This window comes from Streptosporangium sp. NPDC000509, from assembly GCF_042898365.1.
In the GTDB taxonomy this organism is placed as follows: domain Bacteria; phylum Actinomycetota; class Actinomycetes; order Streptosporangiales; family Streptosporangiaceae; genus Streptosporangium.
Genome location: NZ_JBIAYX010000006.1, coordinates 1 through 57413, shown reverse-complemented (window position 1 = coordinate 57413; position 57413 = coordinate 1). Strand labels below are relative to the sequence as shown.

At 68.8% G+C, this 57413-nt stretch carries 51 protein-coding genes (1 of these 51 running past the window's edge); 25 read left to right on the top strand and 26 right to left on the bottom strand.

What is annotated here, in order from left to right; translation table 11 throughout:
- On the top strand, positions 1-5608 hold the 3' portion of the coding sequence (locus ACFY3D_RS12930) for a polymorphic toxin-type HINT domain-containing protein (RefSeq protein ID WP_389978591.1). Its footprint begins 3365 nt before the window's first position; 5608 of the gene's 8973 nt are visible here — the last part of the coding sequence; the start codon falls outside the window, past its left edge; its stop codon occupies positions 5606-5608.
- Between the two features lie 27 nt (positions 5609-5635).
- Positions 5636-6253: a hypothetical protein gene (locus ACFY3D_RS12925; RefSeq protein WP_389978588.1), complete on the top strand. Its 618-nt coding sequence runs from the start codon at positions 5636-5638 to the stop codon at positions 6251-6253.
- Between the two features lie 363 nt (positions 6254-6616).
- Here ACFY3D_RS12925 and ACFY3D_RS12920 read toward each other — a convergent pair whose 3' ends face one another.
- Complete coding sequence (locus tag ACFY3D_RS12920) at positions 6617-7840, bottom strand: helix-turn-helix domain-containing protein (protein WP_389978585.1); 1224 nt, start codon at positions 7838-7840, stop codon at positions 6617-6619.
- 735 nt (positions 7841-8575) lie between these two features.
- On the opposite strand from ACFY3D_RS12920, the gene ACFY3D_RS12915 reads away from it, so the two are divergent.
- Both ACFY3D_RS12915 and ACFY3D_RS12910 read left to right on the top strand, forming a co-directional pair.
- Entirely contained in the window at positions 8576-8920 is a 345-nt protein-coding gene (locus ACFY3D_RS12915) for a hypothetical protein (protein ID WP_389978582.1), read from the top strand.
- Positions 8877-9491 carry an ATP-binding protein gene (locus ACFY3D_RS12910; RefSeq protein WP_389978579.1) on the top strand — a complete coding sequence of 205 codons (615 nt, stop codon included), beginning with the start codon at positions 8877-8879 and terminating at the stop codon, positions 9489-9491. The genes ACFY3D_RS12915 and ACFY3D_RS12910 overlap by 44 nt, the downstream gene beginning before the upstream one ends.
- 246 nt (positions 9492-9737) lie before the next feature.
- Here ACFY3D_RS12910 and ACFY3D_RS12905 read toward each other — a convergent pair whose 3' ends face one another.
- The 4 genes from ACFY3D_RS12905 to ACFY3D_RS12890 all read right to left on the bottom strand — a co-directional run bounded on the left by ACFY3D_RS12905 (position 9738) and on the right by ACFY3D_RS12890 (position 13426).
- Positions 9738-10661, bottom strand: coding sequence for a glycine betaine ABC transporter substrate-binding protein (locus ACFY3D_RS12905; protein WP_389978576.1), 924 nt, complete (start codon positions 10659-10661; stop codon positions 9738-9740).
- 36 nt (positions 10662-10697) lie between these two features.
- Complete coding sequence (locus ACFY3D_RS12900) at positions 10698-11369, bottom strand: ABC transporter permease (RefSeq protein ID WP_350947516.1); 672 nt, start codon at positions 11367-11369, stop codon at positions 10698-10700.
- Positions 11370-11514: 145 nt separating this feature from the next.
- Entirely contained in the window at positions 11515-12177 is a 663-nt protein-coding gene (locus ACFY3D_RS12895) for an ABC transporter permease (protein ID WP_350947515.1), read from the bottom strand.
- Complete coding sequence (locus ACFY3D_RS12890; protein ID WP_389978573.1) at positions 12170-13426, bottom strand: ABC transporter ATP-binding protein; 1257 nt, start codon at positions 13424-13426, stop codon at positions 12170-12172. The genes ACFY3D_RS12895 and ACFY3D_RS12890 overlap by 8 nt, the downstream gene beginning before the upstream one ends.
- 301 nt (positions 13427-13727) lie before the next feature.
- Here ACFY3D_RS12890 and ACFY3D_RS12885 point away from each other — a divergent pair, with 301 nt between their 5' ends.
- On the top strand, positions 13728-16202 hold the full coding sequence (locus ACFY3D_RS12885) for a hypothetical protein (protein ID WP_389978569.1): 2475 nt from the start codon (positions 13728-13730) through the stop codon (positions 16200-16202).
- 96 nt (positions 16203-16298) lie between these two features.
- Here ACFY3D_RS12885 and ACFY3D_RS12880 read toward each other — a convergent pair whose 3' ends face one another.
- The 3 genes from ACFY3D_RS12880 to ACFY3D_RS12870 form a co-directional block, all read right to left on the bottom strand.
- Entirely contained in the window at positions 16299-16682 is a 384-nt protein-coding gene (locus ACFY3D_RS12880) for a hypothetical protein (RefSeq protein WP_389978566.1), read from the bottom strand.
- A 43-nt stretch (positions 16683-16725) separates the two neighbouring features.
- On the bottom strand, positions 16726-17910 hold the full coding sequence (locus ACFY3D_RS12875) for an RNA-guided endonuclease InsQ/TnpB family protein (protein ID WP_389978563.1): 1185 nt from the start codon (positions 17908-17910) through the stop codon (positions 16726-16728).
- Positions 17911-17989: 79 nt separating this feature from the next.
- Positions 17990-18523: a hypothetical protein gene (locus ACFY3D_RS12870; protein WP_389978560.1), complete on the bottom strand. Its 534-nt coding sequence runs from the start codon at positions 18521-18523 to the stop codon at positions 17990-17992.
- Between the two features lie 87 nt (positions 18524-18610).
- Between ACFY3D_RS12870 and ACFY3D_RS12865 the strand changes: the two genes are divergently transcribed.
- Complete coding sequence (locus ACFY3D_RS12865; protein WP_389978557.1) at positions 18611-19444, top strand: hypothetical protein; 834 nt, start codon at positions 18611-18613, stop codon at positions 19442-19444.
- Complete coding sequence (locus ACFY3D_RS12860; RefSeq protein WP_389978554.1) at positions 19441-19815, top strand: GntR family transcriptional regulator; 375 nt, start codon at positions 19441-19443, stop codon at positions 19813-19815. The genes ACFY3D_RS12865 and ACFY3D_RS12860 overlap by 4 nt, the downstream gene beginning before the upstream one ends.
- A 241-nt stretch (positions 19816-20056) precedes the next feature.
- Here the strand turns inward: ACFY3D_RS12860 and ACFY3D_RS12855 are convergent, their stop codons facing one another.
- Positions 20057-21040, bottom strand: a complete 984-nt coding sequence (locus ACFY3D_RS12855; RefSeq protein ID WP_389978551.1) for a helix-turn-helix domain-containing protein — start codon at positions 21038-21040, stop codon at positions 20057-20059.
- 479 nt (positions 21041-21519) lie between these two features.
- Between ACFY3D_RS12855 and ACFY3D_RS12850 the strand changes: the two genes are divergently transcribed.
- Positions 21520-22605 carry a glycoside hydrolase family 19 protein gene (locus tag ACFY3D_RS12850; protein ID WP_389978548.1) on the top strand — a complete coding sequence of 362 codons (1086 nt, stop codon included), beginning with the start codon at positions 21520-21522 and terminating at the stop codon, positions 22603-22605.
- Positions 22606-22870: 265 nt separating this feature from the next.
- On the opposite strand, the gene ACFY3D_RS12845 is transcribed toward ACFY3D_RS12850, so the two are convergent.
- The 8 genes from ACFY3D_RS12845 to ACFY3D_RS12810 form a co-directional block, all read right to left on the bottom strand.
- The gene (locus ACFY3D_RS12845) at positions 22871-23851 is read right to left on the bottom strand and encodes an NAD(P)-dependent alcohol dehydrogenase (RefSeq protein ID WP_389978545.1); all 981 of its coding nucleotides are present in this window, start codon (positions 23849-23851) and stop codon (positions 22871-22873) included.
- Between the two features lie 13 nt (positions 23852-23864).
- A complete protein-coding gene (locus tag ACFY3D_RS12840) occupies positions 23865-24101 on the bottom strand; it encodes a helix-turn-helix transcriptional regulator (protein ID WP_389978542.1) in 237 nt (78 codons plus the stop codon).
- Positions 24102-24103: 2 nt separating this feature from the next.
- Positions 24104-24520 carry a hypothetical protein gene (locus ACFY3D_RS12835; protein ID WP_362920918.1) on the bottom strand — a complete coding sequence of 139 codons (417 nt, stop codon included), beginning with the start codon at positions 24518-24520 and terminating at the stop codon, positions 24104-24106.
- Positions 24521-24782: 262 nt separating this feature from the next.
- Positions 24783-25955, bottom strand: coding sequence for a lipid-transfer protein (locus tag ACFY3D_RS12830; protein ID WP_362899251.1), 1173 nt, complete (start codon positions 25953-25955; stop codon positions 24783-24785).
- Positions 25956-26095: 140 nt separating this feature from the next.
- Entirely contained in the window at positions 26096-26506 is a 411-nt protein-coding gene (locus ACFY3D_RS12825) for a MaoC/PaaZ C-terminal domain-containing protein (RefSeq protein ID WP_389978538.1), read from the bottom strand.
- A complete protein-coding gene (locus tag ACFY3D_RS12820; protein ID WP_389978535.1) occupies positions 26506-27687 on the bottom strand; it encodes a bifunctional MaoC family dehydratase N-terminal/OB-fold nucleic acid binding domain-containing protein in 1182 nt (393 codons plus the stop codon). Before ACFY3D_RS12820 ends, ACFY3D_RS12825 begins: the two co-directional genes overlap by 1 nt.
- Positions 27684-28838 carry an acyl-CoA dehydrogenase family protein gene (locus ACFY3D_RS12815; RefSeq protein WP_389978531.1) on the bottom strand — a complete coding sequence of 385 codons (1155 nt, stop codon included), beginning with the start codon at positions 28836-28838 and terminating at the stop codon, positions 27684-27686. Before ACFY3D_RS12815 ends, ACFY3D_RS12820 begins: the two co-directional genes overlap by 4 nt.
- A complete protein-coding gene (locus ACFY3D_RS12810) occupies positions 28838-29932 on the bottom strand; it encodes an acyl-CoA dehydrogenase family protein (RefSeq protein WP_389978528.1) in 1095 nt (364 codons plus the stop codon). The genes ACFY3D_RS12815 and ACFY3D_RS12810 overlap by 1 nt, the downstream gene beginning before the upstream one ends.
- Positions 29933-30230: 298 nt before the next feature.
- Here ACFY3D_RS12810 and ACFY3D_RS12805 point away from each other — a divergent pair, with 298 nt between their 5' ends.
- The 4 genes from ACFY3D_RS12805 (at position 30231) to ACFY3D_RS12790 (ending at position 34043) form a co-directional block, all read left to right on the top strand.
- A complete protein-coding gene (locus tag ACFY3D_RS12805; protein ID WP_362508246.1) occupies positions 30231-30839 on the top strand; it encodes a TetR family transcriptional regulator in 609 nt (202 codons plus the stop codon).
- A gap of 171 nt (positions 30840-31010) precedes the next feature.
- On the top strand, positions 31011-32168 hold the full coding sequence (locus tag ACFY3D_RS12800) for a steroid 3-ketoacyl-CoA thiolase (RefSeq protein ID WP_389978525.1): 1158 nt from the start codon (positions 31011-31013) through the stop codon (positions 32166-32168).
- 143 nt (positions 32169-32311) lie between these two features.
- Positions 32312-33331: an MBL fold metallo-hydrolase gene (locus ACFY3D_RS12795; protein WP_389978522.1), complete on the top strand. Its 1020-nt coding sequence runs from the start codon at positions 32312-32314 to the stop codon at positions 33329-33331.
- Positions 33332-33368: 37 nt separating this feature from the next.
- Positions 33369-34043, top strand: coding sequence for a FadR/GntR family transcriptional regulator (locus tag ACFY3D_RS12790; protein WP_389978519.1), 675 nt, complete (start codon positions 33369-33371; stop codon positions 34041-34043).
- A 159-nt stretch (positions 34044-34202) separates the two neighbouring features.
- On the opposite strand, the gene ACFY3D_RS12785 is transcribed toward ACFY3D_RS12790, so the two are convergent.
- Both ACFY3D_RS12785 and ACFY3D_RS12780 read right to left on the bottom strand, forming a co-directional pair.
- Entirely contained in the window at positions 34203-35420 is a 1218-nt protein-coding gene (locus tag ACFY3D_RS12785) for an RNA polymerase sigma factor (protein ID WP_389978516.1), read from the bottom strand.
- 8 nt (positions 35421-35428) lie between these two features.
- Positions 35429-35782: a YciI family protein gene (locus tag ACFY3D_RS12780; RefSeq protein WP_389978513.1), complete on the bottom strand. Its 354-nt coding sequence runs from the start codon at positions 35780-35782 to the stop codon at positions 35429-35431.
- 404 nt (positions 35783-36186) lie between these two features.
- Between ACFY3D_RS12780 and ACFY3D_RS12775 the strand changes: the two genes are divergently transcribed.
- Positions 36187-36645: a hypothetical protein gene (locus ACFY3D_RS12775; protein ID WP_389978510.1), complete on the top strand. Its 459-nt coding sequence runs from the start codon at positions 36187-36189 to the stop codon at positions 36643-36645.
- Positions 36646-36650: 5 nt separating this feature from the next.
- Complete coding sequence (locus tag ACFY3D_RS12770; protein WP_389978507.1) at positions 36651-37136, top strand: hypothetical protein; 486 nt, start codon at positions 36651-36653, stop codon at positions 37134-37136.
- Positions 37137-37375: 239 nt separating this feature from the next.
- On the opposite strand, the gene ACFY3D_RS12765 is transcribed toward ACFY3D_RS12770, so the two are convergent.
- Genes ACFY3D_RS12765 through ACFY3D_RS12755 form a run of 3 tightly spaced genes read right to left on the bottom strand, consistent with a single transcriptional unit; the run spans position 37376 to position 39973 of the window.
- Positions 37376-38311 carry an aldo/keto reductase gene (locus tag ACFY3D_RS12765; protein ID WP_389978504.1) on the bottom strand — a complete coding sequence of 312 codons (936 nt, stop codon included), beginning with the start codon at positions 38309-38311 and terminating at the stop codon, positions 37376-37378.
- Positions 38312-38353: 42 nt separating this feature from the next.
- Positions 38354-39100 carry an SDR family NAD(P)-dependent oxidoreductase gene (locus ACFY3D_RS12760; protein WP_389978501.1) on the bottom strand — a complete coding sequence of 249 codons (747 nt, stop codon included), beginning with the start codon at positions 39098-39100 and terminating at the stop codon, positions 38354-38356.
- Positions 39101-39127: 27 nt separating this feature from the next.
- A complete protein-coding gene (locus ACFY3D_RS12755) occupies positions 39128-39973 on the bottom strand; it encodes a fumarylacetoacetate hydrolase family protein (protein ID WP_350950244.1) in 846 nt (281 codons plus the stop codon).
- A gap of 158 nt (positions 39974-40131) precedes the next feature.
- Here ACFY3D_RS12755 and ACFY3D_RS12750 point away from each other — a divergent pair, with 158 nt between their 5' ends.
- The 3 genes from ACFY3D_RS12750 (at position 40132) to ACFY3D_RS12740 (ending at position 44672) form a co-directional block, all read left to right on the top strand.
- On the top strand, positions 40132-42480 hold the full coding sequence (locus ACFY3D_RS12750; RefSeq protein ID WP_389978497.1) for a glycoside hydrolase N-terminal domain-containing protein: 2349 nt from the start codon (positions 40132-40134) through the stop codon (positions 42478-42480).
- A 220-nt stretch (positions 42481-42700) separates the two neighbouring features.
- The gene (locus ACFY3D_RS12745) at positions 42701-43906 is read left to right on the top strand and encodes a cytochrome P450 (RefSeq protein ID WP_362899224.1); all 1206 of its coding nucleotides are present in this window, start codon (positions 42701-42703) and stop codon (positions 43904-43906) included.
- A 325-nt stretch (positions 43907-44231) separates the two neighbouring features.
- Complete coding sequence (locus tag ACFY3D_RS12740; RefSeq protein WP_350950247.1) at positions 44232-44672, top strand: DNA-binding protein; 441 nt, start codon at positions 44232-44234, stop codon at positions 44670-44672.
- Between the two features lie 80 nt (positions 44673-44752).
- Here the strand turns inward: ACFY3D_RS12740 and ACFY3D_RS12735 are convergent, their stop codons facing one another.
- Together ACFY3D_RS12735 and ACFY3D_RS12730 are read right to left on the bottom strand one after the other, a co-directional pair.
- Complete coding sequence (locus ACFY3D_RS12735) at positions 44753-45934, bottom strand: macrolide family glycosyltransferase (protein WP_362899221.1); 1182 nt, start codon at positions 45932-45934, stop codon at positions 44753-44755.
- A 191-nt stretch (positions 45935-46125) separates the two neighbouring features.
- Positions 46126-47154, bottom strand: a complete 1029-nt coding sequence (locus ACFY3D_RS12730; RefSeq protein WP_350950249.1) for a GDP-mannose 4,6-dehydratase — start codon at positions 47152-47154, stop codon at positions 46126-46128.
- A 296-nt stretch (positions 47155-47450) separates the two neighbouring features.
- Here ACFY3D_RS12730 and ACFY3D_RS12725 point away from each other — a divergent pair, with 296 nt between their 5' ends.
- From ACFY3D_RS12725 to ACFY3D_RS12705, 5 genes are all read left to right on the top strand, one after another.
- The gene (locus ACFY3D_RS12725; protein WP_389978494.1) at positions 47451-48695 is read left to right on the top strand and encodes a glycosyltransferase family 4 protein; all 1245 of its coding nucleotides are present in this window, start codon (positions 47451-47453) and stop codon (positions 48693-48695) included.
- Between the two features lie 66 nt (positions 48696-48761).
- Positions 48762-49475, top strand: a complete 714-nt coding sequence (locus ACFY3D_RS12720) for a methyltransferase domain-containing protein (protein WP_350950251.1) — start codon at positions 48762-48764, stop codon at positions 49473-49475.
- A 29-nt stretch (positions 49476-49504) separates the two neighbouring features.
- On the top strand, positions 49505-50545 hold the full coding sequence (locus ACFY3D_RS12715; RefSeq protein WP_389979182.1) for a prenyltransferase: 1041 nt from the start codon (positions 49505-49507) through the stop codon (positions 50543-50545).
- Between the two features lie 77 nt (positions 50546-50622).
- The gene (locus ACFY3D_RS12710) at positions 50623-52614 is read left to right on the top strand and encodes a CRTAC1 family protein (RefSeq protein ID WP_389978491.1); all 1992 of its coding nucleotides are present in this window, start codon (positions 50623-50625) and stop codon (positions 52612-52614) included.
- Positions 52611-53603 (top strand): enediyne biosynthesis protein UnbU, encoded by a 993-nt coding sequence (locus ACFY3D_RS12705; protein WP_389978488.1) that lies wholly within the window; start codon positions 52611-52613, stop codon positions 53601-53603. The genes ACFY3D_RS12710 and ACFY3D_RS12705 overlap by 4 nt, the downstream gene beginning before the upstream one ends.
- On the opposite strand, the gene ACFY3D_RS12700 is transcribed toward ACFY3D_RS12705, so the two are convergent.
- Positions 53539-54186 (bottom strand): class I SAM-dependent methyltransferase, encoded by a 648-nt coding sequence (locus ACFY3D_RS12700; protein WP_389978485.1) that lies wholly within the window; start codon positions 54184-54186, stop codon positions 53539-53541. The genes ACFY3D_RS12705 and ACFY3D_RS12700 overlap by 65 nt on opposite strands.
- A gap of 76 nt (positions 54187-54262) precedes the next feature.
- Here ACFY3D_RS12700 and ACFY3D_RS12695 point away from each other — a divergent pair, with 76 nt between their 5' ends.
- The 3 genes from ACFY3D_RS12695 to ACFY3D_RS12685 are packed head-to-tail and all read left to right on the top strand — an operon-like array spanning position 54263 to position 56028.
- Positions 54263-54727, top strand: coding sequence for a pyridoxamine 5'-phosphate oxidase family protein (locus ACFY3D_RS12695; protein WP_389978482.1), 465 nt, complete (start codon positions 54263-54265; stop codon positions 54725-54727).
- A gap of 9 nt (positions 54728-54736) precedes the next feature.
- On the top strand, positions 54737-54931 hold the full coding sequence (locus ACFY3D_RS12690) for a ferredoxin (protein WP_350950257.1): 195 nt from the start codon (positions 54737-54739) through the stop codon (positions 54929-54931).
- Positions 54932-54942: 11 nt separating this feature from the next.
- Positions 54943-56028, top strand: a complete 1086-nt coding sequence (locus tag ACFY3D_RS12685) for a Zn-dependent alcohol dehydrogenase (protein WP_350950258.1) — start codon at positions 54943-54945, stop codon at positions 56026-56028.
- Positions 56029-56138: 110 nt separating this feature from the next.
- Here the strand turns inward: ACFY3D_RS12685 and ACFY3D_RS12680 are convergent, their stop codons facing one another.
- Positions 56139-57335 carry a Gfo/Idh/MocA family protein gene (locus ACFY3D_RS12680; RefSeq protein ID WP_389978479.1) on the bottom strand — a complete coding sequence of 399 codons (1197 nt, stop codon included), beginning with the start codon at positions 57333-57335 and terminating at the stop codon, positions 56139-56141.
- Positions 57336-57413: the final 78 nt, after the last annotated feature.

Sequence of the window (57413 nt, the reverse complement as noted above, 5' to 3'; positions counted from 1 at the left end):
CGTGGTATCCGAGACCGATCAGCTGAACAAGATCAACAAATACGAGTACGACAACGACGGCAATCTCGCGAAGGTCACTGACCGCAACGATAACGTCGTTGAGTTGTTCTACAACGAGCGCGGCAACCTGACCGGTCAAAGCACCTGCCGCACCGCGAACAACTGCAACACTTCCTACTACTCCTACTACGTCAATCAAGACAACCTGTTCGATCCCCGCAACGACCAGCGCACCGTGTCGCGTGATGCCCGCTCATCCTCAGCGACTGATGACACCTACGCCACCACGACGACGTACAACGAGTTCGGCGAGACACTCAAGCAGACCACCCCGGCTACCCCAGACTTTCCAAACGGCCGCTCGACCAGCACCACCTACACCGACGGCACCGAACCCGCCATCGGCGGCGGCACCACACCCGCAGGCCTGAACAAGTCCAGTAAGGACGCCAAGGGCAACGAGACGACCTACCGTTACAGCGCTGCCGGGGACCTGGCAGAGCAGACCAGCCCGTCCGGACTGATAACGAAGTTCGCTCATAACGCGTTGGGCCGGGCGACCTCGCGAACCGAGGTATCGGCGGCTCATCCCACCGGTGTCACCACGACGTTCACCTACGACGCGCTCGGGCGCCCGCTGACGCAGACCGCCCCCGGGGTGAAAAACGAAGTCACCAACGTCACCCACACCATCAAAACCGCCTACACCTACGACGCGGACGGCAACAAGCTCACCGAGACGTTCTCGGACCTGACTGGTGGTGATCCGGCGCGCACCATCACCCACACCTACGACACCAAAGGACGAACAGAGACGGTCACCAACCCCGAAGGTGGTGTGACCCACTCCACCTGGGACGTCACCGGCGCCCTGGCCTCGACGACCGATCCGGTGGGCACCGTCTTGACCTACGCCTACACCAAACGCGGCGAATCGGCCTCCGTGACGCTCAAGAACTGGACCGGCAGCCCGGTCGCCCCGCAGGCCGCTCGCGACGTGGTGCTGCAGGCGCTCTCCTACGACCCCGCCGGACGCCTGGCAGGTCAGGTCGACGCGATGGGTCGTAAGACCTCCTACACCTACTTCGCCGACAACCGTCTGTCCGAGGTGGTCGGTGACGATGTCCGCCTCAATGGCTTGACCAGCCTGGACGACGTGGTACTGCAGTCAAATCAGTATGACCCGACCGGTAACCTCGTCCGCCAAGTCAGCGGTGGCGGCAAAGTCACCGTCCAGTCCGTCTATGATGCCGCGAACCGCCTCACATCGACCACATTCGATCCCGCCGCTCTGGGGCGTAAAACCGCTTTCGAGTACGACGCGGTCGGCAACGTCACCAAGAAGACCTCTACCGCGACCGGTACCACCCGCACCGAATCAGTCTCGTATGCCCACAACGTGTTGAATCAGGTGACTCGACAGACGGTAGAGAACGGGGCTGAAGACCTGGTCACCACCAGTGTCTACGACGACCGGGGCCTGCTGAGCGCGGCCACCGACCCGCGTGGAAACGCCTCCGGCGCCACGGCTGCGGACTTCACCGCCACGATGCGCTACGACCTGGCCGGGCGACTGGTGGAAGCCACATCACCGCAGGTGACAGTCGAAAAGAACGGCACCGCCGCCACTACTGGACGGTCCACCGTGAAATACGGCTACAACAGCGCGGGCGAGCAGACCCACATCGTCGATGCCGAAGGGCGCACCACCACCCTCGTCTTCGACAAGGCCGGGCGGCTGACCTCGACCATCGGCGCGTCCTACACCCCGCCGGGCGGTAGCGCGATCACCCCAACGGTGAATTTCGGCTACGACGCGGCCGGGCAGCAGACCACGGTCACCGACCCGCGCAACCACGTCACCTCCACCGTCTACGACGCGCTGGGGCGCCCGGTCAAGGTCACCGAACCCGGCCCCTCCGGGCCGGGCGGCGCCTGGGTCGGCGAGTACAACCTGCTGGGCGAACAACTCGCGGTGATCGACCCCACCGGCGCCCGGAACGAGGCCACCTACGACGACCTGGGCCGGCAGATCACCCAAACCGTGATCGAGCGCACCCCCACCACCGCCGCGCACACCACCGCCCTGACCTACGACACCGCCAGCAACCTCACCAAACGCGTCGCGCCCGGTAACAAGACCACCACCTACACGGTCAACGCCGCCGGAGAGGTCACCGCCACCATCGCCCCGGCCACCCCTACCACCAGTGCCCCGGCCAGCCGCACCACCACGGCCGCCTACGACCTGATGGGCCGGCAGACCAAGGTGACCGACGCGCTCGGCAACGCTACCGAGGTCACCTACGACCTCGCCGGCCGCAAGACCTCCGCCAAAGACCTCAGCGGCACCGGCACGGTGCTGCGCACGGTCGGCTTCGGCTACGACCCAGCCGGTAACCCGACCAGCACCACCTCCGCCGAAGGCCACACCACCCAGCGCACGTTCGACGCCGCAGGACGGCTGACCTCCCTGATCGAACCGGTCTCCGCGACCTCGTCGATCACCTCGACGTTCGGCTACGACGCCAGCGGGGCCCGCACCCGCACCACCGACGGCCGCAACAACGCCACCTGGACCACCTACAACACCCTCGGCCTGGTCGAATCCGTCATCGAACCCGCCACCACCCCCCACCCAGGCGCCGCCGACCGCACCTGGACCAACCTCTACGACGCCTCCGGCAACGCCACCGCCACCCTGCAACCAGGCGGAGTGCGCCTGGATCGCACCTTCGACCACCTGGACCGGATGACCGCCGAGACCGGCAGCGGCGCCGCGATGGCCACCGTGAACCGCGCGGTCACCTACGACAGCGCGGGCCGCCTCACCGCGATCGGTGACTACAGCCTGGAGTACAACGACCGTAGCCTGCTGACCAAGGTCTCCAAGGCCACCAACCAGGTCGCCGCCTACGCCTACGACGCCACCGGTAACCTCACCCAGCGCGTCGACCCGACCGGCACGGCCACCTACACCTGGGACGCCGTCGACCGGCTCGACACCGCCAGCGACCCGGTGACCGGCCGCACCTGGACCTACGGCTACGACAACGCCAACCGGCTCACCAGCAAAACCTCCGCCAACCCGGTCGGCACCCAGACCTACGGCTACGACAGCATGGACCGGCTCACCTCCCAGACGGTGAAGAACAACTCCGGCACCGAACTGTCGAAGATCACTTATGGGTGGGACAAGGACGACAACCTCACCACCAAGACCACCACCGGCACCGCAGGCGCCGGAACCAACACCTACACCCATGACCGCGCCGGACGGCTGACCTCCTGGACCGCCCCCGGCGGCGCCGTCACCGCCTATGAGTGGGACGCCTCTGGCAACCGCACCAAAGCCGGCACCGACACCTTCGTCTACGACCAGCGCAACCGGCTCACCTCCGGCGCCGGAGTCGACTACACCTACACCCCACGCGGCACCCTCGCCACCGAGACCAAAGCCGGTGTCACCCGCGATCTGGTCTTCGACGCCTTCGATCGAATGGTCTCCGATGGTGAGGCCACCTACGGCTACGACGCCCTGGACCGGATGACCTCACGCACCGCCGGCGCCACCCAGCAGCGCTTCACCTACTCCGGACTGAGTAACAACCTCGTCACCGTCGCCGACGGCGCCAACACCACCCTGGCCAAATACGGCCGCGACCCGTTCGGCGGCCTGCTCAGCCTGCAAGAAGGCGCAAGCCCCGCGCTCGCTGTGATGAACGATCTGCATGGCGACGTGGTGGGCACCTTCTCCGCCACCGCTCTGGTCGACTCGGTCGCCTACGACCCCTTCGGCGAGGTCACCCACCGCACCGGCACCGCACGCACCTTGGGCTATCAGGGCGAATACACCGACCCCGACACCGGCAAAGTCAACATGCACGCCCGCTGGTACCAACCCGGCACCGGCACCTTCACCTCCCGCGACACCGCCACTCTCAACCCCGACCCATCAGTCCAAGCCAACCGCTACACCTACGCCAATGCCGGCCCTCTCACCAACACCGACCCCAGCGGGCACAGCAGCATTCCCATCCTGGGCGGAGGCTCTCACACTGGAACCTCTGGAATTTCAGACTGGCAGTCCTACGACACAAGCAGCTACTGGGACAAATACATAGACCGAGATTCCTCAAGCTGGGACTTCACCCCACCAGAGGTCATTCCAGGACAGCCGTACTATTCATGGCCCGATCAGCCGTGCTGCCTTGTGGAGATGGACTGGTGGTTCGATGAGGAAAGAGGAAGAAACCTAGGCGTTACAGAGAAAGGAAAAACGGCACCGAAAGGCTATTGGGACGGAACCAAAGACGAGCGGGCGCTCTTCGATTTACTTGCAGAGTCCATAGATGACCAAAAGGCTCTCAATCGCCTATGGAAAAAAATCAAGTCGCTTAGCTCTAATGCAGGCCCAGGAGGCGCACCGCCCCAATCGCGGGACGGTAATGGCCAGCGGGTGCAATGCAAAGAGATGTACTCCAAGAAGGAATGTAAGGATTTTAAGGACGCCGCAAAAAAGATTCTTTTGTTGCAGGAATTCAACAAAGAATGCTCCACGCTGACCATAAAAACGTACGCTGCAAAGATAGATAAATGCACAAACTATTTGGGCTATCTTGGAATTAATGCAAGCAAAATAAAAGCATCCACGGGAAAGGCCGGACTGGATGCATTTCTTGAGCTCATAACTCCACTGGTAGGCCCTACCGAATGGATTGTAAATCTATTTTTTGAAGACGCGATGGGTTGCGTTGAGGGCGATGCGATCTCGTGCGTGCTTATGGCTGCTAATTTTGCAGGCCCTTCTGGTCGCGTAGTCTCTAGAATAGCCAAAATCGGGAAAATCGCCCCATCGGCTGGAAAAGCCTTTAATAAGGCAGCTGCGGCGTGTCGTCGAAGCAGCTTCCTTCCCGGCACCAAGACACTCATGGCTGACGGCTCCCTCAAACCGATCGAAGAAGTAAGGGTCGGGGATAAGGTTCTGGCCACCGACCCCGAAACTGGTGAGACAGGAGCCAGATCCGTTATCGCCCTCATCGCGAGCGAGGGCATCAAGAATCTGGTACAGGTAACCGTTGACACCGACGGAGCTAAGGGCAACAAGACCGGGACAGTCGTAGCTACCGACAATCACCCATTCTGGGTTACCGAGCTGCAAGAATGGCGAACAGCCGGAGAGCTTCGACGGGGCCAGTGGCTGCGCGCCAGCACGGGAACGTACGTCCAGGTAGCCGGCATTGCCCAGTGGACGGTTACCGATCAGCGTGTCCACAACCTGACGGTAGACGACCTGTCCACCTATTATGTGGTGACAGGGAACACTAACATCCTCGTCCATAACGACAACGTTGTACCAAATATCATCAAGGATATGCTCAGGCAAATCACTACTGGAACACTGAAGCAGCGCACCAACCCTGATGGCACATTAGACTTTTACCGGGGCGGCAATAACAGAAGAACGGCTTGGTGGGAAGGCGCCAAGATCTACGGCTTGCCAGGCAATAACAAGTATAGGATCCTCGAAAAGGACGGAAAATTCGCCTGGGTTGGCCCAGACAAGAACGGGGGCCACAACTACAATAAAGTCATGCAGCTATGCTAAAAATCCGTGCACAAGACAGAGAGAGTCATGAACGAGAAGTTGGCCGCAAGGCTGATGCTAAGAGCTGGCCTAAAACTTCTTGACATCAGGCATAGAACCGGCATCCCTACCTTTATTGCGGGAATGGTGACATCTTGTGGACCACAGGAGGGGCGATGCGACCAGGTTATCAACCTTGATGACCCTGATCGTGTCGCGAAGTTCAATGCCGATTGGTACGCAATGGCGACTGACTTCGGTCTTTTTTCGGCAGATCGCCGTTTCCTGGTTGCACTCAGCCCCGCCATTGATCCAGTTTTTGACCAGGCTCGCGAGGAAACCGACAACTGGGAAGATCCTGCATGGTGGGAATCAGTATGGGGCTTGGTGGAATTACTAGATGACTGGGATCTTGCAGGCGCGGGGGCCGCATCCCATGTTCTGGGATCGGGATACGGCTATCCAGAATTTGCCATGTCCGCCATAGATGGATCGGTCTTCGTCGCAGGAACGGTATGGCAAGACAGTATTGGAATAACCGTCTTGCCTGCACCTTACTGCTCGCCAACGCTTCAAGACTCAGCCCGCAAGAGCCTGGGATCACGAACAGTCTCAGAAAACGAAGATCTAGCAGCCTGGATTGTCCGTGGAAAAGATTGTACTTGACGAGGTAATCTCGTATGGCCAGCAGAACTGGGGGAATCCGTGACGTAGCAGCTGATCTGTATGTTCGTAAGCTCATCGCCACTTGCCGCACGCGATTACCTCATTGGGCTGCCAATCAGCAGCCTAGGTTATCGAATGCATCGTTTTTGATACCGCTGATGAACGACTGTCAATTGCTACCAGCGAAACGCAGCACATGCCCTTTCAGATCCTTACTGTCTCGTACGACGCGACCTCTGCTCGGAAGGCTGCCACCTTCACACAGTTGTTCTGCTGGACGCTCTTGCGTCAAGCGAGCACAGGGCTCTGGTGCGGTCCATGATCTTCTCCTCGTACTGAGGTTGAGCATCCAAATCGAATGTCTCAAAGGATGTGCATGCGTGTGCCGAGGCGGCGGATGCGTTCGCGGTAGCTGTAGCGTTCTAGGTCCAGGAGGGTCCGTACGGCCTGCTGGGCCATGGGGTGGTTGCGGATGAGCATGGGGGCGGACTTCTCGGCGCGTTCGAGTGCAGCCAGGGCATCGTCGCGCTTGCCGCACCACAGTAGTCCCCGCGCATGGTCGAGGTGGTGGTAGCCGACACGGCTGGCCTGTAGGTCCTTGGGAAGGTGGACCGCCTGTGCTCGTTTCACGGCCTGTGGTCCGTCACCGAGTTCGACGGCGATGGCGACGCCGTGGATGTCGATGTTGGGCTGATTGGTGGACAGCTCGTAGTAGTTGGTGCGCTGGCGTGAACCGAGCCGGGTGACCGCTTCGGCGGCGAGCCGGTGGCGTGACCACGCCTCCTCGGCGTCGTTCTTGCGGGCGGCCGTGATCGCGGCCCTCAGTTGGAGACCTCCCCAGAGTGCCAGCGCTTCGGGATGACCTGCGGTGTACTCGTCCTGGATGCTCGCGCAGGCCGTGTCGAGCACAGCGAGCGCGTCGTTCCACGAGGTGCTCGCCCACAGGTTCCTGCTGCGCAGATAGGCGAACAAGACTTCGTGATAAGCATCCCCCGCTCGTTCCCCTGCCCAGCGAATTCGGTTGGTGGCGATCACGGAGAGGTCGGCGTAGCCAAGGTTGTAGGCAACGGCGTCGGCAGCCCGGTAAGCGATCGAGAGCAGGCCGAATGCCGCACTTCGATCAGAGGCCGGGGAGAGATGGGTCGCCGCCTGAAGTTCGGCGATCAGTGACGGAGTCTCGTCGGCCAATTCGGCGTAGCGCGTTTCTCGCCGTAGCCACATCAGGCGTTCGGTCGCGACCCGAAGCTCAGGGAGTGGCCGTACCGCTCCGGTCCATTCGGGGTCGAGGTCGTAGCGCTCCAGTTGGCGGCGGATCTCAGGGATGGCCGAGTGTCCGCGATCCTGGCTCGGGTTGTCACCTCGGTAGGGGCGCGCGGTGAGCTCGTTGGGGTGCATGCGCAGAGCGCGGGCGAGGACGTTGATCAACGCGATGGAGTCCAGGGGAAGGCTGTCGTTCTCGACTCCCGACACCCAGGACTGGGCGCGGCCGACGCGCCGCGCCAGTTCGGTCTGGGTGATGCCCGCGCGCTTACGAGCACGCCGTACGCGGGTTCCCACGCTCTCCGCCGCCGGGTCCAAGTAGGCCATGGGCTCACGGTAACCCGCCGTAACCTGCTTGACCTCCCCGCGCGCCAAAGTATCAGCGGCACTGATGTCGGCACCTCTCCGCGTTCATAGCGTCACCTTTCGTGAGCGGCGACGGGTGCGAGAGCGACAGGAGATACCCCTGTTCGCTGAGCGCGCCGTCCGCGATCGCAGCGGTCCTCGTCCAGGCAGTCCCCAACCACACCGGGGAAGCCGCCTTGACCTAGAAGGACCGCCGACATCCAGGAAATCCGAGCCCTGGAACCCCACAAAACGGCTCTGCCAGGCGAGTGACGTCGCCTGGCAGAGCCTCGTCCGCACACTGGAGGTGCGAACTGTGCTCAACCCTAGTAGAGCCATCAAGATCATCCGGGTTCGATGGCACGCCGAACGACCACCCTCACCCCTGGGCTGCCGCTGGTGCGGCCATCCCCCCTACGCCCACGACGCGGCCAGCCTGCCGCACCGCCCCGGCCACCTGTGGGAACAGCCCACCGCCGCCCAGGTCCGCACCCGCATGACGGCCCGACGCCGCCTCGGACTCTGCAAGAAACTGCCCGCGCCCACCCTCGCCACCCGCCCACCGAGCCGCCCCCTCACGGGCTCCTCCCCCAGCAGCTACGGACACCACGCGCGACCGGCCTCCACAACGCCCACCCCGCCGTACGAACGACAATCACCGCCAGGTGCACGACCCGGAGCAGGCAGACACCAACCATGCCGCACGGCGGTGACGGCATGATCTCCGCCCACACCACCTCCCGGCACGGACCCACCGAAGAGACTGGCACCGACCACCAGGCGCCGCACACCCCGGCGCTGCGGTTCTTCGGCTGGCACCTCTGGTACGGCAAGGCCACCGGCCGCTACTGGGCGCTCTCTCCCGCCTGGTGTCGAGAGCGCATCGGCCTGATCGAGGCCACCACCCCCGCCGAACTCGCCGCACAGATACAGAACATCGAGAGCTACCGCCCCAAGACAGAAAACCCGCCCCCGAGCAACGAGAGCGACATGACGCAGAACCCGGGAGGTGACCAAGATGACCGCACGCCTGCTGTCCCTGCTCGTCGGCGTACTCGCTAACCGCCTCCGCACGACGACCGACGATGCCGTACGGTCACCGCACCCGGAACGGATCCCCGGGTCGGCGTCCCTTGGCCACACGCCCGTCATCTCTCAGCGGTTCGCCGCCACCCCCGAGCAGGTCAGACCCGCCCGCGCCTTCGTCGCCGAACTCCTCGGTAACGACCACCCGCTCCGCGACGACGCCATGCTCCTCACCAGCGAACTCGCCACCAACGCCGTCGAACACTCCAGCGGATCACTCGATGCGCAACCGGCAGACACCGAAGCCATCGATGTGGGGCCGTACGACGACACCGGACCGCACGACGCAAGACCGTACGAGTACGACGCGGGGACGGTCGAGCGAACACCGGAGTTCGTCGTCACGGTGGCCTTCCTCCCCCACGGCGTGCTCATCACCGTCCAGGACCCCGGCGCCTTGCAGATCCCCTGTACGAGAAAGCCCAGCCCGGAGGCCACCGGCGGCCGAGGACTCATGCTCGTCAATGACCTCGCCGCCCGCTGGGGATTCCACCGCGACTCCACCGGAACCGTCGTCTGGTTCGAGCTCCGCTCGACCGACGGGTAGTCCCTGATCACGACGCCTCGCCTCGGCTACGGCTTCTTCACCACCGGAGTTCGCGACGATGTCCGCGCGGATGTCGCTCCGTCCGGGAAAGTTCGTCACCGACTCCCCTGCTCACGCTCTCGCGGGTGATCCCCAGCGCATCGACCGGACACCACGCGGCCACGGTTGCCGCCCCCGCGAACACAGAACACGAAAACGAACCGGCCCCGGACGAAGCGTCCAGGGCCGGTTCGGAGGGATAGATCGTTAGAGCAGGCCGTTCTGGGTGAGCCAGTCCTTGGCGACCGCCTCGGCGTCGTCCTTGTCGACCGCGACGCGCTTCATCAGCGCGACGAGGCCGGCGGTGTCCAGCTTGGCGGAGACCGCGTCGAGGGTCGTCCGCACCGTGTCGTTCACGCCGGCCTTGTTGACCAGGGGGGCGATGTTCTCCGCGGCGAAGGCGCTCTTGTTGTCCTCAAGGGAGACGAGGTCGTTCACGATGATCTTCGGGTCGGTGGTGAAGACGTTGCCGACCTGGACGGTGCCGTCCTTGATGGCGTCGGCGGTGGCGTCGCCGGTCTTCTTCCACTCCTTGAACTCCAGGCCGTAGGTGTCCTTGAAGTTCTTCTCCTGGCGGGTCTGGAACTCCGGCGGGCCGCCCACCGAGTAGTTCTTGGCGACCTTGACCAGGTCCTCGATCGTGGTGAGGCCGTCCTTGGTGGCGGTCTCCTTGGTGACGGTCAGCGAGTTGTTGTCCTCGGCCGCGGCGGGGGTGAGGACCTCAAGCTCGGCGGGGAGCTTCTCCTTGAGACCGGCGACGACGTCGTCCTTCGACTTCGCCGTGGTCGTGTTGTCGACGAAGGCGAGCAGGGAGCCGATGTACTCCGGCAGGATGGTGAGGCCGCCGCTCTTGACCTGGTCGTACAGGACCTCGCGGCTGCCGATGTTGAACTTCTCCTCGACCTCGACGCCCTTGGCCGCCAGGGCCTGTGAGTAGATCTCGCCGAGCAGAACGTTCTCCGGGAAGTTGGCCGACCCGATGACGACCTTCCCCCCTTCCGCGGGCGCGGAGGCGGAGCCGGACTCGATGGGAGCCTGGGAGGCGCTGGTGAGCGGATCTCCGCCACCACATCCGGTAAGTGTGAGCGCCGCGGACAGGAGGATCGCCGCGGTGCTGATCAGGCGCTTCATGGTGCTATTCCCTTCCAAAACGGGGGGTAATGAAGACTATCTGATGGCCTGGCGCTCGCTCACCCCCGGGGAGACCGTTGCGCGCTGTACCAGGGTGAACCCGAGCTGAACGATCAACGCGAGCAGTGCTACGAGAACCGCTCCGCCGATCGTGCTCGGGAAATTCTTGGTCGCGAGACCGTCGATGATGAAGCGGCCGAGACCGCCCAAGCCTACGTACGCGGCCACCGTCGCGGTCGCCACCACCTGGATCGCCGCCAGGCGCAGACCCAGCAGGATGAGCGGCAGCGCGACCGGCACCAGCACCCGGCCCAGGACCTGCCCACCCCGCAGGCCCATGCCGTACGCGGCGTCGCGCAGGTCGGGGTCGACCCCTCGGATGCCCTCGTACGTGTTGACCAGGATGGGCGGCACAGCCAGCGCCACCAACGGGATGAGCACCGGCAGGCTCGTGCCGACGCCCAGGAACAGGACGATGAGGACGAGCAGGCCGAGCGTCGGCAGGGCACGGGCCGCGTTGGCGGTGAGGATGACGAACAGGGCACCCCGGCCGGTATGGCCGATCAGCAGCCCCAGCGGCAGCGCGATCAGCATGGCGAGGAGCAGCGAGAGACCGGCGAACTCCAGGTGTTCGAGCAGCCTGTTGGGGATCCCGTCGGGTCCCGACCAGTTGGCCGGGTCGCCGAAGAAGTCGAGCAGCCAGTTCACGCGGCACCCCTTACCCGCGGCGCCCGCGACACCCGCGTCATCAACGACGTCGGCGACATCCACCACCTGATCGGTCGAGCCGCAAGGACCGCGCGGGCCCCGATCGGCCGAGCCGCACGGGCCGTACGAGACACGAGCAACCGTTTCACGCGGACCCCCTCGCCCTCGACCACGGGGTGAGCAGGCGCTGCGCCAGGATGAGCAGCAGGTCGGCGATCCCCGCGAGCACCACGACCAGCACGATGCCGACGACGATCGGGGTGTAGAACTGCCGCTGCCAGCCGTCGATGAACAGGTAGCCGAGCCCGCCCCTGCCGACCAGCGCGCCGACGCTGACCAGGCTGACGCTCGCGACCGTGGCCACCCTGAGCCCGGCGAGCACGACCGGTACCGCGATCGGCAGCTCGACCTGGAGCAGCCTGCGCAGCGGGGTGAAGCCCATCGCCACCGCGGACTGGCGCACGTGGTCGGGGACCGAACGCAGTCCGTCGACGACCGCGGGGATCAGTACCGCCATCGCGTAGAAGGTGAGCGGGACCATCACGGTCATCCGGGTGGCGAGGCCGGTGATCGGGATGAGCACGATGAAGACGGCGAGCGAGGGCAGCGAGTAGATCACGTTCATCACGCCGACGGTCGGCTGGTAGAGCCAGCGCCAGCGGACCCCTGCCAGCCCGAGTGGGAGCGCGATGATCAGTCCGACGAGGATCGGCACCAGCGCCATCACGATGTGGTCTTCGAGCAGGCCCTGGATCGTGGGCCAGTTGCGCCCGATCCAGTCCCAGCGGACCAGGGGCTCGTCACCCATCGACGCCTCCCGCGAGCCCGGCGGCGTCAGTGCCTCGCCCGGCGTCGGTGCCTCGCGCGGGAGTGTCGGCGCCTCGCCCGGCGGCGTCGGCATCGGCGTCGGTGGCGAGCGCGGGAGCGGCGGCGGGAGCGGGAGCGCCTCGCGACGGGCCGCCGATGCTGCTCGCCACCGTGGCCAGCGCCTCGTCCAGTGCCTCGCGGGTGGCGGCGCCCACGGCCTTGCCCGTCTCGTCCACCGCGACGGCGCTGCCCGACGGGGTCAGCAGCGTCGCGTCCAGCGCGGCGCGCAGCGAGTCGCGTCCGCTGACGAAGGTCCCGTACGGCGCGAGTTCGGCGTCGGCGAGGGTGCCCGACTCGGGCAGGTCCTTGACGGCGGCCCAGCCCAGCGGCCGGTTCTCCCCGTCCACCACGGCGAGCCACGGCTCTCCGGTGGCACGCGCCGTGGCGGTGTCGGTGGAGGCGGGGACGAGCAGGTCGGTGCGGAGCCGTACTCCCTCGTCCGAGACGAACGACAGCCGACGGATGCCCCGGTCGCGGCCCAGGAACTCGCGGACGAAGTCGTCGGCGGGCCTGGCCAGCAGCGTCGCGGGGTCGTCGAGCTGGGCGAGGTGGCCCCCGACGCGGAGCACGGCGACCCGGTCACCGAGCTTGACGGCCTCGTCGATGTCGTGGGTGACGAACACGATGGTCTTGTTCAGCTCGGCCTGGAGCCGCAGAAGCTCCTCCTGCAGGCTCGTACGGACGATCGGGTCGACCGCGCTGAACGGCTCGTCCATCAACAGTACGGGCGGGTCGGCGGCGAGCGCGCGGGCCACACCGACGCGCTGCTGCTGCCCGCCGGAGAGCTGGAAGGGGTAGCGGCCGGCCATCTTGAGGTCGAGCCCGACCCGTTCGAGCAGCTCCATCGCGCGGTCGCGCGCCTTCTTCTTGTCCCAGCCGAGCAGCAGGGGCACCGTCGCCACATTGTCGACGATCTTGCGGTGCGGGAAGAGCCCGGCCTGCTGGATGACGTAGCCGATGCCCCTGCGCAGGGTCGGCGGGTCGATGGTCTTGACGTCGACGCCGTCGAGGAGGATCTGTCCCTCCGAGGCGTCGATCATTCTGTTGATCATGCGGAGGGACGTCGTCTTACCGCATCCCGAGGGGCCGACGAAGACGGTTATCTCCCCGGTCGGCACCTCAAGGCTCAGGTTGTCCACGGCGACGGTCCCGTCGGCGTAGCGCTTGGTGACACCGTTGAATGTGATCATGCGCAACCTCTTGTTTTCGCAGGGTTACGGCTCCCCTGCCACAACCGTCCCCATGATCCAGCACAGGTCAGCCTATGCCCCTCATCTCCGATCTGTCTTCCAGGCTTTCCCCAACCAGCTCCGAAGCAGATCCACAAGTGTATTTCTCAACAAAAGGGCATTGAGTAGTGCGGGAGGTGCCCATGACTTGACATGATTACCCACATTGCCGGAGTCCATCCCTCTGGCACCGTATGTCCCAGGTTTCACATCCGTCCCGCCCCACCACCACGCTCGCCGAAACACCAGAGGAACCGGTCCCGTGACCCAACCGCTCCTCGGTCAACGCTCGCGCGTCGAACTGATCGCCGAGCTCTACGACCGCCACGCAGCAGGGCTGTTCGCCTACTCCCACGACCAGTTGGGCGACGCGGACTCGGCTTCCGACGTCCTGGTGGCCGTCCTCTCCGGTGTCTCGGACACGGAACCGCCGCGCGCCGCGCTGTACGCGCTCGCCCGCCGCGAGATCTTCTTGCGCGACATCGTCTACTCGCCCCCCGCCATCGGCCTCGACCCGGCCGCCGCCCTCGTCGACCGCGTCCTGAGCGACCTGCGCACGCACCAGCGTGAGGTGCTGTACCTCTCGGGCGTGTGCGAGATGGACGCCTCCGAGCTGTCCTGGGTGCTCGACGTGGCCGTCGACACCGCCGACGAGCTGACGGTGAGCGCCTGCCGCCGCTTCGCCCAGTCGCTGGGCCGTGCCCTCGCCTCGGCCAAGGTTCCCGAGCACATGACGGAGGTGTTCGGCGCCCTCGCCGTCGCCCCGGTCCGCGACGTCCTCAACCTCGCCCCCTGGGCGACTCCCCCGGCGAGACTGCGCGCCGCCGTGCTCGGGCCGAAGGCGCCGCCCGCCGCCTCCGCCGGACGGTCGACGTCGCCGCTGTTCAGGCAGCTGTGGCCGACGACGCCCGCGTGGCCGCTGCCGCTCGCGCAGACCGGTCCCCCGATCGGCGCCTCGGACTTCCCCGTGCCGGACCACATGGCGGAGGACCGCTTCCCCGATCCCTTCGCGCCGAGGGACCCCGACGCCGTCTCCACGCACGAGGCCACCACGGAGCCGATGCCCAGGCTCGGTAATGCCGTGCTCACCGCCCTGGACACCGCGGCCCTGCGGCCTCGCCGCCGCCTCCAGCGTCCCCGGCCGCGCCGGGCGGCGCCTCCGGCACCGGTTTCCGGGGACGTGCTGGACGAGCCTCCCGCGCGGGGAGATCTCTTCCGCCCGCTCAGCCCCGAGGCACGGGCGGCCCGCGCCCACACCGACAGGCTCGTCGCCGCCGCCCCCCGCACCGAGACCTCTCCCACCGAGACGCCTCAGGCTCCACACCGGGAAACGTCCCGGGCTCCGCACGCCGAGACCTCCCAGTCCTCGTTCGCCGAGACCTCCCTGGCTCCGCACCCCGAGGCACCCCGGACCCCGGCCCCGGCCCCGGCTCCGCACGCCGAGGTCTCCCACCCTCCGCTCGGGGCTCCCTACCTCGAGACACCTCAGCTCTCGTTCGCCGAGATCTCCCTGCTCTTTCCCCCGAGGACCTCCCGCGCGCCGTTCACCAGGAGCGGCAAGAGCACCGAAAGCACCGAGACGTCTCCGGCGCCCTCCGCGGAATCCCTCAGGACGCCCTCCGCCGAGGCCCTGCGGGCTCCGTTCGTCGAGTCTCCTCGGCGACCGGAGGCCACGCCGCTCATCGGCTTCCCGCCGCACGGAACCGGCGATGTGCTGGACGACGGTCCCGGCGACGTGCTGGGCGGCCACCTCGGGGACGTGCTGGACGACACGCCTCCCCTGCCCGGCTGGCCCCTGCAGACCGACCAGCTCGACGCCCTCGCCGACCGCGAGCGCCGGTCCTCCGCTTCAGCGCACGCGCGAGAAGCCGATTCATCGTCCGTACGACAAACCGGTACTTCTCCCGCGCGAGGCGCCGATCCCTCTCCCGCGCGCGAGGCCACTCCGTCTTCCGTGCTTCCTGCGCGAGGAGCCGGGCGGCACGCGCTCGCCGGTGACGACGACCGCTCCCACTTCTCGCTCCCCGACTGGACCAGGCGCGCCGAGAGCGCCGAGAGTTCCGTGCCCCCGGCCGGGCGCGCTCAGCCCTCGTTCCCCGCCTGGGCCACGCGGAACGCCGATCCCGTCCGGTCCTCCGCCGTCGACTGGTTCGCGGACACCGATCCCGCCAAGCCCGCTCCTTCCGAGCCCGCACCCTCCGGGACCGCGACCGCCGCTCCTTCCGACGCCACGACCGCCGCGACCGCCGCACCCTTCGACGCCCAGACCCCTGAGGCTCCGACCGCCCTACCCGCCTGGACCCCCCGGACCGACCACCTCCGCACCCCCACCGGTCGCGCCCAGCTGCGCCTGCCCCGCTGGGTCATGCGCGAGAACCAGCAGCCCGACGACGCCCCCCTGCCCTCCGCACCCCCGAACCACGCCCTCACGCCGTACGAGACGGCGCGGGCCGACACCGCACGGGACGACGCGGCGACGACCATGCCGGGGAACGGGTTCGCGGCGATACCTCCGACGCCCTCAACACGTGTGGAGACCGGCACGGACGAGGCGGCCCCCTCTCTTTCCGACCGGGCCGCGACCCTCGAACGCAGGAGCGGCCGGGCACCGCGCAGTCACAAGGCGACGAAGAGCGCGGCCCACCATGACTGGGCCTGGGAAGTGATCGGCTTCGTCATCGCGGTGACGATCGCGATGATCGTCTTCTTCGCGGTACCGATGATGACCACTCCCTGACGTCCTCCCCGCTCTCCCGGCTTTCTCCGATCACGTGTACGCGTTGACCGCCGTCCTCCGTAGCCAGGAGGGCGGCGGTCAGCGGGGAACGGCGACTCAGACGGGCCGCTCCTCGGCCACCGGCGTCTCGGTGGCGGCGGGGGTCCGAAGGGTGATCGCGGCGACCAGCGCCAGCGCGATGAAGATGACGGCACCGGTCGCGCCGACCGCGTTGAGCCCGCTGGTGAACGCGTCCCGGGCCGCGTCGAGCAGCCCGGGTACGTCTCCGGCGACCGACAGCGCCCCGACCAGGCTCGATGTGGCGGCCTCCGCGACCTCGGCGGGTGTGCCCGCGGGCAGGTCATCGGCGAGAACGGACCGGTAGACCACCGTCCCGAGACTGCCGAGCGTCGCGATGCCCATCGCGACGCCGAACTCGGCACTGGTCTCCGAGACCGACGCGGCCGAGCCGGCCTTCTCCGGCGGTGCGGCGGCGAGCATCAGGTTCGTGACTCCTCCGCTCCCTGAAGGGAGCGGCTTCTCGTTAAGCCGCTTGCGCGACGTCGCGAAGGGCAAGCCCTGCCCTGAGAACGTTGATCGCCGCGTTCACGTCGGCGTGCGCGGCATGCCCGCACGACACGCACCGGAACTCGGCTTGAGTGAGGCGGTTCTCCTTCGCGCAGTGCCCGCATCGGGCGCACGTGCGGGAGGTGTTGGCGGGGTTCACCGCGATCAGCTCTCGACCGGCGCTTTCAGCCTTGTGCGACAGGATCGTCAGGAACACCCCCCAACCTGCGTCCAGGATGCTGCGGTTGAGGCCGGACTTGGCCGCCACGTTGCTGCCCGGTGCTTCGAGTGTGCCGGACGCCGAGCGGGTCAGGTTCGCGATCCGCAGGTCCTCGTGCACGATCACGTCGTAGTCACCGACCAGCGCGAGGGCCGCCTTGTGCGCGCCGTCCAAGCGCTGCCGCCGGACCTTGGCATGCAGGGCGGCGACGCGGGCCACCGCCTTGCGCCGACGCGCGGAGCCGCGTTTCTTGCGGGCGAGGTCGCGCTGGGCGGCGGCGAGGCGCTCGGCGCAGGCGGCCAGGTGGCGCGGGTTGGCCAGGTGCTCACCCTCGCTGGTGGTGACCAGCGAGGCGACGCCCAGGTCGATCCCGACGGAGGCGCCGGTGGCGGGCAGCGTCTCGGCGGGCACGTCATCACACGACACGGTCACATACCAGCGGGAGCCCTCCCGTTTCACGCCGATCGTCTTGACGGTGCCGCGCACGGCGCGGTGCCGGTGGACGCGGACGTGGCCGACGCCCTGAAGGCGGACATAGGTGGCGGTGGGGTGTTCGGGCTGGGAGTCCCACCGGCAGCCGTCACCGTCCCTGGGCCATTCGACGGTGTCGAAGCGTCCCTCGCCCTTGAAGCGGGGAAACCCCGGGGTGCGTCCGGCTTTGACGCGGGCGAAGAACGCGGTGAACGCCTTGTCCAGGCGGCGCAGGGTGGCCTGCTGGGAGGAGAACGACCACCGGCCCTGCCCATCCGCGTCATCGGCGCGGATGTACTTGAGGTCGGCGGACTGGTCACCGTAGCGGACGCTCACCCCGGCTTTGGCGTAGGCGGTGCGGCGGTGCTCCAGCGCGGCGTTGTACAAGGCGCGGTGATCATCCAGGCACGCGGTCAACGCGGCGGCCTGGTGGGCGGTGGGACGCAGCACGAACTTCAACGATCTACGCACGAGCACCACCCCCTCGCTCGAACCTTTGTTCCCACCGTATCGAATGTCGGAAAGAGGCGACGCGGAATGCGTAAACCTGTCAGGCCACTACACGCTCGGGCCTGGGCGGCCCTCCCGCTCCCGATTCCCCCGTCGCCTGAAGACGACGGTCCCCTCGGGAGGAACTGATGGTGAGCGCCATCGGGAACGAGATCCCGCCCGAGGCCAGCACCAGCCCGACGACGAGCAGGCCGGAACCGGTGGTGGTGACCTGCGTGACGACGAGCAGCCCGACGCCGGCGAGCGCGAGGCCCAGCGCGGTGACGACGCTCGCCGGCAGCTTGCGGGCCAGGGCCGGTGCGACCATCGAGCCGACGACCATGGCGATGTTCTGCGGGATGAGCCACATGCCGGTCGAGAGCGGCGAGAAGCCCGCGACGTTCCGCAGATACAGCGAGGCGAGCAGGGAGAGTCCTGCCATCACGACCCCGCCCAGAAGCATGATCCCCAAGGCCGTGCTGAACGTGCGGTTGGCGAACAGGCCCAGGTCGAGCAGCGGCTCGGCCAGAATCCGCTGGCGGCGGACGAAGATCACGCCGATCGCGACACCGGCGACGATCGCCGCTCGCACCACCGGGACGACGAGAGCCCACGGGGCGTTGACTTTGTCGCAAGGTATGACGCACTATGTTGCTACAAAGCTTGCGACAAAGGAGGCGTTATGACCCGTGAACCGTTACCGGACGCCGGCCCGCTGGCGCGTGCGGCCGATCTGCGACTGGCGGGCGAGTGGCTGGCCCGGCACGACCTGGCCGACGCCCGCCCGACCCCGCTGCTGGCCAGCCGGCTGGCGGTCCGCAGACGCGCCGGCCTCGCCGCCAACGTCGTCTTGGCCGTGCTGATCCTCGCGAGCGCGCTCGCCGCGGCCTACGACCGGCTGGCCAGTTCCGCCTTCGGCGGCTTCCAGCCGCATCGCCCGCTGCCGCTGCTGGTCCTGACCGTGTTGGTGGCCGGGCTGCTGCTGGCACAGGCGCTGCTCGACTGGTGGGTGCGACGCGTCGACCAGCGGGCGGGCGCGACGCTGTCCCGCAGGGCCGCCCATCTGATCCAGCCCGGCTGGCGGGTCGTGCTCGGCCGGCCGTACGCCGTCTTCGCGGTCGCCACGTTCGCCGGTGCGATGGCGCTGGCCGGGAGCGCCCTGGCCGTTCCCGACTCAACCGTGCGGCAGTTGGCCGTCATCGTGCTGATCGGCCTGCTCGGCGTGACTGCCATCACCGCCATGCAGCTGCGCCACCTGCTCAGGCGCCCGGTCGTGGCGGAGGACGAGGAGTCGCTCACCGCCGACGTCATCATGCGCGTCGAGGACGCCCGCGCCGTCACCACGCCGAACGTGCAGTGGTCACTGCCCATAGTGCTGCTGTTCGGCACCGCGCCCGGCTGGTGGAGCGCCGCTTCGGCCGCCTACCTGGTCCTGGGCCTGGCCGCGTGCATCGCGCTCCATGCCAGGACGCCGTCGAGCGCGGCGGTGGGCCGGCGGGCCATAAGCGTCCGATGATCGTCATCGACACGGCCTCGCCGGTTCCTCCGTTCGAGCAGCTACGAGTCCAGCTCGCCCGGCAGATCCAGGATCGCACGCTGGCCGTGGGCGCCCGGCTGCCGACCATCCGCCACCTCGCGGCCGACCTCGCCCTGGCCGTCAACACGGTCGGCCGGGCTTACCGGGAGCTGGAGGAGGCGGGGCTGATCGAGACGCGCGGGCGGGCGGGCTCGTTCGTGTCGGCCGCCGGCGAGGAGGGCCGGGAGCGGGCCCGCCGAGCCGCCGCCGACTACGCGGCCGTGATCGCCAGCGTCGGCATCGACACGGACGAGGCGATCCGCATCGTCCAGGCGGCTCTGACATCCGGCGCGGCACCGGCCACGTCATGACGGCGACCCGGCCTCGGGATCACGTCGTCGGCGAAGCGGCCGATCAGACGGCGTCCGAGCCAACTGGCCGGAGATGCGCCGGGCGCGGTATTCCGGGCACCCCGAGCACTCACGACCCGCGTTCGGTGACCCGGCCGAGCGTTCACGGACGACGTGCGGCGGCGCGGCCCAGCGCTCACGAGCGGCACGCGATGGCGCGACCCAGCGCCCGGAATCGAGGTACGGCCGCGCGGCCGAGCGCTCACAGCCAGTGTTCGGTGGCGGCGCGCCAGGCCAGCTGCGTCCGCGTCTGTGCGCCGGTGGCGTCCAGGATGTTCGAGACGCGCCGCTGCACGGTCCGCTGGCTCACCCCCAGTTGGGTGGCGATCGACGTGTCCGATGCGCCGCCGACCAGCAGCGAGACCAGGTAGAGGTCGTCGGGACCGAGCGGGCAGGGCATCGTCCCCTCGGTGAGCGCTCCGTCCTCGGCGATCCGCAGCAGGGTCGCCCGTTCCCAGTAGCACTCGAAGAGGGCGATCAGCGCCTCCAGCAGCTGGCCGCCGCGAATCAGTGCCGCCGTCTGCTCGGAAATTCCGTCCCCCTGGACGAGCGGCAGTACGGCGGTCTCGTGGTCGACGATCGTCAGCCGCACCGGCAGCCAGGACATGACCCTGGCCTGCTCGCCCAGTTTTACCGCGTACGCGATGTCGGCCGGCATCCCCTCCTCCGCCAGCAGGGGCTTCTCGTAGATCACCCGGTACTCGACCCCGCGGCGCAGCGCGGCGAACTCGGCGTGGTTCTCCTCCGAGGGCAGTACGGTCTCGTGGTCCCGGCAGAAGTGGAGGATCTCGTGGCGGGCCGTCTCCTGCAGGTGGTCGAGGCACCCCTGGAGCGCGGCGCGGTTCGGCAGGACCTCGACCAGCCGACCGGCGTCGCGGCGGCGGACGCTGTCGCGGTACTCCTCGGAGAGTTGGTCCACCTCACGCCGCGCCCAGTCGATCGCCTGCTGGTGGCGCAGGAGTTGCGAGCCCAGCACGATGTCGGGGGCCACGGCGGCGAACCGCCGCCTGCCGGGACCGATCGTCCTGATCAGCCCTCTGACCCGCATGGATATCAGTATCGTCTCGACCGTCTGGGCGTCGATGCCCAGGTTCCCCATGAGGTCGGCGATGTCCGCCTCCGCCGTGGCCACCAGGAACCGGTAGACGCGCTCCTCCATTGGATCGAGCCCGAGGGATTCCAACATGACGCACATGATGACATCCGAAACGCCTATAAAAGTTACATCTATCGTCTAACCGGACTTACACCACTGATGTGAATTAACCGGACGCGGGCCATATCGGATTCGGGGCGCATTCTTCCCGCGACAACGGCGATCAGGTGTCATCGGGTTGTGACAGCGACCTGTCAGGACTAGTATCACGGAAACTCTTAGGAAAGTTTCTTAAGAGAAACTTAAGGTGGGTGCCTCGAAGGCCCCCGGCAACCGTTCGACCCGAACCAAGAGCTGCGCGAACCTCGATGGCGCGGATCGTCATCACACGGGAGTCCGACCGTCCGGACGTCCCACATCCCCGGTTTCCCCCACGGGAGCGATCATGCGGCGCACCCCCTCCTTACTCGCCCTGACCGGGCCTGCAAGGTTCTCGGGTGAGCCGCTCGCGCCCCGGTCGCGTGGCGCCTCGAACCTCTGCGGCTCCCGTCGCACGAAGGAGTGATCAAGTGTTGAGACAGCGAATCATGGCCGCCCTCGCCGCCCTGGCGGTCACGGGCGTGCTGGCGGTCGCCCTCCCCGCGGCCTCCGCCTCCGCAGTGTCCTCAGTGGCCGCCCCGGCCTGCGTCGCCGCCTGGAAGTCCTCGGCGGTCTACACCGGCGGCATGACCGCCTCCCACAACGGCCGCAACTGGTCGGCGAAGTGGTGGACCCAGAACGAGACCCCCGGCACCGCCGACGTGTGGGCCGACCAGGGTGCCTGCGGCGGCGGTGGCACGACGCCTCCCCCCTCGGGCAACTGCAACCACCCGAACTGGGTCGCGGGCACCTGGTACGCCGCCGGGAGCATCGTCAAATACACCAACGGCCAGTTCTACCGCGCCAAGAACGAGAACCCCGGCTACGACCCGGTGATCAGCACCTGGTACTGGGAGCCGTACACCTGCGGCACGACGCCCACCAACCCTCCCACCTCGGGCTTCGTCGTGAGCCAGGCCCAGTTCAACCAGATGTTCCCGAACCGGAACTCGTTCTACACCTACAGCGGCCTCACCGCGGCGCTGAGCGCCTACCCGGGCTTCGCGAAGACCGGCAGTGACACCGTCAGGAAGCAGGAGGCCGCCGCCTTCCTCGCCAACGCCAGCCACGAGACCGGCGGCCTGGTCCACATCGTCGAGCAGAACACCGCGAACTACTCGCACTACTGCGACACGAGCCGGTCGTACGGCTGCCCCGCGGGCCAGTCGGCCTACTACGGGCGCGGCCCGATCCAGCTGAGCTGGAACTTCAACTACAAGGCGGCGGGCGACGCGCTCGGCATCAACCTGCTCGGCAACCCGTACCTGGTGCAGAACGACGCGTCGGTGGCCTGGAAGACCGCCCTGTGGTACTGGAACACCCAGAACGGTCCCGGCACGATGACGCCGCACAACGCGATGGTCAACGGCCGCGGCTTCGGCGAGACGATCCGCAGCATCAACGGCAGCCTGGAGTGCAACGGCAGGAACCCGGCGCAGGTGCAGAGCCGGATCAGCACCTACCAGCGCTTCGTGCAGATCCTCGGCACCACCCCCGGTGGCAACCTGAGCTGCTGAGCTCCCCGACTCGCGAGCCGCCGAACGAACCGAACAGCCGGTTCCCCGACGGCCCGGCCCCGAACGAACCGAACACCGGTTCTCCGACGGCCGCCGCGCGCCCTGTATCCAACCGGGCGCACGGTTTCCGGGAAACGTCCCGCCGAGCGCGCGAACCCGTGAGGCGGTGGCTCCACGCGTACGATCCACGCGCGTGACACGAAGGGCGCGGCCCCCCGGCCGCGCCCTTCTCACGCACTCTCCCCGACCCGCCCTCCGCCGCGCCTCACACGGTGATGACGACCTTGCCTTTCGGGTGACCGCCCCGGAGATACCGGATGGCCTCGGGAAGCTCGCCCAGCGGGTACGTCCGGTCGACGACCGGCGTGACCTTGCCCTCCTCGACGGTCTTCCCCAGAAACAGGAGGTCCTCCTCGCTCTCCCGCAGCATCAGCGCGCACAGCTTCTGCCCCACGAACGGCGAGAGCAGCATCGCCCGGAGCTGACGGTCAGTGCCCTGCATCCATCGTCCCTTCCGCTCGCCGCCGACGATGACGAGCGTTCCCCGAGGGGTGAGGGCGCGCCGCAGGTGGGACAGCGAGCGATTGCCCCCCGTGTCGAGGATGAGGTCGTAGCGGCGCCTCCCGTCCGCGAAGTCCTCACGGGTGTGGTCGACGACCTCGTCCGCGCCGATCGACCGGACCAGGTCCGTCTTCGCCGTGCCGCACACCCCGGTGACCTCGGCGCCGAACGCCTTGGCCAGCTGCACCGCGAACGTCCCGACGCCCCCGCCCGCGCCGATGACCAGCACCTTCGCCCCCGGCTGCACCGGTCCTCCGCCGCGAAGCCCCTGCAGGGCCGCGTAGGCGGAGCCGGGGGTCGCCGCGGCCTGCTCGAAGGTGATGTTCGCGGGTTTGGGAACCAGCCTGTCCTGCCGAACGCACGCGTACTCGGCGAAGGCACCCTCGCAGGTGCCGAACACCTCATCACCGACCCCGAACCGGGTCACGCCCTCGCCGACCGCCTCGACGCGGCCGGCGACGTCCATGCCGAGGAGGCGGTTCTTCGGCCTGAGCAGCCCGAAGCCCGCAGCGCGGACGACGTAGGGCAGGCCCGTCGTGACGTGCCAGACGCCGTGGTCGAGGCCGGCCGCGTGGACGCGTACGAGCACCTCGCCCTCCCCCGCGACCGGCCGGTCGACGTCGCCGAGTCGCAGCGCGTCGGGCGAGCAGTAGTCGTCTCTGGCCACTGCCTTCATCGTCTTCATGGTCTTCATCGTTTTACGTCCCCTTCGGCGAGTCGGTGTCGGGATACTGGAAGACCTCGTCGATCGGGACGCCGAACACGCGGGCGATCCTGAAGGCCATCTCCAGCGAGGGCGAGTAGCGCCCCTGTTCTATGGCGATCACGGTCTGACGGGTCACGCCGACGCGTTCCGCCAGCTCCGCCTGCGTCATCTCCCCGGTGGCGAACCGCAGGGAGCGGATCGCATTGGTGATCTTGGTGGGCTTGACCATGCTCAGAACCCCCGGCGGTACGCGACGATCTTCACGACCGACGAGGAGAGGGCCGAGAGGACGAACGCCAGATAGAGCGCGTGGGCGATCCAGAAGTGCTCGAACTCCGCCATCGTCAGACCGAGGGCCCCCACGACGCCGATGGCGAGGACGTAGAACTCGGCCCGCATGCCGTGCCGGTGGATGTCGTCGTCGCGCTCGTCCTTCTCCACCTCACCGCGCGGGGCGGTCCCGGCGAACATGTTGCCGACCATGTTCGCGACCATCGCGGCACCGATGGCCGTGATCATCGGCCACACGTAGTCGACCTCGGCGACACCGACCTCCCGGACCCTCCCGAGGATGATCGTGGCGTAGACCGCGAGCACGCCGATCGCGACCACGGCGTAGACCCACACGCGTTTCTCTTCCGTTGACATGCCCGCTCCCCATGTAAAACAAAGTAGACATGATGAAACGTAAAACAGAGCAGACATGATGTCAAGAATTATTAACTTCCCGCTGGTCGGGGGATCGCAAGGACGCCTCTATGGAACGGCGAACACCGCCGAGGTGCACCAGACGCCTCACCGAAACCGGGACACCGAGAACCGAGAACCCCGAGGCGGGACACGGGACACCGGGCGGCCGGGACCGACACCGGTCCACGCCCGGCCTCGGCCCTCTCCACAGGGCCTCAGGTCACCCCGACGACAGGACGAGCCCGCTCGTCGGCACCCCCGTGCCCGCGGTGACCAGCACGTTCCGCACCCCGGCGACCTGGTTGGCCGAGGTGCCCCTGATCTGCCTGACGGCCTCGGCGATCCCGTTCATGCCGTGGATGTACGCCTCACCGAGCTGGCCGCCGTGTGGGTTGACCGGGAGGTGTCCGTCGATCTCGATACCGCCCCCGGCCACGTAGTCGCGGGCCTCGCCGCGCCCGCAGAAGCCCAGCTCCTCCAGCTGGGTGAGGACGAACGGGGTGAAGTGGTCGTACAGGATCGCCGTCTGCACGTCCGAGGGCCCGAGCCCCGACTGCTTCCAGAGCTGACGACCGACCACCCCCATCTCCGGCAGGCCGGTCATGTCGTCGCGGTAGTAGCTGGTCATCATCATCTGGTCGGCGCCGGAACCCTGGGCGGCGGCGGTGATCACGGCGGGCGCCTCGCGCAGGTCCCTCGCCCGCTCGGCGGAGGTGACCACCAGCGCCACCGCGCCGTCGCTCTCCTGACAGCAGTCGAGCAGGTGCAGCGGCTCCACGATCCACTTGGACGCCTGATGCTCCTCCAGGGTGATCGGGCGGCCGTGGAACCACGCGGCGGGATTGGTGGAGGCGTGCCTGCGCATCGCGACCGCCACCCGGCCGAAGTCCTCGGAGGTGGCGCCGTAGGTGTGCATGTAGCGTCGGGCGAACATCGCGACCCAGGCCGCGGGGGTCATCAGCCCGTACGGCACGTGCCAGCTCATCTCCAGGCCCTGCGACGAGGGCTCGCCGGCGACGCGGGCGTCGGGCTGGCCGTACCTGTTCCCCGAGCGCTCGTTGAACGCCCGGTAGCAGACCACGGTCTCGGCGACCCCGGTGGCGACGGCCATCGCCGCGTGCAGCACGGTCCCGCACGCCGCGCCGCCGCCGTAGTGGACGCGGGAGAAGAACGACAGGTCGCCGATGCCCACTTCGCGGGCCACGGCGATCTCCTGGTTGGCGTCCTGGGTGTAGGTGACGAGGCCGTCCACGTCCGAGGGCGCGAGGCCCGCGTCGTCGAGCGCCGCGAACACCGCCTCGGCGGCGAGCTGGAGCTCGGACCTGCCTGACCGCTTGGAGAACTCGGTCGCGCCGATCCCGGCGACGGCCGTACTCCCTGAGAAGGAGACCACGGTGGTGAGGGCCTTTCTGTGTTTTCGCCGTTCTCGCCGTTTCCGCCGTTCCCGGCCGTTCCTTCCGTTTACGGCTGTTTCCGTCGTTTCGGCTGGTCCCGCCTCCCCGGTCTCCGCTCTCGGCAGCCGCCGGGGCGCGGTCAGCGGGCGGGGAGGACGAACCTGACGGTGCCCGAGACGTGGGCGCCTAGGCTGACCCCGCCCCGGACCTCGACGGTGAACTCGCCGTCCTCGCAGGCGACCACGCTGCCGGTGAAGGACAGCCGGTCGCCCGCGTACGCGGGGACGCCGAGCTTGACGTTGATGCCACGGATGATGGCCTCGGGTCCTACCCAGTCGGTGACGTAGCGCTCGACGAGACCCATGGTGGTCAGGATGTTGAGGAAGATGTCCTTCGACCCCTGCGCCCGCGCGATCTCGACGTCGTGGTGGACGGGGGTGAAGTCCATGGTCGCGAGTGCGGTCGACACGACCACGGTGGGGCTCAGGTCGATCGCGAGCTCGGGAAGCGGAGCTCCGACCCGCACCTCGTCGTCGGTAAGTGTCCGCATCACGCCTCCTGGGGGACCCACATGGGCAGGATCAGCTCGTCGTCCATCCGGCGGTACGTCAGGCGCACCGGCATACCGATACCCACCCGCGAAGCGGCGCAGTCCACCACGTTGCCCACGATCCGCACGCCTTCCGGTAGTTCCACCACGGCGACCACGAAAGGCGTACGAAGCCCCGGCACCTGCGGGTTGTGGTGGACGACGTAGCTGTAGACCTCCCCCTCGCCGCTCGCCGTCACGAACGTGCGGGCGGTCGAACGGCACGAGGGGCAGACCGGCCCCGGCGGGTGGCGGAGCTCGCCACAGTCGGCGCACTTCTGGATCCGCAGCTCGCCGGCGGCGACACCCTCCCAGAAGAAGGCGGTGTCGGCGTTGACCGCGGGTCTCAGCGGATACGGCGGCCGGGGGGACACGTCCTCCCGTGTCTCCGGCGTGTCCTTCGTGAGCACGTCCCTCGCGAGCGCCTCCTCGGCGGGCACGTTCGCGGGCGCGTCCTGCGCGGGTCGGCTCCGAGTGGGCGAAGCTTCGGAGGTGCCGTTCTCCGTGGGCGCGGATCCGTTCCCGCTCGGTGCGGCTTCGTTCTCGCCGGTGGTGTGCGTGTTCTCATCCGGCCCTTCGGCACGTTGCCAGGGCCGGAACTTCAGCACCCGGAACAGCATGTCGGCCACGGCCTCGCCGTCGGCGTACCAGGTGATGTTCCAGGTGACGAAGTAGCCCTTGCCGAGCGCCGTCCGCTTCGGGCCGGTGATGCCGGTCAACCGGGTGGCCGGGACCAGAAACTCGCCGAGCCGCACGTAGCGGTGGTAGGTCTGCTCGCAGTTGGTGGCGACCACCCCGGTGTAGCCGTTCTCGTCCAGCATCGCGAGAACCGCGTCGATCGGGGTACCCGCCCGCTTTTTCCTGTTCCCGGCCACGCCGGGCATCGTCCAGACCTGGATCATCGCCGGTGGGGCCACGATCCCCCCGTGCACTCCCGCCGCGGCGGCCTCGGGGTCGGTGTAGAGCGGGTTGGTGTCGCCGATGGCGTCGGTCCAGTGCCGGATCATCGGGAGGTTCACCGGGTCCGTCTCCGCGACACCGAGCACCTCCCCCTCGGCGATCTGCCGCTCCGCCAGGGCGGTGAGCCGTTCGTGCAGGGAGGCGGGCTCGGGTGCCGGGGGTTCCGGCGGTGTCCCGGTCATCGGGGCGGCCTCGGCAGGCTCAGGCCGAGCATCGCGATGAGCTCGCGCTGGACCTCGTTGACGCCGCCGCCGAAGGTGAGCACGAGCGCGCCCTTCGCGCCACGGTCCACGCGTCTCATCAGGTCCGCCGTCTCCGGGTCGGACGGGTCGCCGAAGCGTGCCAGGACCTCGCCGACGATCCTGCCGACGTCCTGCAACCGCTCCGAGCCGTACACCTTGGTGGCCGAGGCGTCGGGGGCGCCCAGCCAGCCGAGGTCCATGTTGGCCGCGACCTGCCAGTTCAGCAGCTCGTTGGTCCTGAAATAGGCGTACACCTGGCCGAGCGCCCTGCGTACCGCGGGTTCCTCGATCGTGCCGGTACGGCGGGCCCAGGCGAGGAACCGGTCGTAGGTGTGGGCGATGTTGCCCGCGGGGCCGAGCGTGACCCGCTCGTGGTTGAGCTGGTTGATGATCAGGTCCCAGCCCTTGTTCTCCTCTCCCACGACCATGTCCACCGGCACCCGCACGTCGGAGTAGTAAGTGGAGTTGGTGTGGTGGTTCCCGTCCATCGTGACGATCGGGGTCCACGAGTAGCCGGGATCGGCGCAGTCGACGATCATCATCGTGATCCCGCGGTGCTTCTTCGCGTCCGGGTCGGTGCGGGCGGCGAGCCAGATGTAGTGGGAGTAGTGGGCGCCCGAGGTGAAGATCTTCTGCCCGTTCACGACGTAGTGGTCGCCGTCGCGGACCGCGGCGGTGCGCAGCGAGGCGAGGTCGGTGCCCGCCCCCGGCTCGCTGTAGCCGATCGCGAAGTGGCACTCCCCGGCCAGGATGCGCGGCAGGAAGAACTCCTTCTGCGCCGCCGTCCCGTACTGCATGAGGGTCGGACCGACGGTCTGCACGGTGATGATCGGGTACGGCACCTCGGCGCGGGCGATCTCGTTGGCGAAGATCTGCTGCTCCAGCGGGCCGTACCCGCCGCCGCCGTACTCCTTGGGCCAGCCGAGTCCGAGCTTGCCGTCGCGGCCGAGGGCGCGGCAGTGCTCCATGTAGGCGTGGCCGAACGGGTCGGCGGAGATCCGCGCTCGTTCCTCCGCGCTGAGGCACGACCGGAAGTACTCGCGCAGTTCGTCGCGGAGCCTCTTCTGGCCGGGGGTGAGGTCGATCAACATCAGACGAGCGCTCCGATCGTGTCGAGCCGGGCCTCCACCCCGCCCAGCAGGTGGGCGTGGTGCTTGCCCCAGGCGAAGTAGCGGTGCAGCGGATAGGTCACGTCCACCCCGATACCGCCGTGCAGGTGCTGGCAGGTGTAGAGCGCCCGCAGCGCCTGGTCGGTCGCGGTGAGGGCGCCGACGGCCAGGTCCGTCTCGGCCTCCTCGTCCGCCCCCTCGGCGAGCCGCCACGCCCCGGACCACACGGCCACGTCCAGTGCCCGCCCCGCGATGTAGACGTCGGCGATCTGCACGGTGACCGCCTGGAACTCGGCCAGCGCCCGGCCGAACTGCTTGCGCGTCCTGATGTACTCGGTGGTGAGCGCGAGCGCGCCGGCCAGCACCCCGGAGGTGACGGCGATGTTCCCGGCCAGCGCGAGTCTTCGCAGGCCACCGGCTGCCGCACCGTCCCGCGCCCCGACGGGCTCACCGGGGGTGCCCTCCAGGACGAGCGTGGCGGCGGGCTCGCCGGTGGAGGTCGGCACCGGCCGCAGGTCCGCCTCGGCGGGATCGACCAGGAACAGGCCGACCCCGGTGGCGGTGGCGGCGGGGACGAGGATCCTCGCGGCCTGGGCGGCGTACGGCGTCGTGCCCTTGGCGCCGTCCAGCACCCATCCGGCGCCGTCCTCGCGGGCGGTCGTGAGCGGCGGGGCACCGAAGTCGCCGAAGGCACGCCCCGGCTCGGAGGGGGCGACAGCCAGGGAGATCTCGCCGTCGGCCAGCGGGGCGAGTGCCTCGCGCTGCTCCCCGGAGCCGTACCTGGTGATCACCTGCGCCGCGACGAGGCTCTGCTCGGCGGGGACCGGGGCCACGTGGGCGCCGATCTCCCGCAGGACGACCGCCATCTCCACCGGCCCGAGCCCCGCGCCTCCGGCCTCCTCCGGCAGGCAGGCGCCGAGCAGTCCCGCCTGGGCGAGGGAGCGCCAGAGTGCGGCGTCGTAGGGCGCGTCCCCCTTCTCGTGGGCTTCGAGCCTGGCCGGGGTCACCTCCCTGCCGAGGAGGTCGACCGCGAGTCCGCGCAGGTCGGTCTGTGTCTCGTCGAGATTGAAGTCCACTGGCGCTCCAGGGTTTCTGTCGGCCGCGTCACCCTTCCGGAAAGTAGAACAGATTCTATTCTGTGTCCAGAGTCGGCCTATGGCAACAAGTCACCGCATAACCGCCGCATCGCATATGCCATGTAAGCGCGGGCCATCTTTGTGACCGGCGAGTAACCCATCGGAGTATCCCTAAATCAGATAACGTGTTCTCATGCCCACTCCGCACGTGACCACCGACACGCCGGTCACCCCGCGCCGGACCGGCAGGCACGCCCCGAGCGGCGCCGATCCGGCCATCACCGAGGGGGCACCCGGCATGCAGAGTGAGTCGGCACCCACGAGCGTCCGCACCAGGAGCCAGCACCAGCGGCGCAAGCGCATCGTCCAGGCGGCCGCCGCCCTCGCCTCACGAGGTGGCGTCGAGGCGATGCAGATGCGGACCGTCGCCGAGCGCGCCGGGGTCGCGCTCGGAACGCTCTACCGATACTTCCCCTCCAAGATGGATCTCGTCGTCGCCGTCGTCGGTGAGGAGATCGACCTGCTGGAGACCAGCATCGAGCGTCGCCCGCCCAGCGCCACGACGGCTTCGGGGCGGGCCGTCGACGTGCTGATGCGCGCCACCCGGGGCCTGATGCGCGAGCCGGAGCTCGCCGACGCGCTCATCCGCTCGCTGATCATGGCCGATGTCGACATACCGTTCGGCGACCGTATGGCGGGGTTGCTGCTCCGCGTCGCCGGAGCCGACCTCACCGCCGAGACCGCCACCGAGGAGCAGTTCGCCCTCGCGGGCTCACTGTCCAGCGTCTGGGTGCACGAACTCATGGAGATGCTCAGGGGCCGGCGCACGTACGAGCAGATCCAGCGCCGCATCGAGATCGCCGCCGGACGCCTGTTCGCCGACTTCCAGCCCTCCGCCTCCGGCTGAGAGGCGTTCCGCGAGAAACCCCACCCCGCCTTCCACCTGAAATTAGAACCCGTTACAGTCGCTACCGAAGGCGACTAGAGCGACGTTCTGGAGTGACGCGCGGGCGGGCGGATCGGCGAGGACGGCCGTCCGGTGCGCGCGAGCTCCCGGCCGGATGGCGAGGAGATCGTTATGGGTGCGGTGATCGTCGAGGCAGTGAGAACCCCGATCGGCAGGCGCAACGGATGGCTCGCCGGGCTGAAGCCGCAGGCGGTCCTCGCCGCCGCGCTCACCGGTCTGATCGGCAGGTCGGGCATCGACCCCGCCGCCGTGGAACAGGTTTTCGCCGGGTGCGTCACGCAGGCCGGAGAGCAGGGCGGCCACGTCGGACGGCACGCCTGGCTCTACGCCGGGCTGCCGTACCAGACGGGGGTGACCACGATCGACGCGCAGTGCGGCTCCTCGCAGCAGGCGGTGCACCTGGTCGCGGCGCTCATCCAGGCCGGGGTGATCGACGTCGGCGTGGCCTGCGGCGTCGAGGTGATGAGCCGGGCGCCGCTCGGCTCCAACGTGCTGCCCGCCGCCCCCCGGCCCGACGACTGGGACCTCGACCTGCCCGACCAGTTCACCGCCGCGGAACGGATCGCGCGGCGGCGCGGGCTCACCCGCGAGTCGCTCGACCGGTTCGGCGCCAGGTCCCAGCGCCTCGCCGCGGAGGCGTGGGCCCAGGGCCGCTTCGACCGGGAGGTCGTCGCGGTGACCGCGCCGGTCCTCGACCGTGAAGGTGCGCCCACCGGCGAGACCCGTGTCGTCGACAGGGACCAGGGGCTGCGCGAGACCACCGTCGAAGGGCTCGCCGGGCTCAGGCCCGTCATGGGCGAGGGCGGCCTGCACACGGCGGGCACCTCCTCGCAGATCTCCGACGGCGCGGCCGCGGTGCTGCTCATGAGCGAGGAGGCCGCCGCCCGGCACGGCCTGCGGCCCCGGGCCCGCGTCCTCGCCCAGGCACTCGTCGGCTCCGAGCCGTACTACCACCTGGACGGGCCGGTGGACGCGACCGCCAAAGTCCTGTCCTCGACCGGGATGAGCACGGCCGACATCGACAGGTTCGAGGTGAACGAGGCTTTCGCCTCGGTGGTCTTATCCTGGTCGTCGGTGCACAAGCCAGACATGGAACGGGTCAATGTCAACGGCGGCGCCATAGCGCTCGGCCATCCGGTCGGAGCGACCGGTTCCCGACTGATCACCACCGCCCTGCACGAGCTTGAGCGGTCCGACTCCTCGACCGCGCTGGTGGCGATGTGCGCGGGCGGGGCGCTCGCGACCGCGACCATCCTGGAGCGCCTCTGAGCGGCGCCGATACCCTGAGGCGTCTCCCCGTGGCGCCGGTCACCCGAGGCGCACCTGAGGCGCCGCCAACCCGAGGCGCCCCGCGTGGCGCCGGTGGGGAGCACCACCGTTGCCCCCCCGCAGGTCGTACAAGGAGCACAGCGTTGAAAACCCGCCGCAGGCCGTACAGCGAGCAGCGTCCGTTCGACACCGGTGGCGGGGTGTGGAGCGTGCCCGTCCCGATCCCCGGCAACCCGCTCGGCTACACGCTGGTCTACGCGATCGAGTCCCCGGCGGGTCCCGTCCTGGTCGACGCGGGCTGGAACGCCCCTGAGGCGTGGCTGGCGCTGCGCGACGGGCTGGGGGCGGTCGGCATCGACGTCCGCGACGTGCGCGGGGTGGTCGTGACCCACTTCCACCCCGACCACGCCGGGCTGGCCGGCCAGGTGAGGGAGGAGTCCGGCGCGTGGATCGCGATGCACGAGGCCGACGCCGCGTTGATCGACTTCATGCGGCGGTTCGAGGGCGACGCGCAGCGCGACTTCCAGGCCGACATGCTGCGCCGGGCGGGAGCGGGAACCGTCGAGGTGGAGGAGGCGAGGGGGAACCGGCCGCGGCCGCCCGCGCTCCCCGACCGCGTTCTCACCGACGGCGACCTGATCGACCTGCCGGGGCGCAGGCTCCGGACGATCTGGACGCCCGGTCACACTCCCGGCCACATCTGCCTGCACCTGGAGGACGCCGACCGGATCTTCACCGGGGACCACGTGCTGCCGGCGATCACGCCGCACATCGGGATCTACCCGTACGACCGTGCGGACGTGGATCCGCTCAGCGACTTCCTGGAGTCGCTGGAGAAGGTGAAGGGAATGGGACAGCTCGAGGCCCTACCAGCCCATGAATGGATATTTCAGGACACGGCGGCTCGGGCGACGGAGATCCACATCCACCACGAGGAGAAGCTCCGACGGCTCGCCGCCCTGCTCGGTGAGGAGAAGGAGCCCCTGACCATCTGGGAGATCGCCGAACGCATGACCTGGAACCGCCCCTGGAAGGACTTCCCCGCCGTACTGCGCGGGATGGCCGCCGGCGAGGCCGCGGCCCACCTGCGCACGCTGGAGGTACGCGGAATCGTCCGCCGCGTGACGGGGGTGGATCCGGTGCGGTTCGCCATACACTCATAGACATCGGATGTCTGGCGCGACCTGAGGACGGTGCGGAGTGGCGGTCACCGACGCCGCTATCGACAAGATCAAAGAGATGATCCTGTCTGGCGATCTCGCCCCGGGCAGCAAACTGCCCAAGGAGTCCGACCTCGCCGATCGGCTCGGCCTGTCACGCAACTCCCTGCGCGAGGCCGTCAGGGCCCTGGCCCTGATCAAGGTGCTGGACGTGCGCCAGGGCGACGGCACGTACGTGACCAGCCTGGAGCCCAGGCTCCTGCTCGACGCGATGTCGTTCGTGGTCGACTTCCACCAGGACGACACCGTGCTGCAGTTCTTCCAGGTGCGGCGGATCCTGGAGCCCGCGGCGACCGCGATGGCGGCGGAGCACATGTCCGAGTCCGACATCACCGAGCTGCGCAAGATCCTCGACGGGCTGCCTCCCAATCCGAGCGTCGAGCAGATGGTGTCCAACGACCTGGAGTTCCACCAGCGCATCGCGGCGGGCTCCGGCAACGCGGTGCTGTGCTCCCTCATCGAGAGTCTCTCCGGCCCCACCACCAAGGCCAGGATCTGGCGGGGCCTCACCCAGGAGAACGCCCAGGAGAAGACCCTGGAGCAGCACGCCGCGATCTGCGACGCCATCGCCGCCCGCCAGCCCGAGGTGGCGCGGGCCTGGGCCACGGTCCACATCGCCGGGGTCGAGGAGTGGCTCCGCAAGACCCTCACCTGACGATCCCCGCGGCCGTCTCGCGCGCTTCGGTGGTCCCCGTCCGCACCGGTACAGGTCGACCGGGAGCGGCAGGGCAGGCGAAGCACGACAAACGCCCGACCCGGACAAGCGCGAGCCTGCGCAGACACGAGCCCGCACAGGCACGGACAGGCGCCGGACTCAGGCGAGTGCCTCGCGGTTGCGCCGCAGGAAATCGCGCTCGGCCTCGTTGTGGGTGAGGGCGGTCGCCACCTCGTAGGCCCGCGCCGCCTCGGTGGTACGGCCCAGCCGCCTGAGCAGGTCGGCGCGGACGGCGTGGAACAGGTGGTAGTCATCGAGGTCGAGGTCCTCGACCAGGATGAGCGCCGCCTGCGGCCCGTCGACCTCGGCCACCGCGACGGCGCGGTTGAGTGCCACGACCGGGTTGGGGACGAGAGCCAGGAGCCGGTCGTACAGCGCCAGGATCTGCCACCAGTCGGTGAGGGCCGCGGTCGGCGCGTCGCTGTGCACGGCGTTGATCGCGGCCTGGATCTGGTAGGGGCCCGGCCGGTCGCGCCGCAGGCAGCGGCGCACGATGGCCTGGCCCTCGGTGATCAGGTCGCGATCCCATCGGCTCCGGTCCTGGTCCGCCAGCAGCACCAGGTCGCCGTCCGGCGTGGTGCGGGCGGCCCGGCGGGACTCGACGAGCAGCATGAGCCCGAGCAGCCCCATGACCTCGGGTTCGTCGGGCATGAGCTCGGCCAGAAGCCTTCCCAGCCGGACGGCCTCCGCGCAGAGCTCCTCGCGGACCAGCCGCTCGCCCGAGCTCGCCGTGTGCCCCTCGTTGAAGATGAGGTAGATCACGGCCAGGACGGACCTGAGCCGGTCCGGGAGATCGGCCTCGGCCGGGACCCGGTACGGGATCCCCGCGGCGCGGATCTTGTTCTTCGCCCGGACGATCCGCTGGGCCATGGTCGCCTCGGGGACCAGGAAGGACCGGGCGATCTCGGCGGTGGTGAGCCCGCCCAGCAGCCTCAGCGTCAGCGCGACCCTGGCGTTGGCCGAGAGCGCGGGATGACAGCAGGTGAAGATCAGGCGGAGCCGGTCGTCGCGCACCGCGCCCTCCTCCCATGGCTCGTCACCGGCGTACAGCAGGGCCGCCTGGGCATGGCGGTCCTGGCGGGTCGCCTCCCGCCGGAACCGGTCGATCGCCCTGTTGCGGGCGGTCGTGATGATCCACCCCGCCGGGTTCGGCGGCAGGCCGGTGGAGGGCCACAGCCGTACCGCCACGGTGAAGGCGTCCTGGACCGCCTCCTCGGCGAGGTCGATGTCACCGAGGAGGCGGACCAGGACCGCGACCGCGCGCCCGTACTCCGCGCGGAACACCCGGTCGATCTCCGAGGCGGGAACGCCCTCCATCCTGGACGTCAGCCCGCCTCACCCTGGAACGGCCGCACCTCGACGGGGAGAAGGCCGATCGCCAGGGCGAGCCTGCGTCCCCATTCGAGCGCCTCGTCGAGGTCCGGCGCCCTGATGACGGTGAACCCGCCGAGGTGTTCCTTGCCCTCGGTGTACGGGCCGTCGGTCATGAGCGTGTCACCGTCCTTGACGCGGATCACGGTCGCCGTGTCCGGGGCGTGCAGTCCACCGGAGAAGACCCACACGCCGGCGGCCCGCATCTCCTCTTCCAGTTCGCCCAGGTTTCTTACGATCGGTTCCAGCACCTCGGGCGCTGGAACGCCTCCGTCGGGCTGATAGATGCTGAGCAGATACTGTTTCATCGCGCCTCCTGGGCCGGTGCGGCACCATCGCCGCCTTCCTACCCTTCACACGAACGGCGTCCGACGAAATCGACACCGGCCACGACGCTCCCGCGAAAATACTTCCGACCCCTTTGCCCCGTCCGGCGACAAGCGACCGCGCCGCAGGATTCCCGCCGACGGGCCTCGCGACGCTCTGATCGATGCGCGAGGGTGGCTCGGCCTGCGCACGGTTGAGATTCTCCCCTATGTCCAGGCCGGCAGCGATGTACGCCTGCAAAGCCTCGACCCAATCCCCATTAAGGGCGGACAAAAAGGATTCTGTAGATATTTCGGGCAATTTTCATGTCGCCCAATAGAAGGGTTTTTGAGATTCTGTAGCGATCTCATGACACCCCAAAACCCGGTCTATAATCTTGGTGGACATGCGAGAGCCCGACAGCTCCTATGTACGAAGAAAAGCATGCAGAGCGACCGAAACGCCCTGGCTGTGCATATCAGATGATGTGATACTTACTCACCATACGTTCGATATGGGCTACTTCTTCGATGAGCCAAGATACGAGATGGAGCGAGAGGTCTCCCTCCTGACGGGTCGACTCTCCGTGGAAGCCGCCAGCAGATACCGGCGAAAAATAATAAACACCAGAGATCTTGAGCTTGCCGCAGTAAGGTGCACCACGGCAGGTAGGTTACGGAGCGGAGGGTTCGCCGTGGTCCACACACCAGGGCGCATACGCACAGCGTGTGGCGCCACCGGCCAACATGTCTCGGTGATCTGGCCAGCGGAAGATCCCATCAACCTGCAGAAGATTCCCTGGCCCCCCGCAGTGACGAAGAGCTTCGTCGACTGCTTCAATGGGTACACAGAAGACGGGAGGTAAAGCGGATGAATCTGGACTTAATGATCAAACGCGGACAATTCCCTTGGCGGCCCAGGCCAGAAGCGACGGAACTCGACGTTTGGCACGAGTATGAGATCCCGCTGACAGGAACCTTCCGCCTGAACGACCAGTCGGTGCTGTTCACCCAGGTCCTGGAGAGTTCTCACGGTCTCTCCGCCTGGGCCTACGTCTGCCTTGAGCCCGAGGAAGCCGACCAGACTTCTGTGATCACTTTTGCGTCGGCAGATGAGATGCGGGAGTTCGTGGAGGCCACGTTCCGAGGCAGGGAAGCAGTCCTCACCCTCGCCAAGGACGATCGAATCATCGACCAGTGGACACGCAACAGGGTAGAGGAAGATCTTTCAGCCACGGTCGAAGAATTCCTCAACGGCATCATACGAAGCGTCAACGAAGTCTCAGATCCCGAGCAGCGCATCCGCGCCAAGTTCGCGGGCCTGGAGGCCGCAGGGTCCGAGCTCGCGCCTGCATAGTTCTCTCGGAGCCGAGTCTCTCGCCGCGACGTCGTCCGGACAATCCGATGCGTAACAGGAGACGTCCGCTATCGAACCCTCCTCTTCTCTGAAAATCGCGGGGAATGAGAAGACGACACGGACCGCCTCGTCAACAAGCTTGAGGAGGCGGTTCATCGTTCCCCTCGTTTGTTCGCCAGACCATGACGCTGCCCGTGATTCGGCCCGAGTTCTACCTTGTCCGACGAGGGCCGAGCGGCTCAGGGGATGAGGCCCTCGGTGGTGAGGTCGCTCCAGAGGACTTCGGGGACGGGTTTGGCGGCCAGTTCCGCGTTGCGGATGACCTCGGCGGCGGAGCGGGCGCCGATCACGACGCTCGCGACGGCCGGGTGGCGCAGGGGGAAGGCGAGGGCCGCCTGGGGGAGGGTGACGTCGTGGCGTTCGCAGACTGCGGCGATGCGGCGGGCGCGCTCCAGGAGCGGTCCGGGGGCGGGGGTGTAGTCGTAGGTGCCCGACGGGTCGTGGGTGGCGAGCAGTCCGCTGTTGAAGACCCCGGCGGCGAGCACCGAGACGCCGCGCTCGGCGCACAGGGGCAGCAACTCCTCCTCCCCCGACCGGTCAAGGAGGGTGTAGCGCCCGGCGAGCATGACCGTGTCGACGCCGGTCTCGCGGACGAACGCGGCGAGCATCCCCGTCTGGTTCATGCCGACCCCGACGGCCTTCACGACGCCCTGGTCACGCAGTTCGGCGAGGGCCGGGTACGCCTCGGAGACGGCCTGCTCCCAGTGGTCGTCCGGGTCGTGGATCAGGGCGATGTCGACCGCGTCGAGGCCGAGCCGCTCCAGGCTCTCCTCCAGCGACCGCAGGATCCCGTCGCGGGAGAAGTCCCACACCCGGCGCATGTCCGCAGGGACGTCGAAGCCCTGGTCGTCCCGGCCGAAGGGGCCTTCGCCGGCGGCGGGCACGAGCAGACGTCCGACCTTGGTGGACAGGGTGTAGGAGTCGCGGGGCCTTTCCGCCAGGGCGGCGCCGAGTCGTCGTTCCGACAGGCCGAGCCCGTAGTGGGGCGCGGTGTCGAACAGGCGGACCCCCGCCTCGTAGGCCGCGTCCACCGCCGCGCGCGCCACGTCCTCACCGACCGCCGAGAACAGGTTCCCGATCGGGGCCGCGCCGAAGCCGTACCTGCTAACCCGCACCGCCTGCTCCGTTCCGTTTCTGCGATCCCGCCGGAATCCCTGTCACGACTTCGGCCGGAGCCTGAGCCCCTGCATCCCGCCGTCCACGGCCAGGATCGTGCCGGTGGTGGCCGAGGCGAGCGGGCTCGCGAGGTAGGCGATCGCGGCGGCGACCTCCGGGGCGCTCACCAGGCGGCCCATCGGCTGGCGGGCCTCCAGCGCCGCCCGCTCGGCCTCCGGGTCCTGCGCCGCGTCCAGCAGGCGCTGCACCCAGGGGGTGTCGGCGGTGCCCGGGTTGACGCAGTTGACCCGGATGCCCTCGCGCACGTGGTCGGCCGCCATCGCCAGCGTCAACGACTGGATCGCCCCCTTGGACGCGCTGTAGAGCGCCCGCTGGGGCAGTCCCGCCGTCGCCGCGATCGAGCAGGTGTTGACGATCACGGCGTGCTCCGAGCGGCGCAGGTGCGGCAGGCTCGCCCGGGTGACCCGGACGATGCCCAGGACGTTGACGTCCATCACCCTGGCCCACTCCTCGTAGGGGTTGTCCTCGATCGTCCCTGCGGCGCCGATCCCGGCGTTGTTCACCAGGATGTCCAGGCCACCGAGCCGCTCGACGGCCTCGGCGACGGCCGCACTGACCGCCTCCTCGTCGGTGACGTCGGCCCTCACCTCGACGAACGGGCCACCGGAGGCGTTGATGTCGAGGGAGGCCACCCTCGCCCCGCGTTCGGCCAGCAGGGTGGCGGTGGCCAGCCCGATGCCGGATCCGCCGCCGGTGACCAGGGCGCACATGCCGTCGAACTCACCCATTGAGAGACCTCCGTACCGTTTCGTCGCTCACGCCTGTCCCATGGTCTGCCGCTGGCGCCCGAGTCCGTCGATCTCCAGCTCCACGACCTGCCCCGCGCGCAGGTACGGCGTGCCGGGCAGGCCGAGCGCGACGCCCGCCGGGGTGCCGGTGTTGATCAGGTCACCGGGTTCGAGGACCATGAACCGGCTGAGGTAGCGGATCACCTCCGCCACGGTGAAGATCATGTTCTTGGTGTCGCCGTTCTGGAAACGCTCCCCGTCCACCCACAGGCGCAGGCCAAGGGCCTGCGGGTCGGGGATCTCGTCGGGGGTGACCAGCCAGGGACCGAGCGGGTTGAAGGTCTCGCAGGACTTGCCCTTGTCCCACTGGCCGCCGCGCTCCAGCTGGAACTCGCGCTCGGAGACGTCGTTGGAGATGGCGTAGCCCGCGACCTTGGACAGCGCCTCCTCGTGTGTCTCGACGTAGCGGGCCGTCTCGCCGATGACGACGGCCAGCTCGACCTCCCAGTCGGTCTTCACGCTGTCCCTGGGGATGAGCACCTCGTCGTCGGGCCCGACGATCGTGTTGGGCGCCTTCATGAAGACGATCGGCTCGGCCGGGGTGGCGGCGTTCGTCTCCGTCGCGTGGTCGATGTAGTTGAGGCCGATGCACACGATCTTCCCGGGCCGCGCGATCGGGGCGCCGATCCGCAGCCCTTCGGCGTCCAGCACGGGAAGATCGTCCCGCTCCAGTGCCTCGCGGACCCGAGCCACGCCTCCCGAAGCGAAGAAAGCCCCGTCGATCTCGGTTTCCGAGATTGCACGGAGGTTACCGGCCTCGTCCAGGACGGCCGGGCGCTCCTGGCCCACGGGTCCCACTCGCAGTAGCTTCACGCCGTACCCTTCACTGATACATCGGATGTCTTGTTCCGTGATGTTTAACGACACCAAACCTCGGTGTCAACCCTCACCGATCGAAACATCTCCTCCACCATCGAGGGGGAACCGCGGCTGGAAGGTTTGACGTGACGCGCTCGAATACACCCGATGACTTGACGCTCTGGTACGACAGACCGGCCGCCGACTGGGAAACCCAGGCGTTACCGATCGGCAACGGCGCGCTGGGTGCCACGGTGTTCGGCGGCGTCGGCGGCGAGCGGATCCAGTTCAACGAGAAGTCGCTGTGGGCCGGCGGCCCCGGAGCGAACGGCTACGACTTCGGCAACTGGACCTCCCCGAGGCCGGACGCGATCGCCGAGATCAGGGCGCGGATCGACCGCGACGGCGCGATGTCCCCCGAGGCGGTGGCGGCGAGGCTCGGGCAACCCAGGAGCGGATTCGGCGCCTACCAGACTTTCGGGGACCTCTGGCTGGACATGCACGACGGCCCCGAGTTCCCCGAGGGCGCCGTCACCGGTTACCGCAGGGAGCTGGACCTGCGCGAGGCGGTCGCCAGGGTCGGTTACACCGCGAACGGGGTGACCCACTCCCGCGAGTACTTCGCCAGCCACCCGGGAAACGTCGTCGTCGGCAGGCTTTCGGCCGACAGGGGCGGCGAGGTCTCCTTCACGCTGCGCACCTCCTCTCCCCGCGACGACGGGCAGGTCTCGGTCTCCGAGGGCCGCCTCACCGTGAGGGGCGTCCTCGCCGACAACGGCATGAGGTTCGAGGCGCAGGTCCAGGTGATCGCCCGGGGCGGCACCCGCACCGACGGCACCGACGAGATCACCGTCACGGGCGCCGACAGCGCGGTGTTCGTCCTCTCTGCGGGCACCGACTACTCCGACGTCTACCCGGCCTACCGGACCGCGGACCCGCACGCCACGGTGACCGGGGCGGTCGACGGAGCCTCCCGCAGGTCGTACGAGGAGCTCAGGGCCGAGCACCGGGCCGACCACCGCAGGCTGTTCGACCGGGTCGGGCTCGACCTCGGGCAGAGGCCCCCTGCCGTCCCGACCGACAGGCTGCGCGCGGCCTACACCGGCGGCGCCTCGGCCGACGACCGGGCGCTGGAGGCGATGTTCTTCGCCTACGGCCGCTACCTGCTGATCGCCTCCTCCAGAGAGGGGTCGCTCCCGGCGAACCTGCAGGGCGTGTGGAACGATTCCATCGATCCTCCCTGGGCGGCCGACTACCATGTCAACATCAACCTGCAGATGAACTACTGGCTCGCCGAGCAGACCAACCTCGCCGAGACGACCGAGCCGTACGACCGCTACATCCGGTCGCTGGTCGCTCCCGGTGAGAGGACGGCGCGGGAGATGTTCGGGGCGCGCGGCTGGGTGGTGCACAACGAGACCAACCCGTTCGGCTTCACCGGCGTGCACGACTGGGCCACCGCGTTCTGGTTCCCCGAGGCGGCGGCGTGGCTCACCCTGCGGATGTACGACCGCTACCGTTTCAGCGGCGACATCGAGTATCTGCGCGAGACCGCGTACCCGGTGATGAAGGGCGCGGCCGAGTTCTGGCTGGACACCCTCCACACCGACCCGCGCGACGGCAGGCTGGTGGTCTCCCCCGGCTACTCCCCCGAGCACGGCGACTTCACGGCGGGCGCCTCAATGTCCCAGCAGATCGTCTTCCAACTGCTGACCGACACCCTGGAGACGGCGAAGACACTGAGGACCGACACGGCCTTCCAGGCCGAGGTGACGGCCGCGCTGGCCACACTCGACCCGGGGATCCGCATCGGGTGCTGGGGACAGCTCCAGGAGTGGAAGGAGGACCTCGACGACCCGGGCGACACCCACCGGCACGTCTCCCACCTGTTCGCACTGCACCCCGGACGGCAGATCGTCGCCGGCACCCCGGAGGCCGAGGCGGCCAGGATCTCGCTCACCGCGCGGGGCGACGGCGGCACCGGCTGGAGCAAGGCGTGGAAGATCAACTTTTGGGCCCGCCTGCTGGACGGTGACCGCGCGCACAGGATGCTCGTCGAACAGCTCGGCGGCTCCACTCTGGACAACCTGTGGGACACCCACCCGCCGTTCCAGATCGACGGCAACTTCGGCGCCACCTCCGGCATGGCCGAGATGCTGCTGCAGAGCGGGCACGGCACGGTCCACGTGCTGCCCGCGCTGCCGTCCGCCTGGCCCACCGGTTCGGTGACCGGTCTGCGCGCCCGGGGCGACGTGACCGTGGACGTCTCGTGGCGGGACGGCGACGCCGACAGGGTCACCGTGCACGCCGGGACGTCGGGCCCCCTCAGGGTCCGCGCCGCCATGGTCGGTGGCCGACACCACGTCGAGGACGAGCGCGGCGGGATCGTCACCCCGCGTCGCGACGGTGACGTCATCACCATCGACGCCGAAGCCGGCGGGTCCTACACGATCGTCAAGCTCGCCGTCCCCCGATCGCGGCCGCCGTGCGGGCTCCGACTTGACGAGACCCCCTTACCGTAATAGAACACGTTCCAGAAAGAAGAATCGCCGAGCGCCCGCTCAGGCACTCGGTAACTCGGCGTGCCCGGAGCGGAAGGCGGGAGCAGCGAAAAGTCCCGCGATCGCCACGTTCGCGATGGATTTTCGGCGAACGCGTGAGGGTACGCCGCTGACCGCACCCCCAAAATCGCGCCGATATGAACCGTGTCACGAAAACGCCGACCGGTTCGCAGGAGGACCATTGGATATCGATCTGGTCGACCAGGACTTCTACTGGCAGAACGGCGCACCCTACGAACAGCTGGCCTGGCTGCGGGCGAACGCGCCGGTCTACGCGCACCCGGGCGACGCCGAGCGGGGATGGCCGGGCTTCTGGGCGGTCACCAAGCACGCCGACGTGGTGCAGGTCTCCCGCCGCTCCGACCTGTTCTCGTCGAGCAGGAAGCTCGCGCTCTTCAACGAGATCCCCGAGGACCAGAGGGCCCTCCAGCGGCTGATGATGCTCAACCAGGACCCACCGGAGCACACCCGGCGGCGCTCCCTGGTCAACCGGGGCTTCACCCCGCGCATGATGAACGCCCTGGAGGGGCACATCCGCGACATCTGCCACGAGCTGGTGGACGAGGCGAAGGGGCGCGGCTCGGTCGACTTCGTCAGGGACATCGCCGCCCCGCTCCCGCTGTACGTGATCTGCGAGCTGCTCGGCGCCCCCGTCGAGGATCGCGACAAGATCTTCAACTGGTCCAACCAGATGATCGGGGCCGAGGACCCCGACTACGCGGCCGATCCCGAAGAGGGCACGAACGCGGCGATGGAGGTCTACGCCTACGCCAACACCCTCGCCGCCGAGCGGCGCGCCCAGCCCCGCGAGGACATCGTCACCAAGCTGATCATGCCCGACGCCGCCGGGGAGACGCTCACCGAGGAGGAGTTCGACCTGTTCGTGCTGCTGCTCGTGGTGGCGGGCAACGAGACCACCCGTAACGCCGCCTCGGGCGGCATGCTCGCCTTCTTCGAGAACCCCGAGCAGTGGCGGCGCCTCGTCGCCGACCGCTCTCTCGCCCGCACCGCCGCCGACGAGATCGTCCGCTGGGTCGCCCCGGTGAACCTCTTCCGCCGTACGGCCACCGCCGACACGACGATCGGCGGGCAGGAGGTGAAGGAGGACGACAAGGTCGTGATCTTCTACAGCTCCGCCAACCGGGACGAGGAGGTGTTCGCCGACCCCGGCGTCTTCGACATCGGCCGCGACCCCAACCCGCACATCGGCTTCGGCGGCGGCGGCGCGCACTTCTGCCTGGGCAACCACCTCGCCAAGCTGGAGCTGCGGGTGCTGTTCGAGGTGCTGGCCGAGCGCCTGCCCAACCTGGAGCAGGCGGGCGAGGCCCGCCGCCTGCGGTCCAACTTCATCAACGGCATCAAGGACCTGCCGGTCACCGTCGGCTGAGGTCGGGCGACACCGGACACGACGTGGGAGGGGGCCGCCCTCCCATGTCGGAGGCACCGGAGAATCCGGCTCACACCGGCGGCTCACGGTGGTGCCACCGATGCGTCCGACTCAGGGTGGCGCCACCGAGGAAACCGGGCCGACCTCCCCGTGCCCCACCGTTTCCCAGCGCGTTCCCCCGCGTTCCCCCGCGTCCCGCGTGTCCCGCGTGTCCCCCGTGCGCCTCTCCGCGCCGGTCGACGGAGCGGCATCACACCCACACTTTAAACATTCTGTTGAAATCGATTTGTTGACAACGGCTTGTGTGCTGGATCATCCTGGTCGCATGCCCGCTCATCACGACGGATCATCCGACCCCTTCACCGCTCCCGACCCCGCCCTGACCCGGACGCACCGCGAGTACGCCTCCCTCTCGCGCATCGCCGAGCGCCACGCGACCGACGAGTCCCAGCGCCTCCGGCAGGTCCACCCCACGGTCCTCGGGGCCCACGAGGCCGTCAGGCTCGTGACGTTCCTGCTGAGCGGCAGCGCCCACCCCGAGGAGGGTGAGCCGGAGGTGGACCACGCCGACATCACCGCCGCCCTCACCCTTCTGCCCAGGGCCCGCGCGGAGATGGACGAGCTTGAGGCCGCGCTCCTCCTCATGGCGCGGGGCCGCGGCCTCACCTGGCAGGAGATCGCGTTCGGCCTCGGCCTCGCCACCCCCCAGGCGGCCAAGCAACGCCACGAACGCCTGGCGGGCCGCACCGCCGCCCCGCCGGCCTGAGGGGCTACGCGTCAACCCCCACGCGCCGCTCAGCCGCGACGCGACGGGAGAATCCCCGGCCCTTCAGTCCGGGGAGGAGGTCAAAGCAGTTCCTCGATCAGGTCGGCCGCGCGGACGGTGCCGCCCTCACCCCGGACCTCGTCCCTGAGCTTCGCCAGCCGAGCCGCCACCTCCGGGTCGGAGGTGAGGTCGAGCAGGGCGGCGCGCAACGCCTCCGGGGTGGCGTCCTCGGTGTCGATCCTGCGGCCGACCCCGAGTTCCACGAGCCTGTCGGCGTTGCCGAACTGGTCGACCGCCTGCGGGACGGCGATCATCGGGACGCCGCAGTACAGGCCCTCCTGGCTGCCGCCCATGCCCGCGTGGGTGACGAACGCGTCGGCCCGCTCCAGGATCGAGAGCTGCGAGACCCAGGAGTGCACCTCGACGTTGGCGGGGATCGCACCGAGTTCCGCCCGGTCCACGAACCTCCCGACCTGCAGGACGACGTGCCAGCCGGGCAGGTCCCCGAAGGCGGCCAGGCAGGAGCGGTAGAAGTCCGGCAGGTTGGTGAAGGCCGAACCCAGGGAGACGAGCAGCACCTTCTCCGCACCCTCGGGCCGGACCCAGGGCTCCTGGTGGGTGCGGGTGGCGAAGCAGGGCCCGGTGAAGGTGATCCTGGCGGGATCGACCCGGTCGGCGTTGGGCTGCATGATCTTCGGGATGAGCGCGAGCGCCCGTGGCGGACGGCCTCCGAAGTCGTGGGAGTCGGTGTCGCGGATGCCGTTGTCGTGCAGCCACTCGTCGAACCGCCGGTAGTGCTCGGCCCCGCCCGGAGCCTTCTTCAGCTCCTCGACCATCGGCGCCATCTCCTCCCGGTAGCCCTCCCAGGCCACGTACGTCGGCGAGAGCTGCATCAGGGGGATGTCCCAGTTCTCCGCGAGCACCCGGGCGGTGTAGCCGCCGATGTCGTAGAGGAACAGGTCGGGCCGGTCGTTCTCGTACGCGGCGCGGAGCTGCGGCAGCATCGAGATCGCGTCGCCGAGGAAGACGTCGAGCTGCGCGACCGTGTCCTCCGGCCACTTGGCGCTGTCTCCCATGGGCAGGGTCGAGGTGTACGGGACGAGTTCGGCCCCGGCTCCGGTGATCACGTCGGCGTAGGAGGGGTCGTTGGCGTAGGTCACCCGGTGCCCTCGCGCCACCAGCTCCCTGATCACTTCGATGCTCGGGTTCACGTGGCCCGGCGCGGGGATGCTGACCATCGCGATGTGCGCGCGTCGGGGCATGGTTTCTCCTCTGTCGGAATTCGGAATTCTGTCGGGATGCCCTCGGGGGTCCGTCGAGACCTTTGGCGAGGGTCAGACGGAGTCGCGTGAGTGACGAGACGTCTCGTCTCGCTTTTGACACAGCATTGCCCCTGCCGCGCACACTGTCAAGACGAGACGCTACGACTCGTCTACTGAATACCCGGACCGGCTCAGGGCCAGGAGGAGTCCTGGTCGGGGTCGCCGCCCTCGGAGAGCAGCTTCACGTCCGACTCGACCATCATCGCCACGAGCTCCTCGAAGCCGACCGTGGGCTCCCAGCCGAGCTGGACGCGGGCCTTCTTCGGGTCCGCGCACAGCAGGTCGACCTCGGCCGGTCGGTGCAGGGTCTGGTCGGTGACGACGTACCGCTCCCAGTCGAGCCCGGCGGCGGTGAAGGCCGCCTCCACGAGGTCGCGGACGGTCTGGGTGCGACCGGTGCCGATCACGTAGTCCTCCGGCGTGTCCGCCTGGAGCATCAGGTGCATCGCGCGGACGTAGTCTCCGGCGAATCCCCAGTCGCGGCGCGCCTCCATGTTGCCCAGGCGCAGCTCGGAGGCGAGGCCGAGCTTGATCCTGGCCACACCGAGCGACACCTTCCTGGTGACGAACTCGGCCCCCCTGCGCGGGGACTCGTGGTTGAACAGGATCCCCGACACCGCGTACATGCCGTACGACTCGCGGTAGTTCTGCGTCAGGAAGTGCCCGTACGCCTTGGCCACGCCGTACGGCGAGCGGGGGTGGAAGGGGGTGATCTCGGTCTGCGGGGTCTCGCGGACCTGGCCGAACATCTCCGAGGAGGACGCCTGGTAGAAGCGGATCTGACCCGACCCCGCCGCCGTACGCGAGGAGGAGATGCCCGAGCAGACCCGGATCGCCTCAAGCATGCGCAGCACACCCATGCCGGTCACCTCGGCGGTGAGCTCGGCCTGCTCCCACGACATGGGGACGAACGAGATCGCGCCCAGGTTGTAGACCTCGTCGGGCTGGACCTTCTCGACGGCGGAGATCAGCGAACCCTGGTCGAGCAGGTCGCCTCGGACGAGCTGGACGTCCTGCAGGAGCTTGCGGAAACGTGGAACTCGGGGGTTGGCCTGCCCGCGAACGAGACCGGAGACCTCGTAGCCCTGACCGAGCAGGCACTCGGCCAGATAGGAACCGTCCTGCCCGGTGATACCGGTGATCAGCGCGCGCCTGGCCAACGCGTCCTCCTCGCTTGCGGGGGCGGCAACCTATGCCGGTTCTTGTGCCGTTTGATGGCGAATGTACCCGCAGAGCATCCGGCAGGCACCATCACCCTGAGACACAACTCACCTAGAACGCGTTACACCGAATCACGCTCGATAAGGCTAACTTCCCAGTTCGCACGCAGTGAAGCGCGATCTAGGGACAATTCCACATCAAGTACAACAGGGCTCGTGAATGGTAGGGTCCGAGGACAAAGGTCATCTTTCACGGTACCTGTCCCCTTTTCGGACAGGTTGAGAAGGGGGTTGCCGTGCCGGGTGCTGAATCACTGCGGGTCGCGCTGCTGTCGTACCGCAGCAAACCGACCTGCGGTGGGCAGGGCGTCTACCTGCGCCATCTCAGTCGCGAGCTGGTCGCCCTCGGGCACAGCGTGGAGGTCTTCTCCGGCCAGCCCTACCCGGAGCTCGACGAGGGCGTCGTCCTCACCAAGATCCCCAGCCTTGACCTGTACCGCGACGAGGACCCCTTTCGCACCCCCGGGCTGAGTGAGTACCGCGACTGGATCGACCTGCTCGAAGTCGGCACCATGTGGACCGCCGGGTTCCCCGAGCCGCTCACCTTCAGCCTGCGGGCGTACCGCGAGCTGAAGAAGCGCGTCGGCGACTTCGACGTCGTGCAGGACAACCAGACCCTCGGCTACGGCGTGCTCGGCATCCAGAAGCTGTTCCCCGTGGTCGGTACCATCCACCACCCGATCAGCGTGGACCGGCGCATCGAGATCAAGGCCGCGACACTGCGCAAGAAGCTCCCGATGCGGCGCTGGTACGGCTTCGTGCGGATGCAGGCCAAGGTCGCGCCCCGGCTCAGCCCGATCCTCACCGTGAGCGAGTCGTCCCTCGCCGACATCCACCGTGACTTCAACGTGCCGCAGAAGAACATGCGGCTCATCCCGCTGGGCGTCGACACCCGCTACTTCCACCCGCGCCCGGAGCTTCCCAAGCGGCCAGGGTCCATCGTCGCGGTCGCCAGCGCCGACTCCCCGATGAAGGGCGTCGCGACGCTGCTGAGGGCCGTGGCGAAGCTCGCCACCGAACGCGACGTCAACCTGACCGTGGTGAGCAAACCCACCCCCGGCGGCCCGACCGAGAAGCTCGTCGGCGAACTGGCGCTGCACGACAGGGTCAGGTTCGTACACGGCATCTCCGACGCCGAGCTGGGCGAGCTCATCGCCACCTCGGAGATCTCGGTCGTCCCCTCCCTGTACGAGGGCTTCTCGCTGCCGGCCGTCGAGCACATGGCCTGCGGCACCCCGCTCGTCGCGAGCCGCACCGGGGCGCTGCCCGAGGTCGTCGGCGACGCCGCCGTACAGGTGGCCCCCGGCGACCCCGAGGAGCTCGCCGCGGTGCTGCGCCGCCTGCACGACTCCCCCGAGGAGCGTGCCGCGGTCGGCAAGAAGGGCTACGACCGGGTCATGGAGCGCTTCACCTGGAACGTCGTCGCCCAGCGGACCGTGGAGGCCTACCACGAGGCCATCCGGGCCCGCCGGGCGAAGTGAACGATCCCCTGAGACGACCGAAGTGAGCGACACCCTGAAACGACCACCTCTCACAAGGAGCGGCGAGTGCTGACTGTCGACTTCGACCGGTTGCCCGTGGGTCCGGGAACCCGAGTCCTGGACCTGGGCTGTGGCGGCGGACGGCACGCCTTCGAAGTGCTGCGGCGCGGCGCCGACGTGGTGGCCTTCGACATGGATGCCAGGGAGCTGGAGGGCGTGGCGAGCATGTTCTCCGCGATGGACAAGGCCGGGGAGGTGCCGCCGGGCGCGACGGCGGAGACCGTGACCGGCGACGCGCTCGACATGCCGTTCGAGGACGGCGGCTTCGACCGGGTGATCGCCGCGGAGGTGCTGGAGCACATCCCCGACGACATGGCCGCGATGCGCGAGATCTTCCGGGTGCTCAAGCCGGGCGGCCAGGCGGCCGTCACCGTACCGAGCTTCCTGCCCGAACGCATCTGCTGGGCACTCGACGAGGCGTACCACACCGCTCCCGGCGGGCACGTCCGCATCTACACGCTCGCCGAGCTGAGCGCGAAGCTCAAGTCGACGGGCTTCGTCATCGGCCCGCACCACCACGCCCACGGCCTGCACGCGCCCTACTGGTGGATCAAGTGCGCGGTCGGCGTCGACAACGACGACCACCCGCTCGCCAAGGCGTACCACGAGCTGCTGGTCTGGGACATCATGAAGCGCCCCGCCGCCACCAGGATCGCCGAGGCCGTACTCAACCCGCTCATCGGCAAGAGCGTGGTGCTCTACGTCCGCAAGCCCGCGTGACCTCCGAAGGAGGGGCAGTGAGCGGCTGCATGGAGTGGGAAGAGGTCGTCCTCACCGCCCGGAGCATCGCGGCGGTGCAGGAGGCCGACGGCGGCGTTCCGTGGCCCGAGGGACACGTGGACGCCTGGAACCACATCGAGTGCCTGATGGCGATGAGCGTGGCGGGGCTGACCGGCCCGGTACGCCGCGGGTACGACTGGCTCGTCCGCACGCAGCGGGCCGACGGTTCCTGGCCGATGAAACTCGTCGGCGGCGAGGCCGTCGAGCAGGGCGGGGAGTCCAACCACGCCGCCTACGTCGCGGTCGGCGTCTGGCACGAACTCCTGGTGACCGGGGACGAGGACTTCGCCCGGCGGATGTGGCCGGTCGTCCGGACGGCGCTGGACTTCGTGCTCGGTCTGCAGACCACCCGGGGTGAGATCGTCTGGGAGCGCGCGGCCGACGGCAGGCCCGCCGCGTACGCCCTGCTGACCGGTTGCGCCTCCATCCACCAGGCTCTGCGCTGCGGTGTGCTGCTCGGCGAGCACCTGGGTGACCCGCAGCCCGACTGGGAGCTCGCCGCCGACCAGCTCGGCCACGTGCTGGCCGCCCACCCCGAGGCGTTCGCCGACAAGAGCCGCTTCTCGATGGACTGGTACTACCCGATCCTGGGCGGCGCGGTGCGCGGCCAGGCCGCGGAGACACGGCTCGCCGAGGAGTGGGACACGTTCGTGGAGGCGGGTCTCGGCATCCGCTGCGTCTCCGACCAGCCGTGGGTGACCGGCGCGGAGACGTGCGAGCTGGTGCTCGCCCTCGACGCCCTGGGCGACCGGGGACGGGCGCTGCGGCTCTTCTCCGACATGCAGCACCTGCGGCACGAGGACGGTTCGTACTGGACCGGCTGGCAGTTCGTGAACGGCAAGCACTTCCCGCACGAGCGCTCGGCCTACACCGCGGCCGCGGTCGTGCTCGCCGCCGACGCGCTGGACGGGCACACCCCCGCCTCGGGCATCTTCCGCGACGCGGGCGGGTACGTGACCGACCGTCCCACCGCCGCGTGCGGCTGCAGCCACGCCCGCTCCAGGAGCTGAACCTCCGGCGGTTTCTTTGCACGGAACCAGAAACGCGGTGCTTGAAGGGCTGAATGCGGCTCACTACGTTCGGGTCCGTGACTCGGAGGGGCGGTGGGGTTCGCAGATGCGCGGCGGGATTCCTCGCCCTGGTGTCCGCGACCGCCGGGTGGAGGCTGACCGCCCTGCCGGACACCTCGGCGGTGGAGGCGTCCGCCGCCTTCTCCTTCCACGCGAGACCGCTGAGCCCTCCCTCGCGGGCCGGTGACCGTCTCCTGCGGCCGGTCGCGCCGGGGTACGCGCGCCTCGGGAGCCCGGCGTCGTCGCTGGGCGCCGGGGTGGCCCTGTTCGACGTGGACGGCGAGGTCGTCGCCGACGACCTGTGCCTGGTCGATCCCCGCCGCGACACGGTGACCGTCAGGCCCGCGCCGGGGACCCCGCGCCGCTACCGGCCGTTCACACTGGTCCCCCCGGAGCGCAGACGGTACGAGGCGCCGACCGGGTGCCTGCCCGCCGATCTCGACCAGGACGGCTGGGAGGACCTGGTCGTCTACTACTGGGGCCGCTCCCCCTCCCTGTTCCTGCGCGTCCCCGGCGAGCCCCCGTCCGGTGCGGCCTTCCGTCACCGTTCGCTCACCGCCGAGCCGGAGATCTGGAACACCAGCGCCGCCACGGCCGGAGACTTCGACGGGGACGGCCGCCTCGACCTCGTCTTCGGCAACTACTTCCCCGACGGGGTCAGGGTGCTGGGCGGCGACCACGGCGACAGCGGTGACCACGACGACCGTGACGACAGCGGCGCCAGCGGCGACGCCGTGATGCCCGACTCGCCGTCCGCCGCGGCCAACGGGGGCGGCGACCGGCTCTACCGGGCGACGGGACCCGCGCTGTTCGCCGAGGAGAAGGGGGTGTTCGACGAGGTCGCGGGCGAGGGCCGGGGCTGGACCCTCGCGCTGGGCACCCAGGACCTGGACGGCGACGGACGGCCCGAACTGTACGTGGCCAACGACTTCGGCCCCGACCACCTGCTGGTCAACGAGTCGGCGCCCGGCAGGGTCCGGTTCACCGAGGCGAGCGGCACCCGGCATCTGGCGACTCCCTCCTCGCGGGTCCTCGGCCGCGACTCGTTCAGGGGGATGGGGGTCGCCTTCACCGACCTCAACGCCGACGGCAGGCCGGACATCCTGGTGAGCAACCTCAGCGGGGACCCCGCGCCGCGCGAGGGCGACTTCGCCTTCGTGTCACGGCGAGGAGGGCTGCACGAGGGTCACGCGCCGTACGACGACCTCGGCGAGGAGCTGGGGCTGAGCCGCAGCGGCTGGTCCTGGGACGTCAAGGCCGCGGATTTCGACAACGACGGCATCGACGAGATCATGCACGCGACCGGGTTCGTCAGGGGTGAGGCCGACCGGTGGGCGCGGCTACGGGAGGCGGAGGCGGCCAACGACCTGTTCCTCTCCCGTCCCTCGCTGTGGCCGGATCTGAAGGTCGGCGACGACCTGTCGGGTCGCGAGACCAACACCTTCTTCACCAGGGGGCCGGACGGCCGCTACGTGGACGTGGCGCGGCGAGCCGGGGTCGACGGCGCCGGCGGGGACAGGGACAGCGAGGACGGCGGGGACGGCGAGGGTGCGGTCAGCCGGGCCTTCGCCGTGGGCGACGTCGACGACGACGGGCGGCTGGACTTCGCGGTCGCCAACCAGTGGTCCGCGTCGGTGCTCTACAGCAACCACGGGCCGACGGCCCCGTTCGTGGGCCTGCGGCTCCGCCTCCCCGCCGGTGCCTGCGGCACGGCCGGAGCGGCCCACCCCGGACCGACGCGGCCCGCCATCGGTGCCGTCGCCGCGGTGCGCCTGCCCGGCGGGATCACGCGGAGCAGGCAGCTCTACCCCGCCAACGGCCACAACGGCGTCTCCGCACCCGAACTGCTCTTCGGCCTGGGCGACGACCTGCCGAACCCCACCGCCCCCGTCGAGATCTCTTGGAGAAACGCCTGCGGCGGCACGCGTACCGCGTCGGTGTCCCTGGAGCCCGGCTGGCATCAAATCCTGCTCGCCGGCGACCGTGCCTCGGAGATCCGGCGGCCATGAACGCCGACCGGAGGCGAGAGACGGCGTTCCGGCGGCTGGCGGGGTCCCTCACCCTGATCACCGTGCTCGGACACACCGTGCTCGGGTTCGAACAGTCCTGCCTGGCACCGGTGGTCGGCGTGCTCACCGGCGTGACCGCCGAACTCGCGCTGGAGACCGTGGAGGCGTGGTCGCGGCGACGCCGGCCCCGCTATCTCGGGGTGCCCCGCGCCCGGGTCGTCGGCTTCCTCCTGCCGTCCTACGTGTGCGGCCTGCTCTGCGCGATGCTGCTGTACGGCAACGGGCACCTGATGCCGATCGCGCTCGCCGTCCTCATCGGCGTTGGCGGCACGTACGTCTTCCGCATGAAGGCACCCGAGACGGTGGAGCAGGAGCGAAGGACCGAGGACGTGCCGGGGAGCCCGTTCCTGAACCCGGCGGCCTTCGGGATCGTCGCCGTGCTGCTGCTGTTCCCGTGGGTCGGCCTCGCTCCGGCGTACCAGTTCACCGCGTGGGTCTCGGGACCGTTCGACCTGGTCGTGCCGCTCGCCGTACTCGTCTGGGGCACGGTGATGAACGCCAGGCTCGCGGGTAGACTGCCGCTGCTCATGGGCTGGACGGGCGGGTTCGCCCTGCAGGCGCTCGTCAGGGGCGCGCTGACCGACGTGTCGACGGTGAGCGCGCTGCTGCCGATGACCGGGACGGCCTTCGCCCTCTACGCCGGATACGTGATCGTCGAACCGGGCACCTCCCCCGCCAGGCCGCGTGAGCAGGTCGTGTTCGGTCTCGCCACGGCGGCGGTCTACGGGCTGCTGGTCCACCTTTCTGTCGTCTTCGGGCTGTTCTTCGCCCTGGTGATCGTCGGCGCGGGCCGGGGTCTGCACGCGACGCTTCCGCCCCACCTCCGCCGCACGCTCGCGGCACACCTCCACGCGACGCTTTCCGTCAGCCGATGCCCGATCCGACCCGTTCGAGCACCCGCAGCGAGCCCTCCTGCCGGACCTCCTTGAACGCGCCGGAGGCGAGGGCCCGCTGGTGGACGCGGTACGGAGCCTGCCCGCCCTGGGTCGGGTCGGGGTAGATGTCGTGAAAGACCAGGGCGCCGCCCGGCATGACGTGCGGGGCCCACCCCTCGTAGTCCTTGGTCACCGGATCCTCGGAGTGGCCGCCGTCGATGAAGAGCATCGCGAGCGGTGTGTTCCACAGCGCGGCGACGCGCTCGGAGCTGCCGACGATCGCGACGACCTCGTCCTCCAGCCCCGCGGAGGCGATGGTGGTGCGGAAGGTGGGCAGCGAGTCCATCTTGCCGAAGCGGAGGTCCATCAGCGTGGGGTCGTGGTGGGCCCAGCCCGGCTGGATCTCCTCGGAGCCCCGATGGTGGTCCACGGTGAAGACGACGGACCCCGCCTGCCGCGCCCCCGCCCCGAGGTAGACGGCGGACTTCCCGCAGTAGCTGCCGATCTCGCAGATCGGGCCCCGTGGGCCGTACTCGGCGGCGGTCTCGAACAGCGCGATTCCTTCCTCGGGTGGCATGAAACCCTTGGCGCGCTGGGCGACGTACAGCAGGTCGGCCGGCATGGTGGCGATGCTCATCGCAGCAGACTACCGAGGCCGAACAACATTCCGACTCCCCTTGCCCGACCTTGTGGAACGTGTTCTACTTTGCACCGTGAACCAGCGCACCCGCATCGTGATGACCGACGACGAGGTGACGGCTTTCATCGCCGAGTCTCGGAAGCTGCAACTCGGCACGATCAACCCCGACGGAACACCGCACATGGTGACCATGTTCTACGGGCTGACCGAGGGCAGGATCTCGTTCTGGACCTACGGCAAGGCGCAGAAGACGCTCAACATCCAGCGCGACGCCCGGGTGAGCTGCCTGATCGAGGCCGGAGACGAATACTCCGACCTGCGCGGTGTCCTCGTCTACGGGGTGGCGCGCAGGATCGACGACCTCGATGGCGTCCTCGGCATCGGCATGGACGTGACCAGACGGATGGCCGGGATGCCCGACGCGGAGGAGTCACTCACCGAGTACGTGGCCCACACCGGCCGTAAAAGGGTCGCCTTCGTGGTCGAGCCGAGTCGAGTGATCTCCTGGGATCACCGTAAGCTCGCCATTCCCGGTTAGGAGGCCCATATGAAAATCAAAGTCGACTATCTGGTCTGCGAGGCCAATGCGATCTGCACGGGACTCGCCCCGGAGGTCTTCGAGCTCGACGACGACGACCAGCTGCACGTGCTGCTGCCTGAGCCGCCGCCGGAAATGCTGGACCGCGTCCGGCACGCGGTCCGGTCCTGCCCCAAAGCCGCACTCTCCCTTGAGGAGAACTAGGAGGACCCCCCATGCGTGGTGCGCTTCTACATGCCGTCGGCGACGACAAGCTCGACATCCGCGACGACCTCACCCTCGCGCCGATGGGCCCGACGGATGTCCGTGTCAAGATCAGGGCCACCGGCGTCTGCCACTCGGACCTGTCGGTGATCAGCGGCGTGCTGCCCATGCCGTTGCCGGTCGTCCCCGGCCACGAGGGGGCGGGAGAGGTCGTCGAGGTCGGTGACCACGTGACCTCGGTACAACCCGGCGACCACGTCATCGTCAACTGGACCCCGGCCTGCGGCAGCTGCGCGAACTGCCTGGTGAACCAGCCTTTCCTGTGCATGACGTACGTGATGGACAGCTTCGTCAACGCCCGTTTCCGCTACGGCGGCGACACCCCGGCGTTCGGCATGGCCGGGTGCGGCACCTGGTCCGAGGAGATCGTCGTGCCCTGGCAGGGGGCGATCAAGGTCGATTCCGACGTGCCGTTCGAGGCCGCGGCCCTCATCGGCTGCGGGATCACCACCGGCGTCGGCGCGGCGCTGAACACGGCCAAGGTGAGGGCGGGCTCGACCGTCGCCGTGGTCGGCGCGGGCGGTATCGGCCTGTCGGTGATCCAGGGCGCCCGCATCTCCGGCGCCACCACGATCCTCGCGATCGACCCCCTGGAGTCCAAGCACGCCCTCGCCAAGAAGGTCGGCGCGACCCACGCCATCACCCCCGACCAGCTCATGGACGCGGTCGGCACGCTCACCGGCGGGGCCGGGTTCGACTACGGCTTCGAGGCCGTCGGCAAGTCCGCCGCCATCATGACGGCCTGGCAGGCGACCCGCCGGGGTGGTGACACGATCGTGGTGGGCGCGGGCGCGATGGACGACAACGTCCCGCTGAGCGCCTTCAACCTGCTGTTCGAGGGCAAGAACATTCTCAGCTCGCTGTACGGCGGCTCGGACGTCCGGCGCGACTTCCCGTTCTTCGCCGGGCTCTACAAGGCGGGCAAGCTCGACCTGGAGAGCATGATCAGCTCCCGTATCAAGCTGGCCGACCTGAACGACGCCGTGGCGGCGCTCAGAGGCGGTGAGGTCCTGCGCCAGATCGTCGTCCTGGACTGAGAGCCGTCGTCGTCGGCCGCGTGGCGGGCGTGCGAACTCGGTTCGCGCGCCCGCCACGCGGGTGACGGGGCCCGCTCACCAGGTGTGCACCCGGTGGGTGGCGGGCTCCGTCACACCTCCTCGATCGCCGTCATCCGGCTCTGGTCGTCGGCGCTGCGTTCGACCGCGGCCAGCACGCGCTGGACGTTCAACCCGTCGTCGAACGACGGAGCCGGAGCGACACCGGAGGTGATCGCCTCGACGAAGTCCTTCACCTCGTGGGTGAAGGTGTGCTCATACCCCAGACCATGACCCGGCGGCCACCACGCACCCGCGTACGGATGCCCGGACTCGGTGACCAGCACCCGGCGGAACCCCGCCTCCTCGGCCGGCAACGCATGATCATGGAACCACAGCTCGTTCATCGCCTCGAAATCGAACGCCAAACTCGCCGCGGAACCGTTCACCTCGATCCGCAACGCGTTCTTGCGCCCCGTCGCGAACCGGGTGGCCTCGAACGACGCCAGCGCACCACCACTGAGACGACCGATGAACAACGCCGCGTCGTCGACGTCGACCTCCCCCATCTCCACCCCCGCACCACCCGCGGCGGCCGACAGACCCGCCGAGGCCTCGGCCAGCGGCCGCCGGGTGACGAACGTCTCGGTCAACCCCGAGACCTGCGTCAAACGCTGCCCGGTGATGAACTGCGCGGTATCGATGATGTGCGCGCCGATGTCACCCAACGCCCCTGAGCCGGCCAGATCCTTGCGCAGCCGCCACACCAGCGGGAAGTCCGGATCGACGATCCAGTCCTGCAGATACTGCGCCCGCACGTGCCGGATCGTGCCGAGGCGGCCCTCGGCCACCCAGCGGGCGGCCTGGGCCACGGCCGGTACCCGACGGTAGTTGAACGCCACCATCGCATACACCCCCCGCTCGGCCGCCGCCCGCGCCGCCTTGGCCATCGCCTCGGCCTCGGCCACCGTGTTGGCCAGCGGCTTTTCGCACAACACGTGCTTGCCCGCCTCCAGCGCGGCGATCGCGATCTCGGCGTGCGAATCACCCGGCGTGCAGATGTCGACCACATCGACGTCCTCACGCGCGATCAACGCCCGCCAGTCGGTCTCGGCCGCCGCCCAGCCCAGCTGCTCGGCCGCCGCCGCCGTCCCCTCCGCGGAGCGCCCGCACACCGCGGCCATCACCGGCCGCACCGGCAGATCGAAGAACGCCGACACGCTGCGCCACGCCTGGGAATGCACCCGGCCCATGAAGGCGTAGCCGACCATGCCGATACCCAGCGCCGGCTTGCTGTTCGCAGCCGCCATCAGGACTCGAATCCCAGCGGCAGGTACTGGGCCACGTTCTCCTTGGTGATCGTCTCCGAGGCCAGGGTGATCGACTGG

What these genes read in the sequence shown, in the direction of transcription:
- ACFY3D_RS12685 (WP_350950258.1), top strand. Translation starts at nt 54,943, where the DNA reads ATGCGTGGTGCGCTTCTACATGCCGTCGGCGACGACAAGCTCGACATC.
- ACFY3D_RS12915 (WP_389978582.1), top strand. Translation starts at nt 8,576, where the DNA reads ATGATCTCCGCCCACACCACCTCCCGGCACGGACCCACCGAAGAGACT.
- ACFY3D_RS12800 (WP_389978525.1), top strand. Translation starts at nt 31,011, where the DNA reads ATGGGTGCGGTGATCGTCGAGGCAGTGAGAACCCCGATCGGCAGGCGC.
- ACFY3D_RS12925 (WP_389978588.1), top strand. Translation starts at nt 5,636, where the DNA reads ATGAACGAGAAGTTGGCCGCAAGGCTGATGCTAAGAGCTGGCCTAAAA.
- ACFY3D_RS12780 (WP_389978513.1), bottom strand. Translation starts at nt 35,782, where the DNA reads ATGAAACAGTATCTGCTCAGCATCTATCAGCCCGACGGAGGCGTTCCA.
- ACFY3D_RS12705 (WP_389978488.1), top strand. Translation starts at nt 52,611, where the DNA reads ATGAACGCCGACCGGAGGCGAGAGACGGCGTTCCGGCGGCTGGCGGGG.
- ACFY3D_RS12775 (WP_389978510.1), top strand. Translation starts at nt 36,187, where the DNA reads ATGCGAGAGCCCGACAGCTCCTATGTACGAAGAAAAGCATGCAGAGCG.
- ACFY3D_RS12910 (WP_389978579.1), top strand. Translation starts at nt 8,877, where the DNA reads ATGACCGCACGCCTGCTGTCCCTGCTCGTCGGCGTACTCGCTAACCGC.
- ACFY3D_RS12690 (WP_350950257.1), top strand. Translation starts at nt 54,737, where the DNA reads ATGAAAATCAAAGTCGACTATCTGGTCTGCGAGGCCAATGCGATCTGC.
- ACFY3D_RS12820 (WP_389978535.1), bottom strand. Translation starts at nt 27,687, where the DNA reads ATGACCGGGACACCGCCGGAACCCCCGGCACCCGAGCCCGCCTCCCTG.
- ACFY3D_RS12805 (WP_362508246.1), top strand. Translation starts at nt 30,231, where the DNA reads ATGCAGAGTGAGTCGGCACCCACGAGCGTCCGCACCAGGAGCCAGCAC.
- ACFY3D_RS12785 (WP_389978516.1), bottom strand. Translation starts at nt 35,420, where the DNA reads ATGGAGGGCGTTCCCGCCTCGGAGATCGACCGGGTGTTCCGCGCGGAG.
- ACFY3D_RS12895 (WP_350947515.1), bottom strand. Translation starts at nt 12,177, where the DNA reads ATGGGTGACGAGCCCCTGGTCCGCTGGGACTGGATCGGGCGCAACTGG.
- ACFY3D_RS12860 (WP_389978554.1), top strand. Translation starts at nt 19,441, where the DNA reads ATGATCGTCATCGACACGGCCTCGCCGGTTCCTCCGTTCGAGCAGCTA.
- ACFY3D_RS12845 (WP_389978545.1), bottom strand. Translation starts at nt 23,851, where the DNA reads ATGAAGACGATGAAGGCAGTGGCCAGAGACGACTACTGCTCGCCCGAC.
- ACFY3D_RS12905 (WP_389978576.1), bottom strand. Translation starts at nt 10,661, where the DNA reads ATGAAGCGCCTGATCAGCACCGCGGCGATCCTCCTGTCCGCGGCGCTC.
- ACFY3D_RS12735 (WP_362899221.1), bottom strand. Translation starts at nt 45,934, where the DNA reads ATGCCCCGACGCGCGCACATCGCGATGGTCAGCATCCCCGCGCCGGGC.
- ACFY3D_RS12740 (WP_350950247.1), top strand. Translation starts at nt 44,232, where the DNA reads ATGCCCGCTCATCACGACGGATCATCCGACCCCTTCACCGCTCCCGAC.
- ACFY3D_RS12815 (WP_389978531.1), bottom strand. Translation starts at nt 28,838, where the DNA reads ATGTTGATCGACCTCACCCCCGGCCAGAAGAGGCTCCGCGACGAACTG.
- ACFY3D_RS12680 (WP_389978479.1), bottom strand. Translation starts at nt 57,335, where the DNA reads ATGGCGGCTGCGAACAGCAAGCCGGCGCTGGGTATCGGCATGGTCGGC.
- ACFY3D_RS12840 (WP_389978542.1), bottom strand. Translation starts at nt 24,101, where the DNA reads ATGGTCAAGCCCACCAAGATCACCAATGCGATCCGCTCCCTGCGGTTC.
- ACFY3D_RS12825 (WP_389978538.1), bottom strand. Translation starts at nt 26,506, where the DNA reads ATGCGGACACTTACCGACGACGAGGTGCGGGTCGGAGCTCCGCTTCCC.
- ACFY3D_RS12890 (WP_389978573.1), bottom strand. Translation starts at nt 13,426, where the DNA reads ATGATCACATTCAACGGTGTCACCAAGCGCTACGCCGACGGGACCGTC.
- ACFY3D_RS12920 (WP_389978585.1), bottom strand. Translation starts at nt 7,840, where the DNA reads ATGGCCTACTTGGACCCGGCGGCGGAGAGCGTGGGAACCCGCGTACGG.
- ACFY3D_RS12865 (WP_389978557.1), top strand. Translation starts at nt 18,611, where the DNA reads ATGACCCGTGAACCGTTACCGGACGCCGGCCCGCTGGCGCGTGCGGCC.
- ACFY3D_RS12855 (WP_389978551.1), bottom strand. Translation starts at nt 21,040, where the DNA reads ATGTTGGAATCCCTCGGGCTCGATCCAATGGAGGAGCGCGTCTACCGG.
- ACFY3D_RS12715 (WP_389979182.1), top strand. Translation starts at nt 49,505, where the DNA reads ATGGAGTGGGAAGAGGTCGTCCTCACCGCCCGGAGCATCGCGGCGGTG.
- ACFY3D_RS12880 (WP_389978566.1), bottom strand. Translation starts at nt 16,682, where the DNA reads ATGCTCGCCGCCGCACCGCCGGAGAAGGCCGGCTCGGCCGCGTCGGTC.
- ACFY3D_RS12835 (WP_362920918.1), bottom strand. Translation starts at nt 24,520, where the DNA reads ATGTCAACGGAAGAGAAACGCGTGTGGGTCTACGCCGTGGTCGCGATC.
- ACFY3D_RS12770 (WP_389978507.1), top strand. Translation starts at nt 36,651, where the DNA reads ATGAATCTGGACTTAATGATCAAACGCGGACAATTCCCTTGGCGGCCC.
- ACFY3D_RS12700 (WP_389978485.1), bottom strand. Translation starts at nt 54,186, where the DNA reads ATGAGCATCGCCACCATGCCGGCCGACCTGCTGTACGTCGCCCAGCGC.
- ACFY3D_RS12760 (WP_389978501.1), bottom strand. Translation starts at nt 39,100, where the DNA reads ATGGGTGAGTTCGACGGCATGTGCGCCCTGGTCACCGGCGGCGGATCC.